Source organism: Rheinheimera soli, from assembly GCF_021290985.1.
Taxonomy (GTDB): domain Bacteria; phylum Pseudomonadota; class Gammaproteobacteria; order Enterobacterales; family Alteromonadaceae; genus Pararheinheimera; species Pararheinheimera soli.
Genome location: NZ_JAJOYU010000013.1, coordinates 1 through 57,671, shown reverse-complemented (window position 1 = coordinate 57,671; position 57,671 = coordinate 1). Strand labels below are relative to the sequence as shown.

Here is a 57,671-nt window from a genome sequence, read left to right as displayed (position 1 = left end):
CAGCAGTTTCACTGCACCCTGTTGCTAAAAACTGTAAGTAGTGCACAGCGCGTCGCTGAGCAAGGGGGGTGACAAATTGCTCGTTCTCAACCAGCCCCAGCCGGGAAAACAACATAGTGATAAAACCTTGCAGAATGACCAAACCGGCATTGTTTATCCGCATTGGAGTACTGTTGGCGACTGGATTTTTGGCGGCTGTGATGGCGTCCGCCAATCTAGCCTCAAGGCCCTTGGTCTGGTTGACTGCATTGGCGTGAGGTGATTTTTTAGCACAGAGCGCTTCGGTGTTATTCAGCACTTTTGTCGTTGCAAGCTGCAAAGGTTTTGCTAATGACTTCAGTTGTGGGGCAAAAGCTGTTTGTAGTAAGGCGATGTCGATCTGCTGTTGACGCATCAACTGGTATAAAAAATTGCTGACGAATTGCTCTGGTGCTAATGCGGCCCAATCGTTATTAAGCCAATGTTTCAAAACCAACTGAAATAACAATGCGTCACGCTGCCGTGCGGATGAATTGGGTATTTCAAGCCTCTGCAGACAGCGCTGAAACTTATCCAGCAGCATAATACCCGTCTGTTGCTGTGGCTCAGCGACACGCATTGCATCCAGGAGCCAAGCAAATGGCACAATACTGAGCAGCCGAAACATCACCCCATGCTGATGTTGTAAGTCGCCCAGCAGAGCCTTTAACAGGCTGGGTTTCACTGTAAATACGTCAAATAACAACCGACTCAAATCTATCGGCCGGGCAATCTTGAGCCTGGAAGGCGGTTGCCCCTGCTGTAACATGCAACGGGCGATTTCAATAAAAGCTGGATGATTTAAATACCCGGCCAGATAGTCTTGACTGAAATAGCTAGTAGCCGCGGCTTTGTCTTTATGTGTTTCTGCAGGAGTTGAATTATCCGGCTGAACGGATAACGTTGGGTCCTGCTCTGCTTTTTTCGATGTCCGGTCAATCAATAGCCTGTAGGCATTATTCCAATGCGTTTTTTGTAAAAGATGCTTTTGTTGCCTGAAACTTTCAACGCAGTCAGACAGAGGTACATTGAGACGTAAACAGGCACTGGCAATCATTCTGACAAGCAATTCACTGGCCGATAGATGATGTGCTCTGGCATCAAAGCTCAAGGTCCAGAATATTTCGGCCAGCTGTTTCTCCAACACCGCGCTGGCACCTTGCCAATAGCCTGCTTTCTGCCACAGCAAGGCCCAGTGTTTAATAGTGTCTTTCGCTGGTTTCAGTTCGTCAGGAAGTTGCTTCGATAGCCAGTGGCCAATAGGCTGACTATCACTCTTGTGGCTGAGTATGTTCAGCAGCAGATATTTATCCGGCTGACGCTCCAGCCAGTCAGAGATACTATGCCTGTCCTCTCGCTCCAGTTGGCGCCAGAGTACTGCCAGCGGCACAGCGTCAAGCCCCTGTGATGCAGCATCAAGTCCCTCTGACAAAGGACTGACTGAGCCAGTACCTTGTGGGATTAAACGATGTCGCAGCGCAGTAAAGAGTTCGTCAGAACTCCATTTCTTGTTCAGCACAACACTGAAAACATCATGGCCAGTCTTGAGCTGAGCCAATGAATGCTGGGAAGACGCTGCCGCGCCGCCTCCCCCTATTCCTGCTTGTATAACTGACAATAATGAGTTCGATAAATACTGAATCGAGCTATGAACCGGGCTATGTTGCAGAGCTAAGCCCCAGGCAGGTGTTGCATTCAGGTTAGGCCAACACAGATCCTGAGCCAGGCATTGCGCAATCTGCTGAGAAAGTGCAGAACTATTCACCCCACACTTTTGCTTCAGTAGCGCAACAAAGTCACGCCAAAAAGCTGCCAGCTCAAACCCACCCTGAGCGCCCAGCCTGGCCTTAGAAACTCCAGCTAACGCCTGGATTAACAAGGCTGGGACCTGATGCGCCAGATCAACACCATCCAGGGCAGGCAATTCAGCTCGCTTTTGCCAAAACAACAGACTGTCGATCAGTGATACACAAAACTCTGTCGCGTCAGGTTCAAGCAGATCGATCAATAAAGACAGATCGGCGGCCCCCACCAACCTGAGCAATCTCAGGCTAAGCAGTTCATTGCTGGTTCTTTGTAATTCTGCGGCACCTAACAGCATGGCAAGTGATTGCTCAGCACCTCCACCACTCAGGCTGTCGAGTATCAGTTGGCCGTGCGTCCCACCTGCTATGCCATAACCGCCATCAGTTCCCGTTTTCAGATAGTGCAGAGCCGCCTGCCAATAGGTTGTTCTGACGCCGGCAGCACTATGTCGTCTGTTTTGTTCACGCCTTAACTCTTTGAAAATTCCCAAGAGTTCAAAATGCTGATGATTTGGATGCTCTGTTTGTACACTATGAATTAACAGATCTAAAAACACAGCCAATTCAAATCTATGTAGCTTGCAGAGCTCCAGCAAGGTTTCATGAACCAATTGGCGACGATTAAATTTCGAGCTGCGCGCTGTCAAAAGGTAAGCCAGTACGACTTGCCATACCGTTTCCTTGTTCCAATTCTGTTTTCTGACCTGCGCTTGTGTTTGCTGAACGTGTGCCAGAATAAAGGAATGCTGTTGTGGTTCTGCGACTTGCACCAGCAAGGCCAATCCGGTGAAAGAAAAATGTTTCAATATGCCTTGGCGAGCTTTAACTGAGTGACCTTCAAGGAGCAACAGCTTGGCCATACGTTCGGCGTCCTGGCGTGCCAGTACTGAAAACAATTCGTCCACTTGCACTGTGTCCGGGCCGACAGCCTGTCGCCTGAGTCCGTAATGCACCATCTTTTGTAATGCCAGCCAAAGGTCTGGTGGTTCCGCAGATTGAACTACTGCTGTCGGACTAGTAGCGTGATCCTGGCGGTAAATCATTTTAATGGCGTTGAAAAAAGTCAGGGAGACTGCTCCCAATGATTCAAGCGCCGCTACCGCCTGAAACATTTGATCAAGCAACCTCTGGTAATCGATTTGATAGTGCTGGGCAACTTGCCATAGGTTGGCGCGAACAAAGCTGGTGGTGTTAAACAAAGTGCCTCTGTCAACCAGCAGGTGCTTCAGAATAGTCAGCCAGACAGATTCTCTGAATGCAGAGGCACCGGCTGCTGGCAAGTGCCGCTCCTCTTGCAGGGTGAACAGATCGTCTGCAAAAATACAGATGAAATCCCCCTGCCAGGGTTCAAGTAACCGGATGATGCTACGAATACGAACCTCACCTAATTGCCAGACGAGGCGTTGCCGCACTCTCTGTGAACGGCCTAAATAACGGATGATATCGATGGTAGCGCTGGGGTTATGCTCCAGTTGTCGATCCAGTATTTGCAACGCACTTTCAGTTCCGCTAAACCACCAGGGCGTAGTTCCATGCTGTAAAAACCAGGTCACAAAGTCTTGCATTGATTCGACATGGTCCATAATCCGCAACGTGCCGCCATCGTTAGATGCCACAGCAATTTGCTCATGGGCGAGCATTTTTCCCAAAGCTCTATGTACACTGGCGGTTAATCGCCTGGGTAGCTCGTACGCCAAATCGTCGAACAGCATATCTCCCAAATCCAGCTCCAAGCTGGTAATACGCCAGGTTTGTGTGGTGGGACAGAGTTCATTGAAAGATTGTTCCAGCAGTTCGGTGAGCGCTGTATTGCTCCACAGGCTAATGAAATCCTGAAGCTCCTGCACTTTGGCTTCTTGATCAAAGCCGGTTTGCCAACAGCATTGGGCTATCAGGTGGCTGGTCGTCATGGTTGGACTGCCTCGGCTTTTTCCGCTGATAAGCCAAGCTTCGATGCCAGTTCACCTTTTGACGCGTTACACAAATCAAAAGCCGCCTTTGCTGCTTTTCTGGTCACGGATACAGTCGGATCGTCGGCTTTCTTTTGGCTCAAAACATGAAGGAGGGAATTACAGTTATCTCTGTTATTTTTCCAGTCCACATAGTTTGAAATGATGTCCTTCATCGCATCAAAGGGGGTCGGTACATAGTGCATCTCAACATAAGCCGGCCAATGCAAACTCACCAATGTATCGATAAAGTTCTGAAATTTTGGCTGCTGGATCAGCGTCACGTAGTTTGGAAAAATCAGGCTGGCTGTTAAAAAATATGGCGCTACGACCTGGGGTTGTGGGTTGCCCACCAGCAGTATGGATTCAATCAGCAAAAAGCCTTTTCGTTGGGTGGACAGCCAAAGCAATTGGTCGGCGTACTGTTGATAATCTTCTGCGGTGGCAGCAGAACAACAGACGATATCCATCAAGCATTGATTGCCCTCAACCAATTGATGTTTTTTGTCTTCCCCTTGACCACGAATAACCGAAATATCCGAATCAGCTAAGCGATAACTTGGCTCGCAACTGTTTAACCAGTCGTGGAAATCAGGGGCATCAAGCAAGGCATACAATGTTCCGGCAAGAGATCGCCAGCGCCCAGGCAGACCGAGCAAAATAGCTGCTTTATGCTCAAAGGCAGAAAAGTGTTCAAAATCAGAGGGTTTTAACCTGGCGTCGGAAAAAATCTTTGCCTGATCCACTTCTCCATCCAGGGTTGGAAAAACTGGTTTGTGCCACCACTGTTGTTTTGCTGCATTGCTCCCGCCTTTAGCCTCAACAGTATTGGAACTGGCGGCGTCATGCTGATTGATAGCATCGATAATGGACGCATCGCCGGGCATAGGTAACAGCTTGACTGCACTCACATTGAAGGCGCGAGTGCGGTTATAGGACAACAATTCAAAGTTCTGCAACCATATGGTCTTTACGATAATGCGCGTCTTGAGCTTGCTGCCAAACCATTGGCATGTCTCGATCATCTCATCATACAAAATCGCGTCATCGCCATGACGGGCCATCAGATGAGACAACATGGCATCTCGCCGGGTTGTTGCCTCCAACTCGTTTTCCATGTGTTGGCGCAAACCGTATATGTATTCATTAAATTGAAAATTTTTGTATTTTTTCCAGGCTTCATTTTCAACCTGTTCGTCCGGTTTACCTGGATCGATCTGATAATGAAATGCGTCATGCCCCCGCAACAATGGCTTCACCTGTGGAATGTCATACAGCGGCTGACAATGGTATGTGGTGGTGAATTTTTTGTAGGGAAGGCCTGGGTTGGGTAAACCGGTCTGCTCTGGTTTGCTGTGAGGTGTCCCGAACGAAAACAGATCACCTATATGCGCAACCTGAGAAAATTGGTTGGCCAGTAATTGATCAAAAGCCATCAGATAGCCTTTCAACTGGCGCGACTGCGCAACCCGATAACTCGCTGCATCGGACTGAAGCGAGTTATGGCCTATGCCATAAACATCCGGGAAGGTGTTTTGTACAGAGTAATAGTCTTCAATGTTGCGATAGTTGCCCTGGGGTAATTCGGGAAATAAATCAATTTTCGCCTCAACACTTGCAGCCTGATGCTTTGAGCTCAGTGCAGCTAAATACGGCTGGCCAGACTGATTTGGCTCCGTATTCAGCTGTATGCCATTTCGCACTAATTTGAATGTGTCAGAGAGCGTGAAATTGGGCAGTTCGGTTTTTTTGATCGCAACGGCATTGGTGTTGACATAGCCGCTAAAGTTCAGACTTTCCACGTACCACACGCCATCTATAGCAGCAATCAGACCGGTCAAGTCAGACAGACTAACATTCAGGCATTGCGCTTTAAGCGCATCTTTCCCCGCGATCCAGCCGTTAGAGGTTTTGGGTCCATTAAAAATATCTTCCGGGTTAAGACCCTGGGCTAAAAGCTCTTTATAGCCGGATTGAACTGCAGCAGGAGCCGCATAGTTAAGTAAAGCTTGCGCTATCAGGCTCTCTACTTTCGCAGCATTCGCTGATGGTGTAAGCCACACAGTGCCTGCCAGTTGAATATCTAACGGTGTCAGGTTTTTTGGACGCAGGAACCACTCGGCAAGATTGCGGTGCTGGTTCAGCAGGACATGCACAGCCTTGATGATCTGATCGACATCCGTTTGTCCGGAGCTATCCTTTAAACTCAGATAACTTTTGTAGCGCCCCGTGTATAGGGTCTGACGGCTGTCGCCCCCTGGTTCGGGCACGGAAACAGACTCTGGTTCTATATAAATCACCCGCACTTGCGGCACATGAGCCAGCACCAGCTTGCGATAATCATCAGGCGTAACAGGGGTCGATGTCAGAATATTTTGTGGCTGAAAGAACTGATCCTGGAAATGAATAGTTCCGTCTGCTTGTGTCAGCACATCAGCTATCGGAAATTGTGCGCAATAGCCTAATTCAGTCAGGGCGTAACAGAGTTGATCGAGAATAGTGATACCCGGATCACTCTCGTTATAATTGGTCCACACCTTTCCGGACAAGGCCTGCAGTTGTTTTATTCCGTCCCGCTTCAGCACTGCAAAATTGAGCGCATCAGGCAGCGGTTCATCGATAATATAATAATCATCGCCCGTCATGCCTGGCCTCCGGCAACTGTCACCAGTGTTATTGCATGCTGTTGGTGCGACACCAATACCGACTCATCGTCGTTATCACCTTCAACACAAACCATCAGGCTTAAACCTGACACTGAGACCACACCAGCCTGAGCAGATAAAAACCGGATTAATTCAGATTGATTAATGTCCTGCGTCACGCTTCTTTGCGGTAAATCACTGCGGATCCAGGGCGATAAGTAGACTCTTAATTTCTGATTTATGGCCTTTTCCATTGCATTTGCATTGGCCTGTGGATCAATGAGTAATGTGGTACTAATCCTCACGATCTGATGTTTCAGGTTAAAGACACTGAGCTTCGTCATGGCCGAGGTTCGGCATGCAATATGCTGAACTATTGCCGCCTGATCTAAAGCGTCAACCACAGGCCTGAACGCGTTAGGTAGTTGTGCATTGGAGTAGCCTTTGACTAAGCCAATGCGAACAGACCCCCCCTTTCCTTTGATAGCTTTGGCATAAAACAAATTCATGCAGGCGCTGTGAGCCATATCCACCAAATCGATGGCTGTGACACATCTGTCTTTATTGTTCAACCGCTCACTGACACGCCGATAAAAACTGCTGTAGCCACCATAGCTATTTCTGTTTTCAGCGGGTAATCCACCAAATGAAGGAAATGGCTGGGTAATGCTGGCAATTTGGGCCCATTTGTTTTGCGTAGCGCTAATGCTGTTTGCATCGATTTGCGGTATTTCACCTGCAGGCAAGCCAACTGTTGAAACGCGAGTCAACTTTACTGCCTGAGTATCCAAATAACTAAATTTGATGTCGGTGGCCTTGTCATTGGGTTTGGTCGCTATCGCCAACCAGAAATCAGCATTGGGCATGATAGGTGATGCAAGGTAAGACAGGTTTATCTCCGCTTGTTCGATGTTTACCTGCTGAAGCACGCTAAGCTGCTGTTCGGCAGCGGTCAGCCGAAGATCAACGGACGTCAATGACGGAATATCAAAGGTGATAATGCCCGGGCAAGTCAGGTTATTGGTATCGTTTTGCAACACCTTAATTGGCTGCCAACCGTTATTTGTCCAGTAGTAATAGCCAATACTGTCACTCTGTGCTGAAGCTTGATTGTCATCCGCGCTTATTTCGGCAAACAAGGTCAAGCTGCAAGGTGCAACAACCCCACTGAGTGATAGATACAAACAACCTTGCCCTCCCGCGCCGGCAAACAGAGGCAGCCCAGCAGAAACAGCATCTTGCGGCGTCAGATTGCAAAAACCATAAGCTTGCTCAGTGTTCGTCGCATCGTAAGCGAGATAAGGTTTAAACGAACCATAGTGGTAAAGCTCCAGCGGATAGGCCTGCGGATCGATGTTCTGCTCAGGAGAAATGTCTGTCACTGCACTGGCGCTATAACTGCCCTGTAAGCTGGACAGCTTTGGGCTATAAGGCGGGTTGGGGATAGGTAGAGGTTTTGCTTTAGGATCTTTGAGGATCAGCGCCTGCGCATTGTTAAAACTAACGTATGAAATCACCTGGGCGTACAGACTAGTACCAAAAGCATCATCAGGTGTTTCCAAATCAAACCGCAGATAGCCATTGTTCGCATCAGTGACCCCGGGCAATGGTGATAGCGCAAGCTGCGGTATGGCGGTACTCATGGGATTGAATCTAAAAGTAAAGCTGCTACTTTGCAGATTAAGACCAGGCGGGCTAGATGACTGCTGAAACAAGCACACAGCATCTGGAGTGAACGCCATCTGTGTTGGCGCTGGCGAGTCCATTTGGAGCTCTTCAGTCAGCTGTGACGACTCGCAGCTTGGCCTGCCCACTGGCAACATAGGACGGAAGAATGGCGGCAGGATCGGGCTCAATAACGCAATCCACCCTACAATCATAGTTACTATTCGCTCAAAAATAGATGGGCGCTTCACTGGCTTGACCGGCGGTAATGGACTGTCACCGGCCTCAGGGGTCAACCCTTGCCAGCTTTTTGACGTCAGTAAACCCCACTGTCCGGTAAATGATGTATTCGTAAATAGTGATGCGGCAGTCGAAACAGCTACAGCCTCTGCGGCGGCAACTAAAGCCAACACTGTATTTTGCGCTTTAGCAGTTGCTGCGGCCGCAGTAGTTACAACTGCAGCCTCTGTAGCTATAGTCGCCGCAACTGATGCTGATGCCACAGCAACGGACGCTGAAGCTAAGGCCGCCGCAGCCGATGCTATTGCCTCTGCTGTACTTGGAGGCGGAGGTGCAGCTTCTACTGCCGCCTTTGCAGTCTTTACTGCTGTGTTTGCAGCGGTCACTGCGGCCTGTGCCGCTATCACGGCATCCGTTGATGCCGCAGCTTGCGTTTCAGCTGATGTTCCTTTGGCTTGGCTTGCCGCTGTTTTAACATCACTGACCGCGCTGGTCGCTGCACTTACTGCAGCCGCAACCAGCGATAGTATTTCCGCAGCTCCCTGAGTAAATAAATACTGATTGTACTGAGCGTAATAATCGCAAAAATTGGTGGGCAATTTATCCCAGTTGATATTCAGCGTAAGCGAGTCCAGCGGCTTGGCGAAGCACTCATTGCTGCCAACATAAAAACAATCCCCCACTTCGGGCACTGGGCCGAATAGTTGTTGCGACCCGGTATTTGCTAATGGCGAACTATGGTTCGCTAATGAAAAATGACTGAACTGGTCAACCTGAACCTGAATACAGACCTTCGCCAGATTGGGAGGCAGGCTTAAGTCGACAGACGGACTCAGCATTATTTTGAGCATGGGCCAGGCACTGCTAAAACCATCCGGGCTTTTACTAAAGGCAGCTATGGCGGGTGCTTCCGGTGGCAGCGTGATCTTTATCTCTACACCACAAGGTGCTGGAAGGATCTTGATATAGCCCTGGCTCAGCGCAAACCAGGTTTTTTCTGTGCTTAAGTAAAACTGGTTAGTTGGGAAAGCCTGGATAAAATCAGTAAGCGCAGCGCTGGTTGATGCAGCAGAGGGAGATAATGAAGAATCGCTTTGAAAGGTTAATGTAACACTGATCGTTCTCAGCCCGCCCTGCAAAAACAATAGAGGAGATGCCAAAACAAAGCCTTGTTGCACCGGCAGCCCTTCATTGTTGCCAAAGCCATCCCAACTGACTATTTCCTCTAACGGGTTGCGTGAAACCTGAGTCGGCTTAGCTATGGTGTTCAGATACAAAACCCTGGCATCCGGATGGGTTTGATCATAATAAAGTGTCTGCACTGATGAAATCATGGCATGGTTGATTTCAGTGTCAGCCGGATTGGCAAACATTATCCCGCTCTGATCGGGATAGTTCCCCGCCTTAAATAAGGTGCCAGCAGGCAAGTTCATTGGCTGAGCTTTGTCGGCCAGTTTCAGGCAGACAAATACCTGATCGGCCTGTGCGCTCTGCAAAGATTGCTGCAGAATATGATCATAATAAAAATCGAGGTGCTTTGTGCTGAACTGGTTAATGACCTTTTGTTGCGTTTCCATTAACCGGCTAAAAGCCATTAACAAGGCTGTATCGGGGTAAGGAGTTGGTTGATTTTCCTGTTGATAAAAAGCCTGTGTCGCATGTTCAATTACTTGCACAAAGACATCAAATACGCTGTGAAAAATGCAGCTGCAACTGTTAGCCAGTGATCCAATGGCAACGAGGTCTGTTTCATCCGTGAATGATAAACCACGCTGGCTGTTTTGGCCGTTGAACCAAACCGGCTCGAAGCTGCGATAAAATGCAGTGTCAGGCGCATTAACCATTCCCTTAGTTGCAGTACAAATTCGTTGCTGCAATGCGAGCATGGAGCAGAGTTGGCCAGCTAATGTTTCTTCTATCATTTTTTTTAGAAAAAGATACAAGCTTCCTGTGTTAGCGCTTGCATTTAACCCTATGAAATAAAACCATTTATTAATGGTTGCAAACAGGGTTTGCAGCAAGGGGATCAACCGGTTGACATAGTCAGCGTCGCCGGTTTGTGATTTCAACTTCCCCCCTTCTAACAGCATGAATTCGGCATGATAAAAGCTGTAATCCGTTTTACTGATCGCAGCGAGCAAAATGCAGGGGTCTTTCATAAAAAAAGACTGCCAATGACCAGCAGGTTGATTGTTTTGATCGTAATACAAAATCAATTGAGAAAATGCGGCAACAAAAGCCAGCCGATCACGGTTGTTTCGCCCATCAACTTTGATACTGCCGGGGTCCAGCGCCCTGGCAAGTTGACTGCTGCGATTTTCCGCAATGGCATCTGCATTCATAACGGGCTGACCGGCAAGTGAGTGCCTTCAAGCAGTGAGAATGGGAATACATGGTTGTGGCGTGTATTGGTCTGCTTGATTTTGTACGAAATGGACAGAGTCGCGATACTCCCGTCTTCAGATAGCGAAATATCAACATCCTCAACGCTAATTCTCGGTTCACTATTCAACAAGGTTGTTTTGACCGATTGAATAATTTCTTCCTGTAAGGTCGCATCAAGACGGCAAAACAGGTAACGGCATAAATCGCAGCCGTAATTAGGCATCAAACTGCGGCTGCCTCGTGGCGTTTTCATCAGCAAGTCAATCGACTGATTGATATTGCTTTCGCCAGAACTCAGCTGCAGTTGGTAATTTGCGTTATCAAATACAGGTGGAAACGACCAGCCTGTTCCTAAGAAGCTACTTTCATTCATGCTTGATCACTTAGCCTCCAATGATGACGGTAAAACAACCCAACACAATAGAACCACCATGCGCCGTGGAATCCCCTATTCTGGCTGCAGGCATATTGTTAATCATGACAGTAGACGACCCTTTCACTATCGAATCCGGTGGACCAACGCAAACCGCCATATCACCGACTTTGGCAGCCGGCAATTTACCAATCAGAACAGTAGGTGCACCAGGCCCGGTTATAGGGCCTCCAACATGGGGGATAGGTGGCAATCCCGGAGTCACCATAGGGCAAGTGTGAAAATCAGTTAAGCGGGCGGCAGGTGGCATAAGTTCTCCTTAACACTCAATTAATCATCACCATAGCGGCTTTCAGTATTAGCTCTGTGCCACCTTGAACCTGAGCTGTCATATTGCCTTTTGCCGTATACTGCAGCTGGGCCGTTTCCTTAATGTTGTTCCCTGTTGTGCTGACATCGCCACCTGAGCTTTGAATATCGATGCCGGTATTACCCTTGATACTGACCTTTTGCCCTGCCTGTAAGTTAATGTCTTTATCGCTTTTGATAGTGATACCTGACGAGGTCATCAGCAATGAGTTGCCATTCTCGTCTTTCACTTCGATCTGCTTATTTTTGTCATCCAGTACAAGGGTGTTTTGCCCCGGCGTGGTCAGGGTAAGTATTTTGTTTTCGTCATCAAACATGATGCGCAGCTCACTTTTAGTGACTATGCCTTTCATGCTGTTTTTTTCATTTGGAGTAAAATCGGAATAGGGCTTGTTTTTTTGACTGTAAACGCTGCCGAGGATCACCGGATAACGCGGGTCCTGATTCAAAAAACCCAGAATGACTTCGTCGCCAACTTCAGGTAAAAAGAATGCGCCTTGCCCATTGGTTGAATAAAAATTGGCCAGCCTTGCCCATAAACCTGCCCCTTTGTCGTTAAACAACGCAACCTCAACCAGGATCCGATATTCGCTATCCGGATCGGCGTTTATTTTGACAACAGTTGCATTAAATAAGCCTGCAATGCCGGGAACTAATCCAGCCGCAGAAGGCGCTTCCACTTCATGTTCTTGCACAAACCATTCTTGCGACAAGCCAATATTGACTTCAGTAGCCCAGTTACCATCAGAAATGTCATGCCGCACCGAAGATACGAAATGATCGCCATCAAAACGAGCTCCCATACCGGCCAAGGTCACATAATTTCCGGGTACAACACCAGCTGTTCCCTGAAAGCGGGCATCTCCTGTTATTTTGGACAATTCACTTTTTAACATCTGTGCTTTGGCCCAACTTTGGAGTTCATCGGTGCTCTCTGCAGCCGTTGTTTGCAGCTCGTAGTTGGCTAACCCCACCACTGCAGAAAGCGTTTTGCTGCTTAAATTTCCCGGGCCTGCCAGATTATTAGCAGCCTGCGCTGTGGTTAATTTTTGATTGGGGTAATCCCAGGCGCTCGCCGTGACCTGTGCCAATTGAGTGATGGCGTTCAGGTCGGCATTAAATTCAAAAAGATTGTTGCCGTAAGTCAAAGTCAGAACAGAAGAGGTCTCTGTGACAGGATTAAACACCGTCACTTTATTATTGATGGTGCTGACCAGCATGCTGTTCACTTCGGCACGCGCCAACATGAAGTCCCAATCGGTCACATAATATTGCACCAATTCGGGTAATTGGTTTGAAGTGGCGGTGACAGACGCAGTTAACCCCGCCTGAGCCTGGATCAGGGTACTGATCACATCGCTGTCCTTGGTTTTGCTAAAGGCAGCGCTTTTGCGCCCGACAGTCATTTTTACCGCTTTATCTTTGCATTCAATCTCTAGTATGGGACCGCTGGAGTTGGCCACACGCAGTGATTGTTTCGTTACTATGCCATTAAAGAGCAGTGTGTTTTTACTATCGTAGCCCACTTCGATACTGATCTCGTTGCCTGGCACAAACACAGCCGAAGCGCTGATGACAAAAGATTCTTTGGCAGCGTCGCCGTCCAACAAGGAAATAGTGGCAGTTGCAATACGGTTAATCGTTTGATCAATATGTATAGCATACACCTGATAGCTATCCGGTATGGCGGAGCCAGCCGTCTTGATGCTACATGTCACTACACCACCGGGTTTTGTATTAGGCATTTGTCGTATTTCCAGCTTTCAGCGGCGGCACCGTTAATACCGTTCCGGGATGCAAACGTCTGAACTTATTCAGGCCATTAAACTGGGCGATTTGCAGGTAATAATTTGGCGAGAGGTATATCTGATTAGAGATTTGCGGCAAATTGTCGCCCTCAACAAGGCTGACCAAATGGCTCATATCAGGGGATTTTTTATCATCTTTTTTCGCCAATGTGGCCGCATCAATGGACGACGAGAATTCAAGCGAAATCTTCGCTCTGAGCGGAGTGCCATCGGGCTTAAAAAATGTGTAGGACAAATTGAAGCTGGTTAATACACATTTAAAGGCCAGGCCACTTCCCCAATTAATAATGACGTAATTAGGGCGGTGAATGTCACCGTTATAGTCGTAAATCACTTTCGATAGCTTGCTCACTTCATTTGGTAAATTCACCCTTTTACTATCAACCACTCCAGTGCAGTCGATCACCAAATCGAAACTCAACTTTTCACTTAACGTCTTGCTGTACTTGGAAGCAGGAGCACTACTATCGATACTGGTTTCTTCGTTGTATTGAATACTGCGGTTCCATTGCAGTTTTTCAGGATTGAGCATGACTTCATAGTCGCCTTTAGCCACTTTAGTCGTAAAGGTTCCATCGCTATACGCCACTATCTTCATATTGCTCATATAAACACCAAGCTCCGTTTAACGATCAAAACTGGTTTTTGGCGATTGTTTTTTAAGCTTTTTTAAACAATCCTGGACGATTTTCTGACTTAATGCTGATTGTTCCACAGCACGGCTTTTTTCTTCCCGCACCGCATGGCTTGCGATCTGGGTTTTGATGATGAGTTCACGAATTTCTACTGGCATTTCTATTCACCCACTAATTCATTTTTATAAAACTCTGAACCGGCAAATCATTTTTTATTCCGGCTATCGTTCACCGTGAAATATTGATAGGCCAACTCAATGGTCTCAATCAGAATGCTGCTTTCCTGCGCTTTCAAATCGCTTACCGACCATTTGATCGGGTAGGCCCTGACAAAATCCCAACTCATACAGGACTCGCCATTTTCATTGAGCAAATTCAATGAAATATCTTTGACAATAATTGGCTTCGCAAGACCTGAATCGAGGGTAAGCTGGCACCACTTAATAAGCGGTGATGCTTCCGATGCGATCCCCCGTTTTAAAACCAGATTTGGGTAGGTGGTGATACCGGGCAACCTATACTTAAAACGATTCTCGCCCCCACTCACCACCTCCTCAACTCCAATTTCAGCACTCAAACCTGAAACTTCCTGAAAGCCAACATCGCTGCCAGTGCTGCGGGAAATTGCTAAGCCAAAATAAAAACCTGTTTTTAAATCAAGCATTATTTGTATTGGTGATCGTCAAAGACTCATAGGCAATTTCTATCGTATCTACCGCCACTTCGTTGCCATCAGACTTCAAGTCAGTGCTGGTGATTTTTGTCGGCCAGGCATTGGCTAAGCTCCATTGCATGGTCACCTTACCCGCCTCATTCAGTAGCCTGATGATGACAGTGCGGCGCGCTATGGTGTTCATGGTAATTTCCGACATCCAGTTCCAGAACGTATTGTCACCAACAAAAATTCCGCGTTTCATCGTGACGTTGCCATATTTCACAATGCCGGGCATTTTTATGGTGGAGAACAATGGGTTGTTACTGGCCCGGTATTCGATAACCTGAACCTCTTTATCCATCCCGGAAACTTCCTGGAATGAGATCCCTGTCAACTCAGTACCGAAGTCAACGTCGAAACGAAATTTGGGCATTGGCCAGGTTGAGCCTTCTTTTACACCTGTATCAGCCATGATAAATCCTCGATTAAAATTAAAATAAAAATAAAAACGGTCTGCTTAATGAATTACTGACAGGCGACCAAGCCAAAATTAACCGGATGTGGCCTGTTGTTGTTCAAACGAAATAACAATAAATTCAGCAGGATGAACCACAGCCACCTTGACCGATATCCGCATATAACCGTTAAGCAAATCGTCTGCAGTCATGGTGGTACCCAAGCCAACGCTGACACTAAAAGCAGCAGCAGGAGAAGCTCCTTGTAAACCACCGTCCTGCCAGACTCCCGTCAGAAAACTGCTGATCATGCTTTGCAGCGCTGCCCAGGTGTTTGCGTTATTGGGTGAAAAGACGTAGGCCCGAGCGGCCAACTTGATCGATTGCTCCAAAAAGGTCATGGTTCGGCGCACGGAAATATAGCGCCAGTCCTGGCTATTGCCGTCCAGTGTTCTGGCGCCCCAGATCAATATGCCCTGGCCGTTAAAGAAACGGATGGCGTTGATGGATTTTCCTGAAACTGCATCAATGTTCAGATTTTCCTGATCACTGTCGCTCAAACGTATAGGTAACGAAACAGCCCCCACAATTGAGGTGTTCGCAGGAGAATTCCAGACGCCGGCTTCCTGATCATTCACAGCATAAACACCAGCCATAGCGCCACTTGGTGGCAGAATATTTGCCTCGGTCAACACATGATTAATGATCTGACCATAGACTGGGCTTGCGACCAAAAGGGCGGCCTGAAGCTGACTGTTTGACAATGGCTTGGCTGGAGGTGTCTGGATCATGCCAAGAATTTGCGCCGCAACCGGATTTGGTGCTGATGGTGGGTTCAGAATGGCCGAAAGCTGCTTTGTATCGCCACCAAACAAGTTGGTGAAATCGATATCAGTGGATTGCATAATCGTAGTGCCAATAAAGGGGTAATAACTGATGCCGTAGTTAAGACCTGCACTGCCAGTGCTGTTGCGGAAGTTTTGGATGTCATTGGTGTATAAAATTGGGTCGGGATTTGCGCCGCCAATTACATCGAAAATACACACTGCTGTTTGCATGGTTTCTGCCTGCAACAACATGGTTTCCATCAAGGTGGTATTGTCGTCTAGCGACAACAGCGTTGCTTCCGGACATATATACATAGTAGGTTCAGGCTCTTTTGTTAATAAGGCTAAACCACGCTGCAAATCGGTTAACTGCACATTAGGGTTGACCACACTCACTGCCGGGTCTGTCACTGGTTTTCCGCTGGCTGGGCCATAAGAACCCACAGCGACTATATAGGCGTCGCCCCCGCCATTTTGATAAAACAAACGAATGCTGTTGTACAAATAGTAAATTGTATTAGGGTCTGGCAGTATCGAATAATACTGTCCGCCCAAAGACAAATACTCTCCTGACGTAGGTGCTGTTTTTTGCGCAACCAGATAATACTGTGGACTGTATTGCCTGGCAGGATCAGCAGGTGGTGGTGGATTAGGCAGCATGAAAATCGCTTGAAACTCAGCGAAGGAACTGATCTTAAAAGGTTTATTGTAATAGGATTTACCCTGGTATTCTGCATTTGGTGTATAACCAATAAATGCAGGAACAGCGGTAGCTACTGGAACTACAGAATTAGGAAATCCATTAATCTCATTAATATATACGCCTGGGGTTGCAAAGGTAGTACTCATTTTGTTTATCGCCCTTTCTTTCAGATGAGAATTCTTGTTTAAATTGGTATCGCTCGCCCACTACAAATAGATATACATTTCACTGCACAGATACTTATTTGTATCTTTCTGTCTGACTGAAAATTGCCCAGCATTTGGTGTAGGTAAACCTCGGATCAAACAGTGTTCAACAGGCTGAGATTCCGTATGCATTGATGCTGGCAACCAATCTACTAAATCGAATAATTTAGTGGGCACCTGCTCCAAAGGAAAAAGCCTGTCTCCTGAGTTGAAACTAAGCCCCTTTTCTCCATTCGACAAAACTACAGACTCAGGACCATCGAAAAAATAACGTTCTTTATTACAAATCATCGGGTTATTTAATTTCGTTTGGCTGCGATTGATCAGGTAATACACCCAATGCATAGCTCTGGCCTTGAACTCAATGACATAGCGAATGTTGTTGCCCTGCATCATCAACAGATCATCCAGATAAATGCAGATCACACCAATGACGTTTTGCTGACTAACCGCACTGTTGGACCATTCAGCTTTGAGTTGAAGTTGTGTACCACTCTGTGTTTTTTCCGCGATGGCACGTTTTGAACTTAACCCCACCTGACCACACCAATCGAGTGGTAAATCAGTAATAGATGCAAACTGTTCCTGATTAGCCGCCAATAGAAATCTCAGCGGCTCGCCCTGCAAATGGTCATTCAGGTAGTGGACAAAAGCTGCCACACTGTCCTGGCACGTCATATACAAACTAAATATTCCATTGCTCATTCTGGTCAGCAGTTTGTATCTATCCATCAGTTTTTTTGTGTCGCTATCTGCGAGGACTTTGCAGTGTTGATACAAACCATCGGCAAAATAGCTGTGCAACACCTGAATTTGAAATACTTGCTTATTCATGGTTGTGCCACAGCTGATGTATCTTGTACTGCAGCGAAAGCGCCCTTAATTTGGCCGGATAGCACGCTCACATGTCTGATTTTATAAATCATCGAAGGCAGATATTTCGCCCCCAAAGCCGTCCATAAATTATGAGTTTTGCCTGAAGGAGAGTTTTCTATCTCAAACTGCAGAGTGGAGATCCCTTCAGGAAGAGCCGGATGATTGGCCCGTGTAAAAGAGAGGTTTTCTTGAAAAAATCCGATAGTAGCAGTTAGAAACTTTAGTGCTTCGCTATATTCGTCGAAATTTGCGGAAACCAGGATATCGAGATTAAAACAGACAGCCGGATTGATACGACTTATTTGCCCTGCATCCTGCCGCTGTCCTCCATAAAACTGCTTGTTGATTTCGTATTCCAGATTGACCAGAGTGACTACCAGTTTGTTTTGGTTTTTTTGCGGTGAATTACCATTCATATCAACCAGATTGTTTAGCACAACGACGCTAGCCTCCATACCAAAATGCGTCATCAGGCTTTGATCCAGTACTTTTCGAATGTATTCGAGTGAAACACCAATCATGTGATTTATCCTGTAAATCCGCTTCTTGTATGAGGTCAGTCTTTCATTGATGACTCCATAAAGGTTCTTATTGCCATACCGTGAAATAACATTCAGCGGCTACAGTGCTGACCTATTTCTTTGCCTTGCACTAGGCCTTTCAAATGGCTGAAGTCTTCTCAGCACTGACGCAAAATCGCTGTGTGAACGCGAATTTAAGAGTAGTGGCGTATCGATTCAGAGATAAGTATCAAAGAGGTAACAGCGATAAGATGTTACGGTATGATCTACTCACACCTTGGATCCCGACAATTTATTCAGTGCTTGCGCGGTAACCCCCAGCCATTCACTAAACGTAGAAGAAGCGTTTGTCTATCCAAAGCGTAGCTCCCACAGATGGTTGGGGAGTTTTTCAATCACCATCACATCAGGCTGTCAGTGATCGCATCTTTTGTGAAAAAATATTGGCTTTTTAATAAACAGTTCGTGTACAGTTGTTTTCTGATTTAGTGACAACCAAAAGGAACCGTTATGCAAATCAATTTAAATACCCCAACAGCAGGAACAGCAACAGCTACTCCGGTGGTTCCTGTTAGTCAGGCAAAAACCACAACGGCAACAGCACCTTCCACAGCTGATACCGTAACCTTGTCAGCAGAGGCAAAAGCTAAATTTGCTGCTGAGACATTAGGCAGTGGTTCTGGCAACGAGCCACCTATTGGCACATTAGGCAGCGGTTCTGGCAACGAGCCACCTATTGTCACATTAGGTAGCGGTTCTGGTAACGAGCCACCTATTGGCACATTAGGTAGCGGTTCTGGTAACGAGCCACCTATCGGTGACAAAGATAAGGACAAAGATAAAGGCCAGGATCAGGAACAGTAACAGTGGGTGAATTCGGATACACTGTAGATAAGTTGTTCTGGGTTGGTAGTTTTTTATTACTGATTGTATCCGTAGTCTACAAGTTGGATATCTCTTCTAGGGTTGCCTTAACAGTTTGGGTTGTAGGCAACTTGTTTATGGACTTGATTCAACCTTTTGTCATGGCGGTATCTACCAACAATGCAATGTTAGGTTCCTCCTTTTGGTATGTGACCTGGGCAGCGATTGAGATACTATGCGTATGGTGCATCTATAAAGTTCACGTAGTACATGACCTCCCTGCCAGCAAGCTAACGCGCTATATCATGGTCTGCTTGTTAGCTTTATGCACAATGCAACTGATCCGTTACGCAGACAGATTAATTTTTGAAACCGACTTGCTTTATGTCATGTATAAATATGTGATAGTTGCAATCAATATCTCTGTTGTACCCTTTACCGCACTTTGGTTTGCAAAGGAAATTGTGGCTATCAGAAAAGGAGCCTTCTTATGATCGAATTATTATCGCTACTCACACTAGCTTTGTTGCTTCTCAGCGGAATTTTCTTTTATAAGAAAACCTGCCGCAACTTAACCGTCAGTCAAATAGAGCAAAGAGTGTCGCAACAGATGGAGCAAAGAGCACACAAACTTTGTATGCAGGCTTTTGATGTGCAACATACCAGCGAAGCGAATGAACGCAGCAAGCTTGATGAACAATTTCAGGATGACTTGCATCTGTATATTGAAGATTTTCAGGCAGAAGTTGCACAAAGCTTACAACAGAATAAAGTACAAAATGTTCAAGGGTATGGCTTTATCAAGATCACTAAATAGTTAACACTTGTTGGAACACTATTTAGTCACACTCTTTTAATTAGCCCACTGTTTTTCATAGTGATAAGCAGCTCGTTTTGCCAGACTTAAATTGGGCTGTTGCTGCTTTTTTAGGTAATGCTGGATCTCCTGTTGAACCTGATGCACAGCCTCCAACAGTTCCTTCAGAGCAAATTCTTCGGTATGGAATACAAAAGTTTTACTGGCAGGTTCAAGCCAGCAAAACATCGCTTCGTTATCCATCCAGGTGATCACCTGATTGAAGCTGGTTAAGTGGTGAGCGTTGTAACGGCGCATCGAGCCTGTATCGCGTACAGAGTGGTCCAGTTCATCTGCATGACGCCAAAGGGCTTCATTACGCAGAGGATGATTCAGATCAGGCAAGTTAATTTCATTGCGCAGCGCCATAGCTCTGTGACAGATGTCCAGTCCTAATTCTCCGCAGCATTTAGCTGGCCAAAAAATTCTGGATAGCTGATAGCTGTGGATCAGGAGCAAATGCACTGCATCGTACATATCTTCACAAGCACGACGTTGGCAGTCCCAGTCTTCAGACCAGTCCTGTAATTGTTTGATGGCTCTGTCCAACTCATGGCCAGCTTCCACTATTAACTCAGATTGCAATTCCGCTTGCTTCATATAGAGAAGTATTTCTTTGGCATCCATTTCAGCACTCCTTTGAAACGAGACAACACCCGTATTTGGGTACTCTGTAACTTGAGTGTAGAAAGCTTATGTGCCTTTGCAAGCCAGTGGAATGCAAGCTAAGTTATAGATTTTTCGATATTTACCCATATTGGGTTTTATTGTAAATCTAAGCTGCTGAGTTCACGTGAGATCAAGCCTTTTGGTTTTTTCATATTTTTTTGTATATATTTTCTGCAAATTATCTGCTCAGTCGTTATAAAGCCCGAACAGCAAACTGTAAGGTTGAAAAAGCCACCGCTGTGAATCCGGTTTTCATCAAATAGTTACATCTGTAGCTTAAACTTTGACGTACAATAACGGCCTTTTTCGTCGCCTCTGAGGATTTTTATGCTGGGCTTTTTTGAACGACTAACTAAACCTTTCCCTGATGACGAGCCCACACAACCTCCTAAAGGTTTGTTTGCATTTTGCCTGCATTACAGCAAAGGTATGGTGCTGCCTCTGATCCTGATGTCTATAGCTACAGCTTTACTGGCCGCGCTGGAAGTCTCTTTATTCGGTTACATGGGACAGCTGGTTGACTGGCTGGTCAATAAAAACCCTGAAACCTTCTGGCAAGAAGAAAAAGACACTTTAATCACTATGGCTGTGGTGATGTTACTGGTCTTGCCTGGTTTAGTCTTTGTACATTCTGCGCTGATTCACCAGACCATTTTGGGTAACTACCCTATGTCTATCCGCTGGCTGGCACATCGCTATTTACTGAAGCAAAGTTTAGGCTTTTACCAGAATGAATTTGCTGGCCGTATTGCCACTAAAGTGATGCAAACCGCTTTGGCCGTGCGCGAAACAGCCACCAAGTTGCTTGATGTTATGGTGTATGTGGTGGTGTATTTTGGCGCCATGTTGTATCTGATTGCAGACGCAGACTGGCGTTTGGTTCTACCTATGCTGGTTTGGTTAGTGATCTACACTGGCCTGCAGTTTTACTTTGTGCCTCGTTTGAAGCAAGTGGCTACAGAACAAGCTGACGCTCGTTCAGAAATGACAGGCCGTATTGTCGACAGCTATACCAATATCAGCACAATCAAACTGTTTTCTCATACCAGTCGGGAGTCACAATATGCCCGGGACAGTATGCAGCTGTTTTTGGTCCCTGTGTATAAACAAATGCGGCTGGCTACCTGGCTGAATATTTGTGTACAAGGCCTTAACTATTTACTGGTGTTTTCTATTGCTACGCTGGCGATATGGCTGTGGACTGTAAACGCCGTCACAGTGGGTTCTATTGCTATCGCAGTCAGTCTGGCTCTGCGCTTAAATGGCATGTCGCAGTGGATCATGTGGGAAGTCAGTGCCTTGTTTGAGAATATTGGTACTGTGGCTGATGGCATTGCTACCTTGTCGCAGCCTCAGCAGATAGTCGACATCGCTGATGCCAAGCCTATTGATGTGCCACAAGGGCAGATCGAATTTAAACAACTGAACTTTAACTACGGTAAAGTGGCTGGCGAACATGGCCCTGTGATTGATGGCCTGGAATTGTCGATTAAACCGGGTGAAAAAGTAGGTTTAGTAGGCCGGTCCGGTGCAGGTAAATCCACCTTAGTGAATTTGCTGCTGCGTTTTTACGATGTCAATTCAGGCCAGATTTTAATAGATGGTCAGGACATCAAGACAGTGTCGCAGGAAAGCTTACGTGCTCATATAGCAATGGTGACTCAGGACACCTCGTTATTGCATCGCACAGTAAGGGAAAACATTCTGTATGGCCGCCCTGGCGCGACCGAAGAAGAAATGATTGCGGCAGCACGTTTAGCTGAAGCTGATACTTTTATTCAGGAACTGACCGATCCTAAAGGCAACAGTGGCTATGATGCTCAGGTTGGTGAGCGTGGAGTTAAACTATCCGGTGGTCAGCGTCAGCGTATTGCTATTGCCCGTGTGCTGCTGAAAAACGCCCCTATCCTTATTCTGGACGAGGCAACTTCAGCACTGGATTCAGAAGTAGAAGCCGCTATTCAGCACAGCCTGACTCAGTTAATGATAGGCAAAACTGTCATAGCTATAGCGCACCGTTTATCCACTATTGCAGCGATGGACAGACTGATAGTGCTGGATCAAGGCCGTATTGTTGAACAAGGCAGCCATCAGGAATTGATCGCCAAAGGAGGTATTTACGCTCAGTTATGGGCGCATCAAACCGGCGGTTTTATTGGTGTGGAATAACGGCTGGGTCAGAGCCTCGGCTCTGACCCAGGGTTTTAGCTTAAACGTGGGTCGGTTTCGGCTACCATGGGTTGTTTTAAATGTTCGCTTCTAAACTGCAGTAACACCGGAAAAGGTTTTAAATCCACTAAATCCCGGAACAGTATCCAGTCGACCAGGGTATACAAGCTCATAGCTGTATAGTCCCACTGTCCAAACTGCCCTGCCTTGATTTGCTGTTCCAGCGCTTCCAGTGTGGCCTGAATACGCTCGTGCTGCAGATTAAAAAACAGCTTATCTTCACTCACATCAAAACCAGAGCGTGTGCAAAGTAACAGCTCAACTAATGAATCAGTACAAGCGTTAATGGTCGTCAGACTATTTTCCTGATCCCAGCTTAATGGCGTTAGGTTTAACTTTTGCGTTAAATAGCGATAGATCACACCTGAATCAAAAATAGCCTGCTCACCGTCAATCAACACAGGCACTTTGCGGGCTGGATTGTGTTTCACCAGCACAGAACGTCCTGTAGATTCAAAAATATTTAAAGCCATAAACTGATAAGGCTGACCAGCCAGGACTAAACGTAACCGACGCACAAAGGGTGAAGCCACAGAACCTAATAACTGCATAACCTACTCCATTTTCAGATCAGGAGTTTAGTTTACAACCATAACAAGTGGCTTCGATAGCCCTGATCAACGCTTAATTTGGACTTAGGGCGGAAAGTTTTTTCAGTTCAAACTGATAAGCGGCTTGCGCGACCTGAGCAATAATGGCTTCATTGGTTCTGGCTGATTCGGCTGAATCTTTCACAAAAACAGCTACCAGCAAAGGCCGTCCATCAGGCAGCATGATGACACCAATATCATTGGTTGCCGCTGTTTTTCCAACTCTGACACCTGAGGTACCAGTTTTATGCGCTACGACAACGTCCGCGGGCAACAAGCCTTTTAAACGCTGTGGTCCAGTGGTGGTTTCTACCATCCATTTCCACAACAAGGCCTGCGAGGTTTCAGACAGCAACTTTTTTTGTTCAAACAGCTGCAGTACCTGAGCAGCAGCTTTCATTGAAGTCCAGTTTTGATACTGAACCTGATCGTCCGCATGCATTTGTGCTTCATTCGCTACCACAGCGATTTCCTGAATACCAGAAGACTGCAGATAAGCATGCAAAGTTTGCGGCCCGCCTACCAGTTCAAACAACAGATCACAGGCTACGTTGTCGCTGTGTGACACTGAATACTGCAGCAATTGCTCCACTGTGACGGTAAATTCGTCGCCCTGATGGTCTTTCATCATTGGAGCCCAGGTATTTTGTAATACTTCAGCACGTTTTACTGCCACAGACTGGCTTAATTGCAGTTTGCCTTGATCCACCTGATGTAAAACCAACATGGCTAAATGCAGCTTGAATACACTTTGCATTGGGAATTTTTCAAAAGGATTGATCAGTAAAGGTTCCAGATCATCAGGCCCCCAGACCGCAACTCCGACAGTGGCCTTTTTGCCGGTCACTATGGTTTCAATTTGCTCTTTAAGCAAAGGAGATTGCGCAGATGTTATAAATGAACTCAGGGTCAACATCAGCACAGCTGTGACCTTCAGACCAGATTTTGCTATGAAGTTCATAGGGCTATCCTTGTTATGTTTTATGTTAATTATAGAAAAGGCAGCCGCAGCTGCCTTTTTATTCTTATCTTTGGCTAACTAATCAACTTGTCTGCGATTTTCCGCACTACGCATTTCACGAGCCTGTGGTCTGGGTTGTTCAGAGCGAGGCCTTTCCATCCTTGGTTGCTCAACACGAGGCGCCTGATAGCTACGCTGTTCAACACGCGGTTGCTCAACACGAGGTGTCTGAAAGCTACGCTGCTCGACGCGCGGTTGCTCAACACGAGGTGTCTGATAGCTACGCTGTTCGACACGTGGTTGCTCAATACGAGGTGTCTGATAGCTACGCTGCTCGACGCGCGGTTGCTCAATACGAGGAGCCTGGTACACACGATCTTTCCTCGTAGCATCACTCTGCCCGCCTTGCTCTTTAATCCGTTCTCTTACCACCGCAGACTCAGGCCTTTGTTTAATATCCCCGCTATAGGGTCTGTCAACACGAGGTTGCACTTCTTGCCTTTGCGCTCTTTTGTCAGCATTAAAAACCGGGTCGCCGGCTTTATCACGAGTCAACTCCATGCGTCTGCGCTGTTCATGATCAAATGGCTGAGGTCCATTTCTATCCTTAGTTACAGAGCGGTCTGCAGGGCGTTCAGCAGCAAACTTACGTTCTTTTTCATCAAAACGCTGAGCTTTTTCACTATTAAACTTGCGATCCGGTGCATACCCTTTATTTTCACGGGTTTGAGCTGCCCATTCACGTTGCTGCTCTCTGTTCTGATAGCTACGGTTGCCGCTAAACTCGCGGGTTGGCTGATAGCCAGCGTGATAGCTCACACCACGTCTGTGATGCGGGTTATGGCGCCAGTGATGCGACTTTTTATGATGCACTATCTGATGACTGCGATAGTAGTAAGGATCACGCCAGTGATGGCGATGATCGATCACCACTATTTGCCGGCGCGGCCAGTGGAAACTACTAAAGTAAAATCCCGGCGAAATATGAATACCCACGCCCCAGGAAAAACCACGATGCACGGCATAACCTACCGGAACATGCCAATAGACAGGCGGATAGCTATGCCACCACCAAGGTCCATAGACGATTTGTGGGTCGTAATAAGGCAGATACACCACTTTCGGCGAAGCTGATTCAATGATGATGGTTTTTTCTTCCCTCACCACTTTAATATGTTGTTGTTTATCCAGATTACCTGAAGCATAAGCTTTGGTGCGTAACGTCTGGATACTGGTCATCACTTGCGCTTCCTGACCTAAAAACGCATCGCCTAAACGTTGAGTCCAGTCGATATCATCGCTCATACGTTCAAGCAACTGCGGGAAAGGTACCAAAGCTTTTACACTTGGATCCCAATCCATATCTTCCACTTCGTCCAGGGCTTTTTCTGCACTGTAACCAGGGTGTTCTTCCACCCAACGATTGGCTTTAATGATTTCCAGCGGATAGGTGGACGCAATGAGGACATGCGACAACACTGTGTCCGGATACAAAGCAATAGGTGCCAGCATAGCGTCCAGCTCAGCCTGACTAAAACTTTGCACAGTGCTACCGGCACTGGCGGTTTGTTGTGCTGCTACAGGGGCAACCAACAAGGCTGGGAATAAAGCCACTGAAAGCAAAGGTAAGCATTTCATCAGGGCACGCATGGTACGCTCCTGCCACCTTTATAGTGGTGGCTGCCAGAATCCGGATCTAAGGGTAAAAGTGTCGCGAGATCCGACGCCACACTCTAAAATTATTGCTAAGCCTGATACATTCATCACCAGCTTGCCTGAAGTTATAACAATTGATCTATGAACATTCTCTGAATGTAACTTCGTTTATTCTGTCTGTATTTTAGGCTTTGACTCTGAAAAGAGCCGAAGGTTTAAAACCTGTGACTAATGAGGTGCCTGTAATCACCACGGCTACACCTACAAAAGTATGCCAGCCTAAGGCTTCATTTAAAAATACATGGCCCCAGAATACGCCAAATACCGGGATCAGAAAGGTCACTGTTAAAGCCGGAGTTGCACCTTCATCCTGAACTAAACGGAAATACAATAAATAAGCCACACCAGTACAAATCACGCCAAGAGCGAGTACAGCCAGAGCTACATGGAGACTGATCTCGGCTTGTACAGGAAACAACAGCATCACCGGAGCCAGCATCAAAGTGGAAGTCCACATGCTGCCATGTGCATTGGTATACGGAGCCACAGTTTTCGCCAGCCGGGTGTAATGAGTGGCAATGCCATAACAAAAGGCAGCACCTGCAGCACAAAACACGGCAATTAAAGCACCAGGTTCCAGCACCACAGGATCAAAACCTACTAAAATAGCGACGCCGCTGATACCAAGAACTAAGCCAGTCGCTATACGCAGAGTTAAAGCTTGCCGGAAAATCACTATACCAATTAAAGCGCCCCAGATAGGAGCTGTCGCATTAAGCACTGACAACACTGACGCCGTTAAGCTTTGAGCGGCATAAGCAAAAAGTAAAAAAGGTAACGCTGAGTTAAAAAAGCCCAGAATAAAAAAATGTTTCCAGTTATTTTTTAAATCCAGCTGATGTTTCTTAAGCAACCAGCCCATCAAACCTAAAAACAACGCCGCAAACACTACCCTGCCCGTCATCAAAGCTGCCGGACCTAAGGTTCCGACCGCAATACGCATAAACAAAAACGAGGAACCCCAAATCGCGGCCAAACTGAACAGGCGGATAAAACTGGCGGGCTGCATCAAAAACTCCTGTAAGTCATGGCGTATCAATGTTTGAATTGAAAAAACTTTCTGGTTTTTTAGTTAAATATGCAGTTAAACCGCAAAAAAATGAAAAAATCTAAAAAAGCCGGGTTGCGAAGCTATGCAGTTATATTGCATAATTACCCCGCTTCATTTTTGCTTTATTGCTTCAGCCCATACCACTTTTGTATGGGCTTTTTCATTTTTAGGCCTATCACTCAAACTCCAAAGTAGTTGATGTTCTGGCTAGACTGAGTGTAGAGGCACGGTTTGCCCGCGCCAGTCTGACCTACAACCTTTGCCGAACAACGCAGGAGTTTTTTAGCTCTGGTCGTCTTGGCTGATACGGCTTGCCACAGCACCTGTTTGCTGTTGATACTTTGCATCCAGTCTTTTGTTGTATGGACGGGCAGCTTCACCTGTCATAGTTTCAAAATTCAAAGCACCAATTTTCATATTGGGTCTAAGCGCCAGCGGTAAACGACCGCTGTTATAGAATTCCAGCACTATATTGCCCGACCAGCCCGGATCGATGCGGTGTGCAGTCACGTGTACCATTAAACCCAAACGGGCTAATGAAGAACGGCCATCTAACCAGCCGACTATGTCTGCTGGCAAAGTGACGGATTCGAGCGTAATAGCCAACGCCAGTTCACCTGGATGCAGGAAAAAAGCTTCGTCGTCTGTTAATACAATTTCATCACTCATTACTGAATTTAACGCGTGATCCACTTCTTCTCGTGGGCCACTTAAATCAATAAATGCAGCGGCATAAGCACGAAAAGTGCGGAATTTATGGCCTAAGCGAATATCTACACTGACACCGCTGATCATATCTGGTGTTGGCCGTGGCGTAATTTGGATCTTGCCTGCGTCTATGTAGGCTTCAATGTCGCGGTCACACAATCTCATGGTTAATCATCCGTAAAAATAATTTCGGGTTGCTGCGCTTGCTGGTGTTGGGAGTTCCAATATAAAGCAAAGCTCAGTTGTCGTGCTATAGCCCGGTAAAAACCAGTACCGCTTTCGGCTGAGTTCAGCACTAAAGGCGTTCCGGCATCACAGGACTGGCGTATTTGTTTTTGTAAGGGTAACTGACCCAGCACAGGCACCTGATAACGTTCAGCTAACTCTAAGCCACCGTTGGTGCCAAAAATATCGTCGACTTCACCGCAGTGGCTGCACTGGTAAAAACTCATATTTTCCACCAGTCCAAGTACAGGAATATTCACACTGCGAAACATAGCAATAGCTTTTTGTGCGTCAGCCAAAGCCACATCCTGCGGTGTTGTCACTATTAAAGCCCCTGTCACCGGCAATTTTTGCGACATCGTCAGCTGAATATCACCTGTGCCTGGCGGCATATCGACAATTAAATAATCTAAATCCGGCCACAAGGTTTCGTTTAGTAGCTGAAGTAAAGCCTGACTGGCCATAGGGCCACGCCAGACCGAGGCTTTTTCCGGGTCAACCAAAAAGCCTATCGACTGCAGGTAAATACCAGCGGCTTGTTTAGGCAATAGATGCTTATCGTCCGGTGATTCCGCTTTGGCGTCTTTTAAACCCAACATAGTAGGAATAGAGGGACCATAAATATCGGCGTCCAGCAGCCCTACTTTGGCGCCTTCTAAACCTAAAGCCACAGCCAGATTGACAGCAGTAGTGCTTTTACCTACACCACCTTTACCCGATGCCACCAAAATCACTTGCTTGATGTTACGATAAGCCGGTTCTGCTGTATTTTCGCTGCTTAGTTCAAGCCTGAGATCAGGCTGCACCTGCTGAAGTACCGGTAATAACTCGTCAGCCAAAGAGGCCCATGGGAACTTCAGTGTTAAGCTCAGGCTATTGTGTTTGCTGTTAAAACTGGCCTGCTGGATCAAGCTCTCCAGCGGCATAGGAAATTCGTTGCTTTGAAATTCAGCCAAAGTTTTAGCTAAGCTTTCTGGTATGTCATCTGCTGATGATTGCTGTTCTGCTGCTTTTTTAAACCATTTAAACCACATCATGTCACTCAATCTGCTGTACAGGGTAAAAACTCTGTTTTTTGCTACCGATCCGGCACTTTGCTGCTTTTGAACTGGTGCGCTTTAACGCGCGCTATTGTATCATTAAGCCACTTTTTTCAGTGATATATCTATGAGTTATCGATGACACAACGCAAAATTCTTATCACCAGTGCTTTACCTTATGCCAATGGCCCCATTCACTTAGGCCATATGCTGGAATATATTCAGACTGACATCTGGTCCCGTTTCCAAAAAGCCCGTGGTCATCAGTGTTATTACGTCTGTGCAGACGATGCTCATGGCACCCCTATTATGCTCAAGGCCCAACAGCTGGGTATTATCCCAGAGCAGATGATTGCCCAAACCTCACAAGAACATCAGGCGGATTTTGCAGAGTTTTTAATAGGTTTTGATAACTATCACAGCACTCATAGCGAAGAAAACAAGCAGTTTGCCAGCGATATTTATACCAAGCTGGACCAAGGTGGTTATATCAAACGCAAAACCATCAGCCAGTTGTTTGACCCGGAAAAACAAATGTTCCTGCCGGACCGCTTTGTGAAGGGCGACTGCCCTAAATGTGGTGCTTTGGATCAAAACGGTGATAGCTGTGATTCCTGCGGTGCAACCTACAGCCCGACTGAGCTGAAAAACCCACGTTCCGTAGTCTCAGGTGCAACGCCAGTTTTAAAAGACAGCGAACACTATTTCTTCGACCTGCCTGCTTTTGAGCAAATGTTGAAAGACTGGACCCGCAGCGGTTCATTGCAGGACGAAATGGCGAACAAACTGCAGGAATGGTTTACTGAAGGCCTGCAGCAATGGGATATCAGCCGCGACGCACCTTATTTTGGCTTTGAAATCCCAGGCGCTCCTGGCAAGTTTTTCTACGTATGGCTGGACGCTCCTATTGGCTACTTAGCCAGCTTTAAAAACTATTGTGATAAAACCGGCGTCAACTTTGACCAGTTCTGGCAAAAAGACTCAGAGGCTGAGATTTACCACTTTATCGGCAAAGATATTATCTATTTCCACAGTCTGTTCTGGCCAGCTATGTTAGATGGTGCTGGTTACCGTAAACCTACCTCTGTGTATGCGCACGGTTTTGTTACTGTCAACGGCGCCAAAATGTCCAAATCACGTGGCACCTTTATCAAAGCTCGTACTTATTTAGAGCATTTAAACCCAGAATATCTGCGTTACTACTTTGCATCTAAGCTCACTAGTAACATCACAGACTTGGATTTAAATCTGGAAGATTTTGCGCAAAAAGTGAATGCAGATTTAGTAGGTAAAGTGGTCAATATCGCCAGTCGCTGCGCCAGCTTTATCAGCAAAAAATTCGATGGCAAGTTAACAGCAGAAATTGCAGAACCTGCTTTATTGGCTGAATTCACAACTGCAGGCGAAACCATAGCTGAAAGCTTTGAAAAACGTGAATTTGCCCGTGCTATCCGCGAAATTATGGCGTTGGCCGATAAAGCCAACCAATACATAGACGCCAAAGCGCCTTGGGTGCTGGCAAAAAATGAAGCAACCTTAACCGAAGCGCATTTGGTTTGTTCCATGGGCATTAACCTGTTCCGCGTATTGATGCACTACTTAAAACCAGTGCTGCCGGCTATGGCCAAAGAAGTGGAACTGTTTTTAAACGACGAATTAAGCTGGTCGACTTATCAGACCGCTTTAACCAATCACAGCATCAATGTGTTTAAGCCATTGATGCAACGTGTAGAAATGACAAAGGTAGAAGCTATGGTCGAAGGCTCAAAAGATAATTTACAACCTACAGCGACTGTAGCGCCGAAAGCCGCTGAAACTAAAGCAGCTCCGGCAGCTGCTATTGCAGCAGATGGCGCTATCGAACCTATAGGCGAAACCATCAATATTGATGACTTCGCCAAACTGGATTTACGGGTTGCCCGCATTATCAACGCTGAGCATGTTGAAGGCGCTGACAAGCTGGTGAAACTGCAATTGGACTTAGGCAACGAGCAACGTCAGGTCTTTGCAGGCATTAAATCCGCTTACCAGCCAGAGCAACTTATAGGTCGACTGACGGTAATGGTTGCAAACTTAGCGCCACGTAAAATGCGTTTTGGTATGTCAGAAGGCATGGTGATGGCCGCTGGCCCTGGTGGCAGTGATATTTTCCTGTTAACACCAGATGATGGTGCTACACCAGGCATGAGAGTAAAGTAAAAAATACGGGCGGGTCCGATGTAAATCGCCCGCCCTTTTTTCTAACAAGGAAAAGCATGTCTAACATTCTGCGTTCGTTTTCTTCTTTATATTTTGCCACTTTATTGATGGTACTCGCCTCTGGGGTACTGACCACTTATTTAGGCTTGCGCCTTGCCGCAGACTCAGCCGCCCAAATCTGGATAGGCGGCATGATGTCGGCTTATTATCTGGGTTTAGTTGCAGGCTCAAAAATTGGTCACCGTTTAATAGCCAGGGTGGGTCATATCCGTGCTTTTGTTGCCAGCGCCGGTATTACCACAGCAAGCGCTTTAGGCCATGCCTTGATAGACGATTTAGCTATTTGGTTGGTGCTGCGCCTGATGGTTGGTATGGGCATGATGTGCATGTATATGGTGCTGGAAAGCTGGCTGAACGAGCAGGCAGACAGTAAAAATCGCGGCACAGTCTTTGCCAGTTATATGATTGTTTCTTACTTAGGTTTAGTGCTGGGCCAACTGGCTATTAGTTTAAGCCCTGAACTGACACTGAAACCTCTGCTGATAGTGGCTATGTGTTTTGCGCTTTGTATTGTGCCTTTGGCCTTGACACGCCGTATTCACCCTGCACCTTTACAGCCAGCACCTCTCAAAATAAAACTGTTCTGGCAAAAAGTGCCACAGTCGCTCACCACTATTGCGATGGCTGGCGTTATTGTAGGTTCCTTTTACGGTTTGGCTCCGGCTTATATAGCCCATAGTGGTGCCAGTACAGAACAAGTGGCGGCTTATATGGCAACCACTGTGGTTGCAGGTTTAGTGGCGCAGTGGCCTATGGGCCGTTTATCAGACAAAATCAAACGCAGCCGTTTAATCCGCACCAATACAGTGTTGTTAGGGGCTGTGGTGCTTTGTATTGCCATATTGCCGTTAAGCGGCATTTTGCAGCTTATCTTCACTTTCGCCTTTGGTATTCTGGCTTTTACCTTGTATCCACTGGCAACAGCGTTAGCCAATCAGAATGTGGAGCAGGAACATAGGGTCGCTTTGTCAGCCACTATCTTGCTGACTTTTGGCATGGGCGCTTGTATAGGGCCACTCATTGCTTCAGCCTTTATGCAACTGGTAGGTAACAGCATGTTGTATGGTTTTATGGCGCTTTGTACATTGCTGCTGTTTTTACGTTTAACTCATGTCAATTACCAGCAGAAACAACAGAATACCGAAGTGTCGCAAGATTATGTGATGGCGTCCGGCGACTTAGTTTCGTCTCCTTTAGCTGCCGCTTTAGATCCACGGGTTGACGAGCAAATGGTACAGGAGCAAATGGTACAGCCTCATCTGCATGAAGCCGACTTACCGACTGCGGATCAGGAGCTAAGCAGTATGGAAAGTGAAACCGAAACTGTTGCAGACACTGAAACTGTTGAAGTGGAAGCGGTAGCCGAAGTGGAAACAGATAAAAACCAAACTCCAGAGGCGAACAAACCGGCTTAAGCCGGTTTGTTGTTTTGAAAGTCTATACCCACAGAATCAAAATAACGTCAGTACCAGTTTGCCTACGACAGCATTCGACGCCAACAACTGATGCGCTTTGTCTGCTTCCGACCAGTCCATACTTTGCGCCAGCACAGGCTTAATTTTACCTTCAGCTAACGCTTTACCAAACTGCTGATTAAAATCACTGATCAATGCCGCTTTGTAGCCGTCCGTTCGATTTCTAAGTGTTGAACACAACAGCTGGCCACGTTTTTTCAGCATCAGGCCTAAGTCCAGCTCTGGAGTCATACGGCCGCCAAGCATTGAAAGCACAATGATCTGACCATCCAGCGCCAGAAGCTGAATATCTTCAACTATGTAATCGCCTGCAACAGGGTCGATAATCAAATCAAAACCTTGTGGCCGCGCGGCTTTTAACTCCACAGAAAAATCATGAGTTTTATAGTTCACCGCAAAATCCGCCCCTAAGGCTAAACAGGCTTTGGCTTTTTCATCTGAACCCACAGTGACAGCAACAAAACAACCTGAAGCTTTGCCCAATTGTATGGCTGCAGTGCCAACACCGCTGCCACCTGCATGCACCAATAAAGTCCCTTGATCCGGCAAGTGTCCCACTACACGCATTGCCTGAAAGGCAGTTAAAAACACTTCGGCGCAGGCTGCAGCTTCGGCCATACCCAAAGCTGCTGGTTTTTTAATTAAATGCTCAGAGTGCATAGCCACATACTGGGCATAACCACCGCCTGGTACTAAGCCAAATACAGCCTCACCCAGCCAGTCCTTTGAAACATCATCGGCCACAGCGACCACAGTGCCTGCGACTTCCAAACCTAAGGTCTCGGATTCGCCGGGTGGTGGCGGATATAAACCGGTGCGTTGCAATAAATCCGCCCTATTAATACCTGCAGCGGCCACTTTAACCAGCACTTGCCCTGCTTTTACCTGAGGCACAGCCACTGTAACTTGCTGCAATTGGCTTTGAGTGCCGGGATTAATTACCTCAATAGCTGTCATCTGACTGGGTATTGCGTGGTTTTGCATCAATTTAGCGAGTCCTTTTAATAGTTTTGCTTTAGCTTTTGCGCGCTCTTCACTAAAATAGCGCCCCTTGCCCATCTATAGAGTTGACCTATGTCTCACAGTATCATTTTACAACCCGAACGCGAAAAATCCTTAAGACGCCGCCACCCTTGGGTATTTTCTAAAGCGGTACTGCATGTAAAAGGTAAACCAGAATCGGGCGAAACTGTAGATGTACTCACCCACGATGGTAAATGGTTATGCCGTGGCGCATATTCAGCCGACTCACAAATTCGCGTCCGCGCCTGGACCTTCAACGAAAAAGAACAGATCGATCAGGCCTTTTTCACCCGCCGTATTCAGCGTGCCTGGTCTGTGCGCAAAGATATGTACGATTTAAACCAAACCAACGGTTTACGTGTTGTAGCTGCTGAATCTGACGGTTTACCAGGTGTCACTGTCGATTTATACGCCGATGTGCTGGTCTGTCAGTTGTTATCCGCTGGTGCCGATGCAAACCGTGAATTCATTGTTGAAGCATTAAAACAAACTTTCCCTGACGTCAGCATTTACGAGCGTTCAGACGTGGATGTGCGCAAAAAAGAAGGTTTAAAACCAGTCACTGGTTGGTTGCATTTACCTCGTGAAAGCGGCGAAGTAGTGATTTTAGAAAACGGCATGAAAATTCTGGTGGATGTGATCAACGGCCACAAAACAGGTTTTTATCTGGATCAACGCGATTCACGCGCTGCTGCTGGCCGTCTGGCTAAAGGTAAAACCGTACTGAACTGCTTCAGCTACACTGGCACTTTTGCTTTGTCTTGCTTAAAAGGCGGCGCAGAGCATGTGACCAACGTCGATATGTCGGATTTAGCCTTAAAAACCGCCGAACGCAACTTAGTTCTTAATGATATGGAACTGGATAAAGTCAGCAACGTCAAACAGGACGTGTTTAAACTGCTACGCGAATACAAAGAACAAGGCAAGTTGTTCGACATGGTGATTTTAGACCCACCAAAATTTGCCGACAGCAAAGCCCAACTGATGCAAGCAGCCCGTGGTTATAAAGACATCAACCGTGTGGCTATGCAGTTGGTGAAACCAGGTGGTTTATTACTGACCTTCAGCTGCTCAGGCTTAATGGAAGAAATGCTGTTTCAGAAAATAGTGGCCGACGCGGCATTGGATGCGAACAAAGATTGTTTGTTTATCGAGAAACTCAGTCAGTCCAGCGACCACCCTATTGCCAGCTTCTACCCTGAAGGTCATTATCTGAAAGGTTTAGTTTGTAAGGTATTTTGAACCGTATTTTAAATAAGTATTCTGATCTCGGGATTTTGTCCTGAGAACATCACAAAAGGAGTGTTCGATGACGATGAAAAAGTTAGCTTTAGTAGTGGCGGCAGCCCTGAGTTTTTCCGCTGCAGCCGACTGGTCTGTGAACAGCCAACAATCCAGCCTGAATTTTGTATCTGTGAAAAATGACGTTGTGGCCGAAACTCACAGCTTTAAAGAGTTAACAGGCAAGCTGACGTCGGCAGGCGAATTTTCAGTGGCTATCCCTGTTATGAGCATAGACACCATCATTCCAATTCGTAACGAACGTATTCTGGAGCATGTGTTAGCGGCCAAACAATACGCCACTATCAACGCCAAAGGCAAAGTCGACAGCAAAGTACTTACTGGCTTAAAAACTGGTGACAGCGTTGTTGTGGATCAAGCGCTGGACTTGACCTTACTCACTCAAACCCAAAGCCTGATGGCCAAAGTAAAAGTGACCAAAGTGTCAGATAGCCAATTGGTAGTCACCACTGTTGCGCCCATTATGCTGGACGTAAACAAGTTTGAATTAAACGCTGGCGTAGAAAAACTACGTGAACTGGCAGGCCTGAAAAGCATCAGCCCAATGGTACCAACCACTTTTAGCTTGGTGTTGGTGAAGTAGGTTTTTGGTTAGTTTGATTTGTGAAACAGCCACCTTTTTTGGTGGCTTTTTTTAAGTAGAATGGCTGACTATTAAACAACTTTTTTATAATTTACATTACGTTGTCTTGGATCGAAATACCCCAAAATACAATTGGGATTAACTATGCAAAGCTGTATATGATTTTTCTCTCGGAACCCAGCATTTGGGTAAAGGAATCTTCCTTCAGGAAACATACCACGAACTGAATCGATAAAATTTTGATGATTTCGAATTCTTCTTATTTTTGACCCCGAAGTGTCGATAAGACCAAGTTCTTTCGCAATAGCTTCATTATTCAGCTGCTGAAGACGCAGCATGACTTGGCAATCGAGCGATCTCACCATGTCTATACCGTCCTGCATAACTTTATTGACTGGCAAGCTCTGATTCAGCGCTTCAAATTCAAGCTTCAGAATTTCATAAGCTCTCTTTACCTTCTCCACATCTGCAGAATCGAGCAGGTCAATACAATTCCCTAGTTTTACAAAAGCTCCGATAACAGCCGGATGCGACACTTTTTTACTAGCATTAGCCCATTCAAGTGCTCGCTCATAGCTACCTTCCCAAAAATAGATGCCATGGCCCAGCCAATCATAAGTATTTTCTCTAGTACTCAGAACTTCCCCATTTTTGATTACCTGATCAAAAACTGACTTGTCGCAACCGTGAAAGCCTACGACTATGCCAGGGGATATGTACATTTACGATGCCACTCTGGTGATCACTTTGCCGCTTGAGTTGAGAATTCCAGAGCGCTTAAGTGATTGCTTAATTTTCTCCCGGACTTCTGGCGTAAATTCCTTTTTTTTACTCTTGCGCTTTAAATCTGCCAGCCTCTCGTCCAATGACTCTTGAAGATCAAACATATTTATTCCTCTAATAGCCTCTGACTACAAAGCCAAGTTTACAGCACAGGTCGGGATCTTTATAGATTTTTTCAGCACATTACCTGATGTTAAATTTCGGATATTGAGCTTAAATGGTCAAGTAGAGATCCAAGAACCTGAACTGCAGAGATAAATAATCATTGTCCAATTTGTCTATCACTCAGCTTGAAATTTCCCACTTTCCCTGACACTGTTAACACAGCAAATTCAAAAGGATAGGAAGATGAAACTTTCACTTATCGTAACCATGCTACTCGCCACAGCTCAACTTCAGGCGGCCGCAGCAGACAACCAAATCAATTGTCAGGCCAAAGATCAAGGCACTATAGATAAACTGATTTGCTCAGACCCGGAACTGCTGGAACAAGATCAACAACTGGCTGAGGTGTATCAGCAGGCTTTGGCAAAAGCAGTTAATGAAAAACCGCCTATGTTAAAAACTGAGCAGCGCGGTTGGGTCAAAGGTAAAGCCGAGTGCTGGAAACAAGACGACAAAAGGGCTTGTGCTGCAGAGCTTTATACCTTGCGTATTGCCGAGTTACAGGCGCGTTATGAACTGGTACCCATGAGTAAAAGGCTGCTGCTTAGTTGTGGTAATAATCCGGCCAATGAAATTTCAGTGCGTTATTACCCCACCACCACACCAGCAACCTTAATTGCGGATTATGGTGATCAGGTATCTTTAATGTATCAACAGGCCGATCAGACTTATGTAGGTCGTAATGAAAAGCTGTCGGAGCAAAACGAAGTTTTTACTGTGCAGTGGGGTTATGAGGCGCCTTTACAAAGCTGTATCGCCAAGTAGCATCCTTAGGCGATACATAGGTAATCCAAAGCGTAGTTTAATTGTCATGGGGCGCAGCTTTAACGCAGTTGCGGCCCGCAGCCTTTGCCTGATACAAGGCTTTGTCTGCAGCTATCAGTAAACTTTGTGCTCTGTCTTCATTATGCTGCAACACAGCCAAGCCTATGCTGGCAGTCACACTGAGCCGTTGTCCCTGATAGTCAATATGGGTCTGGCTGATATTCTGAAGCAGTTGCTCAGCAACTTTTCTGCCGCCTTCTGCATCAGTGTAAGGCAACACGACCACAAACTCTTCGCCGCCATAACGGGCTATAAAATCTGCAGGTCTGTGTAAGCTTTGTTCCAGTTGCTGTGCCACTGCAATCAGACAACTATCGCCTGCCAGATGGCCATAACGATCGTTAAAAGCTTTAAAGTGGTCAACGTCCAATACCAATAAACATAGCGGTTCGCTGTATCTTTTTGCATGTTCGATAAGTGATTCCAGCTGTGATTCCAGATAACGCCGGTTAAATAACCCCGTTAAGGTGTCTCTGACACTTTGTTGATACAACAGCTCGTTTGTTCGTTGTGTACTGATATAAAGCCTATTTACTTCCCACAGCAAAGCGCCAAGCAATACCATGGATGAAACACAGCTGCTGATCCTGGCTGCATACCAGCCTAAGCTAAAGCGGGAGCCAGCGAATAAAGTTAAGGTGACATCAATTAAGCTGGCCAGAAGCGCAACACTCAACCAGACATAAAGTACGTTGTTGCTGCGAGCGCGCCAAACCATGCAACACAAAGCCAGAGCATTCAGTCCCCACACCAGAAGTGCATAAGGGCTGTGCAATAATTGCTGATAACTGTTATTTGCAATCAGTGCAGGCAATAAATGACTACCCCAGGTGGCAAACAAGGCAAGACTGAGACTAAAACAGAGCGGGAACAGCACTAACCCAAGCAACCAGAGTTTCAAATCTTTGTAATCCACCTGGTCAATCTTGATAACACGCTCAGCAAAACAAGCAAACAGCATCAAGGCCGGAAACAATGCATGCCAAAATACCCAAATCCAGACTGCGCTTTGTGATCCCGCACTCAACAAACCTGTTGGCGTAAACACACCAGGAAAAACCAACTGCTGCACCATGACCAAAGGAATTAACGATAAATAAGCAGTGGCGACGAATCCCGGAAATAGTTTTCTACGTGTGGCAAATTGCGATAACAACAAATAAGCTGTAATACCTTCGAGTATTACGACTGCTGTGCCATAGGCTGGTAAAAATGGAGCTACAGAGGGCAATGTAAGACTAAGAAAAGGGGAGATAGCTGTAGCAACCAGCAATAACAGAGCAGAGACTAAATAGGCAGCACGTCGATGGGCTTGTTGCGATATAACGGGAGCAATGTCTGACACAACAACCTACGACTTTAAAAGAGATGTCTTGGCACGGACTATAAAAAAATAACCGACTATTTACCAGAACAATTCTGGCTCTTCCCGGTTTAGGCCCAAGAAAACCAGAGGATTAATTCAGTTCTATGATCTGCACACCCAGCTGATAGCAATCTTCCTGCTCCTGAGCGCAGCGCATCACTTTAGCGTGGGCCGATAAAGGCGGGAAACTGGGGTTGGAACTTTCCATTTTGATGTAGAGCATAATGCCCATTTCCAGAGGTTCATCTATTTCCAGCGACATGCCGGTGGCGCTTAAATCGCGGCAAATGGCGTTAATTATCCGTCCTGATTCAGGATCGTTAATCATTAACTGCACCTGAGCGTTCACCATCATTCGGTAGTAGTTGCGTTTATCGCTGTGGCCTAACATAAACTTTTACTGCCTCCCCTGTGTAGATGAAGCCCTAGCTGCTTTGCCGCAACTCCACTTACTTTGGGTGTTAGTTTTTTAAATGATATCTTTTATAGATCGGCCACAAGCCGCTGTAAAGACTTTTATTCAGCTTACTTATGCAAATGACTGCAGAGTAAATCATCCACCAGCATCTGAATATGTTTGGCGCTGATAGGTTTACTGACAAAAGCGTCGGCTCCGGCATCCAGCGCTATCATTTCATCGCGTGGAGTATCCAGGCCCGACATCATCAAAATAGGGATATGGCCAGTTTCAGGGGCATTTTTTAACAGCCGGCAGGTGTCCAACCCATCTAAACCCGGCATACAGATATCCATCATCACCAGATCAGGTTGTTGTTGCAGTACCAGCTGTAAAGCTTCAACTCCACTTTTGGCATAAGACAGTTGGTAAAAAGGTGACAAAGCCAGTTCGAGCAGGCGAAACATAAAGTCTTCGTCGTCCACTATCATGACTTTTTTTGGCTTCAGTTCCATTGTCTGCATCCTTGAGTCTCCATTCCAACGCATCGATGCGTTTCACTTAAGTGTATGGCCTATTTAGCGATTTGCCAAAAAACAGCCAAATATTTTCTAAAAATTTACTTTACTTTAACTCTGCAACGGCCTGCAAAATACGTTTTACCGAGACAGGATAAGGTGTTCCTAAAGTTTGAGCATGTAACGACACTTTAAGTTCCTCCAGCATCCAGCGTATCGCCAGCACCGGCTCCGGAATACTGCGGCCGGCAAATTTCCCCAGTAAATTCTGATAGGCGTCTGCTGCTTTTTGGTATTCGTGTGACATTAATCTGTCGCGGTTTGGATCCACAGGCAGTTTTTCCTGACGTTTTTGCAGCGCCTGTAAATAACGCAAAATAGCATCCAAACGCGTCGCACCATGAGTGCTGACAAAGCCCTTAAACAATAAAGAGTCGAGATGTTGCTTGATTTCCCCCTGACCTTGCACATGTTTTAACTCAACTTTACCTTTGAGCTTTTTCTGAATTTCATGGCCCAGGGTTAAAATTTGCTCCACTTTCAGCGCGATACGCAGCACTGTTTCACCCAGCTCTGCGCGGATTTTCTCTTTCACCGCGGTAAAATCCGCTTCGGTTTCAGGCCAGGGCTGCTCGCTGATCAGTTGGTCAACACCAGCAGCGATACAATCGTCTATCAGCTCCAGCACTTTGCCAAAAGGATTAAAATACAAACCCAGCTTGGCCTTGTTGGGCAAGGATTCCTGCAGGTATTTGACAGGCGATGGCACGTTTAAAAGCACTAAACGGCGCAGGCCCAGTTTACTTTGTTCAGCGGCTTGTTCGGCGTTATCCAACAGCTTAATAGCTACCGAATCTTTGTTATCCACCAAAGCCGGATAGGCTTTGATTTGATAACCGGCCTGCATTTTGATGTATTCACGCGGCAACTGACCAAAAGACCATTGGGTGAGTTTGTCCTGCTCTATGCCCCGCTCTGCCACCTGACTTAAACTCTGTTGTACCTTGCCTTGCAACTCTTGTTTTAACAGCGCCAAAGAGCGGCCTTGTTTCAGGGTGTTGCCTTTGTCATCCACTATCTTAAAGTTAAACTTCAGATGAGTTTCAATGCCAGAAAGCTCCCAGGCATCGTCCGGAATAGTCACACCCGACATCCGCTTTAATCTGTTGCTGACCACATCCAGCAAAGGCCCGTCTTCGGGTTTAATGCTTTGCAATAAGGCATCGGCGTAATTTGGCGCTGGCACAAAGTTACGTCTGTATTGTTTGGGCAGGCATTTAATCAACGCTACCAGTAAATCGTGTCGCAAGCCTGGAATTAACCAGTCAAAACCCTGCTCTTCCAGCTGATTTAATAACGACAAAGGCACCACCAGACTGACGCCATCGTCCGGTGCACCCGGTGAAAAATGATAATCCAAAGGTAAAGTTAAATTGCCCTGACGCCAAAATTCGGGGAATTTATCGGCCGTGACTTCTGAGGCGTCGCGTTTATACAGCTGCTCTAAATCCAGATGCAGCAACTTGGCATCTTTGGCTTTGGCCTCTTTCCACCATTTGGCAAAATCCACTCTGTTGTTGGCCCAGAGCGGAATTTTTTCAGCATAAAACGCAGCTAAGGTCTCTTCATCCACCAGAATATCGCGGCGGCGGGCTTTTTCTTCCAGCTCTGTGACTTGCTCAATCAGCTTTTGGTTATGGGCTAAAAAGCTTTCGTTCAGGCCTAAATCCTGCTCCACCAAAGCACTGCGGATAAAAATGTTGTGACAAGTGGCAGGGTCTATTTTACTGTACAGCACAGGGCGTTTGCCGACAATGATCAAGCCATACAAAGACACCTGTTCATAAGCCACCACTGCACCTTTTTTCTTTTCCCAATGTGGTTCACTGTAACTGCGGGTGACTAAATGCATAGCCGCAGGTTCAACCCATTCAGGCTCAATTTTGGCCACAGCACGGGCATACAGCTTGGAGGTTTCCACCAGTTCAGCCGCCATCACCCATTTAGGTTTACGTTTAAATAAGCTGCTGCCAGGGAAGACAAAAAAGCGGCTTTGACGCGGGCCCATATAATCGGCGTCGCTGTCGCGGCTACCGATTTGGCCTAATAAACCTGTTAATAAAGCGCTGTGGATTTGCTCGTAGGATGCAACCTGCGAATTCAGGCTCCATTGCTGCTCGGTACAAATTTGGCTTAACTGGCCAAATAAATCCTGCCATTCGCGCACACGCAGGTAATTGAGCAGCTCTTGTTTACATAAACGGCGGAACTGGTTGTTGGTCAGCTCGTCCTGCTTCTCTTGCAGATAAGCCCAGAGTTTGAGCCAGGCACTGAAATCTGAATCAGGATCGGCAAAACGACCATGCAATTCATCGGCTTTTTGCTGTTTATCCAGCGGACGTTCGCGTGGGTCCTGAATAGACAAAGCTGAGACAATTACCAGCACTTCCTGCAAACAGCTGTGCTCTGTCGCCGCAAATACCATACGGGCTAAACGAGGATCGACGGGTAAACGGCTGATTTGCCGTCCTAAGTCGGTCATTTGCAAACTATGGCTATTGGACTGAGGCTTCACAGCCCCCAGCTCTTCCAACAGCTTAATACCGTCGTTAATAAAACGACTGTCTGGCCGCTCTAAAAAAGGGAAAGCCTGAATATCGCCTAAACCCAACGCCAGCATTTGTAAAATAACAGAAGCTAAGTTGGTGCGCAGGATCTCCGGATCGGTAAATTCTGGTCTGCCATTAAAATCTTCTTCGCTGTATAACCGAATACAGATACCAGCAGCGACGCGGCCACAACGGCCTTTACGCTGATTGGCGCTGGCCTGACTGACGGCTTCAATTGGCAGCTGTTGTACTTTAGATCTGTAGCTGTAACGCGAAATACGCACTGTGCCAGGGTCTATCACATAACGAATACCCGGCACTGTTAACGAGGTTTCAGCCACGTTAGTCGACAAAACTATGCGCCGTCCTACGCCAGTCTGGAAAATCCGATTTTGCTCGGCCGCACTTAAACGGGCATACAGCGGCAGTATTTCGGTATGAGGCAGTTTTAACTTTTCCAGCGCATCTGCTGTGTCACGAATTTCACGCTCACCGTTTAGGAAAATCAGAATATCGCCCGGTGGCTCACGATACAGCTCTTCCACTGCATCAAAGATAGATTGCAGTTGATCGGCATCTTTATCGTCGTTTTCTGCCAAAGGCCGGTAGCGGGTTTCGACCGGATAAGTACGGCCTGAGACTTCGATAATAGGCGCATCAAAAAAATGTTTGGAAAAACGCTCTGGATCTATAGTGGCCGAGGTGATAATGACTTTTAAATCAGGGCGGCGTGGTAACAGCTGCTTTAAATAACCCAATAAAAAGTCGATATTTAAACTGCGCTCGTGCGCTTCATCGATGATGATGGTGTCGTATTGATTTAAAAATCTATCCTGCTGAATTTCCGCCAGCAGCACACCGTCTGTCATCAGTTTGACTAAAGTAGTGGGTGCTGTGTGATCGCCAAAACGGATTTTATAACCCACCTGCTGCCCTACAGGGCATTTCAGCTCTTCAGCCAAGCGTGCAGAGACACTACGGGCTGCTAAACGACGTGGCTGGGTATGGCCTATCATACCAGCCACACCACGGCCTAACTCTAAACAGATTTTTGGAATTTGGGTGGTTTTACCCGAGCCTGTTTCACCGGCAATAATCACCACCTGATGTTTGGCAATAGCGGCTTTAATATCGTCTTTTTTGCCTACAACAGGCAGCTCAGCCGGGTATTCAATAGTCGGCATTGCGGCGAGACGCTGAGCGCGTAGTTGCATAGAAGTGGCGATTTTTACCGACAGCTGCTGCATTAACTGCTGCTGTTTGTTTTCATCCTGTTGTTTTTTAATACCCTGCAAGGTCTGGCGAAAACGGTGCTGATCTTTAGATAATGAATTGGGAATGGCTTTAGCAAGCGCGGCAACAGAAATTTCAGCGTCGTTGGTAGTACTAGCAGCTTTAACAGTAGAGTCGGTCAACACAAGGCCCTCAAGAGATAGGGGCGACATGCTACCAAGTTCAGGGGCTTGAGATCCAGTAAAAGCACCGCTTAAAACGGTGCATTTCCTGGAAATACGTCAACTGACTGCTTTGTAATGGGAGTGCAGTTCTAAGTCTATAGCTCTTAGTACATCGGTTCTGCTAATCACGCCCAGCAGATAACCGTCATCATCCACCACAGGGTACACCTTAGGTTTGGCCATCAGCATGGTTTGAGCTAAATCTACAATGCCGTGGTAAGACTTTACCGTCAGCACTTCTCTGCGCATCACATCTTTAACTGAAGCTGCCTGCTGCAAATGATAAGTACCAGATAACATTCTGGACAAGCAATCCTGTTCAGAGACAAAACCAATGACCTTTTTTTCTTTGTTGATCACAGGCCCGCCGAGTTGTTCTGCGAGGATCAGTTTATTGACCGCCTCTTCCACTGACATCTCTTCGGTAAAGGTCACAGGGTGACGATTCATATGATCGGATATTTTTAATAAGTCCATAAGCCCCTCAAAAGTGTCGTATTTTCCTAGCAGCTTAAGCTTAGACCAGCGCAAGCTACTTGGCTGAACTCTCTTTAAAAATTTCAGTAATTGTGGCTTCGCCTTCGGTTTTTTTGGCTCTGTACATGCCCTCGGTATTAAAGCTCCAGCCTACTTTACCTTTGTGGTCAATCAGGATCACGCCACCAGTACCACCGACTTTGGCTAATTCTTGCTGTATCACTTGGTCGGCCGCTTTATCAGCACTGATGCCCTGATATTTCACCCTGGCACATATATCTGAAGCCACACGGTAGCGGATAAAAAACTCACCATGACCAGTGGCAGAAACCGCACAGCTGGCATTGTCCGCAAAGTTACCTGCGCCAATAATAGGCGCATCACCAATACGGCCATAACGTTTGGCTGTCATGCCGCCAGTAGAAGTAGCAGCAGTTAACAAACCACTGCGATCCATAGCCACAGCGCCTACAGTGCCCATATTCCATTCAGCTTGCCATGGTGCATTTAAACGGTAGTTTTGTGCCTGATGTGGCACTTTTTGCATACTTTGTTTGGCTTTTTTTAAAGCCTCGTAACGAAACTCTGTATCAAAATAGGAGTTTTCAACCAGCTCCAGCCCTTGCTCTTTGGCAAACTGCTCAGCACCAGCACCAGAGAGCATCACATGCTCAGATTTTTCCATTACAGCGCGGGCTAATAACACAGGGTTTTTCACATGAGTTAAACCCGAAGCTGCACCAGCCATCAGGTTATCGCCACGCATAATGGAGGCATCCAGTTCATGCCCCTCATCATAGGTATACACAGCGCCTTTACCTGCATTAAAAAGCGGAGAGTCTTCCATAATCAGCACAGCTGCTGTCACGGCATCTACACTGCTGCCGCCTTTTTCCAGCACGGCATAGCCTGTATCCACCGCATGTTTTAAGGTGGCGTGATAGGCCTGCTCCTGAGCATCTGTCATCTGGCTTTTATTGATGGTACCGGCACCACCGTGTATGACTATAGCTATTGGTTGTGTGGCAAAAGCCAGAGCAGAAAAGCAGCTTAAAGCTAAAAAAGACATGGTGCGGCGCATAAAAAATCCCTGATCAATAAACTTATTACTCAAGGTTGTACCGCGAACTACCTCAGCGATGCAAGTTGCTCTGCGTTGGTTTTGCCAGAATAAGGGTTCAGTCTTCAGCGCCTATCGAAGCTTCAGCACCGCAATTACCAGCTCTTTTAAAGCCTGCATTTAGCGCTTGTTGTTCTGTTTCAAACCATTGCTGATTGCGCTCTGACACCTGACGATAGCCGCTGCAATGACTTAAGTGATACAACTTGCTGCGTTTATTGCCCAGCACCTGACCTGAGGCTTGCTCGGTCTGAACCGGTGCTACTGCCGCAATTTGACTGGCCTGAGCTTGTTTATTCAGGCCAAAACCCGAGGCTTTGTAATTCAGCTGCCAGACTTTTTTTCCTGTGACAAAGTCATTGCCATGACCCATATGCTGAGCAATACGTTGCTGCAGCTTCAGTTCTGTGTCATCGACAGGGTCCTGCTGATGCCAGGCCATAAAAAGCTGCTGCTGGGCTTTTGATAAATGAATGTTGTATTTGTCGGCCATGTAAAAATGAATACGGGCTATATCGCCGCGAATTTGTGGTCTTGGTTCAACCTGCCGACTTTTAAAGTCGACTTTCACTTCACAGGAACCATATTGTGGCGCTTGAGGTGGCAACATAGCAAAACGGTAATGCGCTCTGTCACCGTTTACTTCGCCTATTGCAGGTTTGAGGTTAAATAAATCGGCTTCCATTTGTTTAAACAAACTATCTGTTTTGCCACATTGCTCACGCCCGCCGTTTTTCCAACAAGTCAAAGGGGAACCAAATTGCTGGGCTGGCATCACATGCTCCCATTCAATGCGGCTGGCGCGTGGGCCATTTTTCCGAATTTGATAACCACAGGCGTTCAGATCAGGAATGCCTTTACCTGCTTGCCAACGGATATCGCATCCACAATAAAACTCTTGTTTTTCAGGTGCATAGATACGGCTGGCTAGTTTTTTGGCGGAATCAAAGTTAGCAGGGGCAGCAGCCACGGCCCAAACAACAACAAAAGCAAAAGAAAATATGAATTTAAACAAAGAGGTACAACCTTAAACTGCCTACAGAACGGTTTTATTATGCCACAAGTACGAACCGAGCAAATCAGACATTTAAGTTCTGATATAAGTAATCAGCTGACCATCTTCGTATATCTTTTCTTCAGTACAAAAATAATTCATTTTGTGATGCTTCAGGCTAAGGTGATGAGTTATAGGATCTTTCTGCTATCTTTAAACTGAAGCAGCTATTAATGCCAATTAACATATAAAAAACATACTTTACAAAAGCATTTTGGCTATTTAGTATGCGGCCCATGATTTCGTCGCTATAAATCAGCAGCTAAACGCATAATAAGAGTTAAAACGCTATGGACCAGTCATTTTTTCGTTGTAAAAAAGTCTTGGTCATTGATGACTGTGCGCCCGTTCGGGCCACCGTAAAAGGAATGTTACAACAAATGGGGTTTGAGGCTATTCATGTAGCCAAAGACGCAGGCGAAGCTATGCATAAGTGCATAGAAATGCCCTTTGATTTTATTTTGTGTGACTTCAATCTCGGTGATTGCAAAGATGGTTATCAGTTATTTGAAGCACTGAAAAAACAACAACTACTGGCCCCACTCTGCTGCTTTATTGTCATTAGCGCCGAAGCTCAAAGCCAGATTGTTCACGGGGTGATTGAACTGCAACCCGATGACTATTTGCTGAAACCTTTCACCGCGCCGGCTTTAGAAGAGCGCATATGCAGAGCCATCAGGCACCGAATTGAATTACGTAAAGTATTTTTCCGCCTGTTTGAGCAAGACTATGCCGAAGCCTCCCGTGAATGTGATTTAGTGATCCGAACCAAACCCGATTACGCACTGCAAGCCATGCGATTAAAAGGCGAACTGCTGCTGAAATTAGGCCAGTACGATAAAGCAGAAGTGTTTTACCAAAAAGTTTTACAACAAAAAGCTTACAGCTGGGCACGTCTGGGGCATGCCTTAAGCTGTTTTTATCTGGAACGCTGGGAAGATACCGAGCTGGAACTAGCTGATTTGACTCAGTTTGGTGAGACCAAAGTGGAAGCCTTGGATTGGTTATCCAGGTTGTACGTGCGTCATGGGCGCTATCAACAGGCCTTTGAAACCCTGACAAAAGCTGCAACCTTGTCACCCAAAAATGTCAGCCGACAAAAGACTTTAAGTAATTTATGCGTCATTTTGGGTCATACCGATATCGCAGCCCGTATTGCCGGAAAAATAGTTCAGGGAGCCCGCCACTCTGTTGACGATACCGCTGACAATTATCTGAACCATGCCCGCGCTTTGGTGGATCAAGCCAAAGGCGCATCAGTGATGGATAAAGCTGTCATTCTGCAAAATGCAGGCAAATTATTAGACGCTTTGCATAAACGTTTTAACGTCGATGCTTTGAAGCGGGAAACAGTGATCTTACGCAGCCGTATGAGCAGTTGTCGTGGCGCCATCAAAGAAGGTCGCGAACTGATGCAACAAATTCAGGATTTACCGCTGGATGATCTGACCATCGACAGCTGTATGGATGCTGCAAAAGCTTATTTTGAACTGGGTGATTTGTATTCCAGCCAGCTTTGCATCGACCGTCTAAAAACCATGTTGTATGACGATGATTTCCTGACTGAAACCCAGCGCATTATGCTGCAACTGGAACAAGACAAACACGAAAGCTTAAAGCTGCAGATCAAACAAATTAATACCGAAGCCTCAGATGCCTACCGTATGGGCCAGTATGGCCGTGCCGTAATGCTGTTTTGTGAAACCTTCGACTTTATGCCAACCAATCCGGTGATAGCGCTAAATTTGTTGCAGGCGATGAGCAAAAGCGCAGGCGTAACAGGTGAAACCATCAACTACGCACGCAACGCCGCTCGTGTGCTTCGGCAAAATCAGCTGGAAAAAAGCGAACAGGATCGCTTTGAAAAGTACGTGACAACCTTAAAGAAAACCCAGCCGGGCTTGTCTTCGGTGCAGTTGTAAAAGGTCGGAGCTTTAGCTCTGACCTTGCTGATTACCCCAAAATAATATAATCCGACTGATAGACGGTTTCTTTGTGCTCACCCGGGACCAGCCGCACATAGCGACCACATACCTGATCAATAGCGATGCAATCGTCAACATCCACCACTGCATCGGTGTGAGGTTTATCCCAGATTTTAGGCAGGTAAGCTTTGCCCTTTTGTTTGGCTTCGGCTTTGTCTTGGGCTGTGACCAGCAAATAATGATGATCTTCACCAAAAGTGCCTGGCGTATAGCCGCCTAAATTAATAAAAAACAACCGCAGTTCATCGGCAGCCGGAGCCAGATCGGTAAAATGCAACTGATAACCTTCGACCCCATCGACCTGCATCCAGGAATCGATATGCATACCCGCCATAGTGCCAAACCATTGCTCGCGTAACTGCGGATAACAGTCTTCAATGCTATCGCCAGTCACAAAAGCTACATCGTGCACTTCAATTTTTGCTTTGGGGTGTTTGCCACCTAACATCACTACAAATAACATTAAAAAATCCTTTTAATCCCGGCCGTTATAAATGCGGCCCCCGGAATTTTTATAATAATCCAGCACGGCTTTAGCGTCACTGCGTTTAAATTGGCGTACCACTTCCATACCGGCATTTTCTAAATACTGATACGACTGTTCAAATACCGGGCCTTCGTCAAAACCTATAGCACGCGCATCTTCAGCAGCTCCGGCACAGACCATACGATTGACACCACTCCACAGCACTGCGCCCATACACATAGCGCAAGGCTCGCAAGATGTGAAAAGTTCTCGACCACTGTCTGTGGCCAAAGTAAAAGTACCCAGCGCTTTTTCGGCCATCATAATAGCCACTGTTTCACCATGTAAGGTCGAATTGGTTAAAGGCACCACACGGTTCACCCCAACGCCTAACAGCTGACCTGATGAGCGGTCAAAAATAGCAGTACCAAAAGGACCACCAGTGCCACGTTCAACGTTTTGTTTTGATAACTCAATGGCTAACGCCATTTTTTCGTCATCGTTATTATAGGTTTTGTGCCAGTCGACAAAAGCTGCCACCCAGTCTGGTAATTCCACAGTCACAGCACTACCCGGCTGGCTGACAAAACCAATACGTTCGTTCATTATTTTTCCTGTCGCGTCTTGTCGCGAATCATCGCTAAAAATTGGGCCGACTTTTTACCTTTATATCAGCTGAGCTACAAGTAAAAAATCACTTAATGCCAATTTTTTGTGAAAAACCGAGTTTCCATTACAAGTCTGCAGAAACAGGCAATAGTGCTCAACTTTCGTTCTACCGTTCCAGTGCCAAAGGCTGCCAAGCTACACCTATAGCGAATCAGCGCTAAGAAACACACTGAACGGGAGCAATTTTATGTCTACTCTGAATTTGAATTCAACAGCTGAAATACAAACAAAAGTCTGGTTTATCACGGGCGCAAACCGGGGTATAGGTGCTGAAATTGCGAAAGCTGCATTGGCTGCTGGGGACTCTGTCGTAGTCACAGGCCGCAATGTAGAACAGCTAACACAAAAATTTAGTTATTCAGACAAAGCTTTGGCTTTAGCTCTGGATGTAACAGACATGGCTCAGGCTCTGGAAGCAGTAGAGGCAACTCTCAAACATTTTGGCCGTATTGACGTACTGGTGAATAACGCAGGCTACGGCCAGTTAGGTGTATTTGAGGAAATTCCACAAGCTGATGTAGAACGTCAGTTTGCCACTAATGTATTTGGTCTGATGAATGTCACTCGCGCTGTATTACCCCTGATGCGCGCGCAGCGCAGTGGCCGCATCTTCAACCTGTCCTCTATTGGCGGTGCTTTAGGTTTTGATGCTGCTTCTGTCTATTGTGCCACTAAGTTTGCTGTAGAGGGTTTTACTGAATCTTTGGCGCTTGAAGTCAAAGGCCTGGGCATAGAAGTGAATATTGTTGAGCCAGGTTTCTTTCGCACTGACTTTCTCGACAGCAGCTCAGTGCAGTATGGTACTGAAAAAGTAGCGGATTATCAGGACTACTCCACAGCGCTGGAGCAGGCTTACAGCAAAGTCAGTCATCAACAAGCGGGCGATCCGGCCAAACTGGGTCAGGTGCTGGTACAACTGGCAAAGACTGACATCCTGCCGCTGCGATATGCCGCAGGGTCTGACGCTATAGACTATTTAACGACAGCCTATCAGCGCCGCTTGCAGGAATTGAACGACTATCAGGCCTTATCTATGTCGACAGATCTAGATGCTTAACCCAGGCGGACCATGCCTTTTTGCATGGTCCTTTTATTAACGAAGCCCCGGCAGTTTTTTTAAAAAGCCAGATCCCACAATCGACGCCTATTCCAGCCAGTGCTACACTGCCCGCTCTTTGTTTTCGCATTTATGGATGCCACTGATTTGAGCCAACCATCGACACCACTGGCACCACCACAGGCCAGCTTTTATTTTTATGACTTTGAGACCTGGGGCGCGGATCCAAAAAAAGACCGTCCGGCGCAGTTTGGTGGTATTCGCACAGATTTAGATTTAAACCCTATTGGCGAACCCGATATGTGGTATTGCCAGTTGGCGAACGATTATTTGCCTCATCCGGTCGCTGCGCTGATCACTGGCCTGACGCCACAGCTCTGTAATCAAAAAGGTTTGCCTGAAACCGAATTCTGCCGCCGTATTTTAGAGCGTTTCAGCCAGCCGAACACTTGTGTGCTTGGGTACAACAGCTTACGTTTTGATGATGAAGTCACGCGTTACAGCCTGCACCGTAACTTCTACGAGCCTTATGGCCGCGAATGGCAACAAGGCAATAGCAGATGGGATTTAATCGACATCGTACGCGCCTGTTATGCGCTGCGCCCTGAAGGTATTGTCTGGCCAGAAAAAGCTGATGGCAGCCCCAGCTTTAAATTAGAAGAGTTAACCAAAGCCAATGGTTTATCGCATCAACGAGCGCATGATGCCTTGTCTGATGTATACGCCACTATCGCCATTGCCAAACTGGTGAAAGAAAAACAACCGAAGTTATTTCAGTACCTGCTGGATTTACGTAAAAAAACTGAAGTCAGTAAGTTGTTTGATTTAGTCAATTTAACGCCGCTGGTGCATGTGTCGGGTCGCTTCCCTGCTATTCAGGGTTGTGTCAGTTGGATAGTGCCTTTAGCGCCGCATCCAACTAATAAAAACGCCGTGATTTGCTACAACCTGCAAGCCGATCCTAAACCTTTGCTGGAGCTGGATTTAGCCTCTTTGCAGCAACTTTTGTATACCAAAACCGCTGATTTAGATGAAGACCAAGAGCGGCTTGGCTTAAAGCTGATTCATATCAATAAGTGCCCTGTGTTGTCCCCGGCCAAAACCTTGTCAGAGCAACGCGCTGCAGATTTAGGCATAGACAGAGCCGCTTGCCTTAAGCATCTGGATTGGCTACGGCAAAACCGCTCAGCTATTCAGCCTAAGGTGATGGAGCTGTATCAGTTGCCAACAGACTACAGTGTAGAAACCAACCCGGATTATCAGCTTTATAACGGTTTTGTCTCCAACGAAGATAAACAGCGGATGGAACAGCTGCACCAAATGAGCGCCGATCAACTGGCGTCCAACCCTGTGCTTTTTAGCGAAGACCGACTCAATCAACTGCTGTTTTTATACCGCGCCCGCAACTACCCACAAAGCCTGACCGATCAGGAGCAACAACGCTGGCAACGATATCGCAGCGACAAGCTGACACACGGTCTGGATAAACCTAATTTAACCTTTGAAGAATTTGGTTTGGCACTGGAAAATCTGGCGCATGAAGCAGGCGATGACGTGAAAAAAATGAATATCCTCAAGGCGTTATTTCAGTACGCTCAGAGTTTATAAACCGTTATTCATTGATACTACCGTCAGGCGAAAACGTAGGGGCGACCTTTAGGGTCGCCCGTCTATTCATATAAATCTGTATTGCCCGAAATAGTTAAACCAACAAAGCCGCAGTGTCGAACACAACAGTTACAGTTTTTTTGTTCAGCTGCCAGTCAGCTCTCTATGTTTCAGATCAGACTTCTGTTAGCCTGCGCACATTAATTAACCAATGTGGTTGTTGGGTGCGGAGCCTGTAATGAAGTTGTGGTCAAAAATCAAAGTGATGTTGTGTAGTTTGTTATTAACAGGTTGTATAGCGCCAGCCTTATTAATGACCTCGCAGGCCCAGCTTCTTGGTGAACTATTGCGCCCTTTGGTGGGTTTTAACCCGCTGGATGTGAACCTGTTTGAAAACCCGTTGATCCGCGACCCTATGGTGGCCTTAATGGGTGAAAGTAATTACCGCACCGCAGTCACTTTATTAAATACCGCGACCGCCATACAGCAACAAGGCCCGTTGTTTTTTGTGGTATCAGAACACTCACCTTTGCCTCATCTGGCCGAAAAAGCAGGTTTTGTCTGGAACTCCGATCACAACCAAATGGCTATTTTATTAGTGTCGGGCGGCAAAACCGAGATTTTCCATCAGGTTGTTGAAGGCGCTGCCGGCAAAGTCATACCCAGTTGGCCAAAAGAGCTGGTCGACTACACCAGCCCTGAAAAATTAAAACAAAAAGCTGTGGCCGCAGCGGCAGGAAAAATAGGCCAGGGCTTGGGCTTGTCTGAAGAACAAACTGGTTTTGTTGAAACAGGTTTAGCAGGCGGTTCAGTGCAAAATGCGCTGGAAGAAAACCTGAAGCAAAAAGCCATGGATCCGCTGGAAGAAATCAGACAAAAAGTGGAAGAAGGCAAAGCCGATCTGTTAAGTCAGCCAAAACAACGTTTTACCGAAATGAAACAAGAAGCCATGCTGACTGAAGAAGATATGTTTAAGCAATTTACCGGCAAATCAGCAGAAGAATTAAAAGCAGCGAAACAATACGCTGAAGAGGCCAAAGCCCGGGCTGACGCCAATCAGAAAAAACCTTTCACCACCATCAAAGACAAAGCCACTTTAGAAAAAGAAGCCAAACAATGGGCCAAAGATAAAGCCAATAAAAAAGTAGACGAAACCCGCGCCCCGGCTGACGAATTACTGAATGAGCTAACCGAAGAAGTAAAACAAAAAACCACCCTGCCCGTGCCGGAGAAGAAAAAGGATGGTGGGGACTAGGTTTTTGTGTGAGTCAAGAAAAGTAACCAAACTCAGACCTATTGATTACTTGTTCAGCAGTTTGGTTAAGCCTATACTGAATGCGCATTCGACATACGCATAGGTAATTTTATGAAAGCAACTTTCAGCTCACAAGCCCCAAAAAAAGCAACCAACCTTAGCTTAAACAGCGAATTGTTGGCTGAAGCGAAACGGCTGAATATCAATCTGTCTGCGACTATGGAAAAAGCTCTGGAACTGGAAGTCAGTCAACGATTAAAAGCAGAGTGGCTTGAACAAAATTCTGACGCTATCGCTGCCTGTAATGAGCTTACAGAAAAACATGGCTTGTTCTCTGACTCATTTCGGGCATTTTAATGTCACAATTCACGCTCTACCAAAACAATGATGCAAGCACTGCCAAAACCTACCCTTATTTTATTGATGTGCAAAGTGATTTACTTGAGTCCCTGAATACCCGTCTTGTTGTGCCACTGACACCATTGGCTCTGATGGATAAAAAGACTCCTCAGCACCTATGCCCAAGAATTCACTTAGACACAGGAGATTTTGTAATTCTGACTCACCAGATGACCAGCCTCCCAACAAAGCTGTTGATAAACCCTGTGACCAACTTACAAGCATTCAGAGATGAGATAATTGCCGCTATTGATTTCCTGATCACTGGAATATAAACAAAGGTTTTCGAGTCACAGCCTTTGGGTCATACATTGTATCTTGTCTCATTTTATGAAGACCTGCCTCAAAGTTGCTTGCTAAGCAACGCTGCCACGGGCCTTGCCTGCTAAGCTCGCCACTAATGACGCCAGTTTAAATGAACTAAATATTGGGGTCTCAACTTTGTCATGCTACAGCTATTTCGGCACTATCAACGTCTGGACCGAGTCGACGAGCGTACTCGACCAGACACCATCTTTATTACCGTTCGTCAGATAGATAACGATGTAATGATCATTGAGATCCTTATCGAACAGGATGCGCCCCCTCACCTTGGTACCACCGTCGTGGCCAACCTGATGCCAGCGACCTGACGTACCATAGTCCCAACCTGTTGCAAAGGAGCCAAGATTACCGTTAGCGAACTGATAGGGCTGCCAAAAGCGCTTTAGCCCTGCCTTTGAAACAACACGTCCATGCGCTATGGCGGACATGAATTTGCCTGCATCGTCCAGTGTCATGTAAGCACCTCCGTGCGCGATGCTATAATCCGGCCATGCGATCGACAGATCAGGCACAAGCTTGCCCTCCTTCGCCCTGTAGCTTTCAACAAGGCGAGCCTTGGGAACATCGGCGAGCTTAAGCCACGTCTCCTGAAGGTCTAGCGCTTCAATGATCCGCTGGCGCACCAGTGTGCGGTATGGCGTCCGCGTGACAGACTCAAGGACAGCAGCTATCACCAGGTTGTTGGTATTGGTGTAGCGCGTTCGCTCCCCCGGTGCAGATACAGGCACATCTTTTAAGGTCGCAAAAACGGCTTCCACGCTGGGCGGAAACGGCCGCGAAAAATCATTACTGTCGAAATATTCAGGCACGCCCGAGACATGGTTTAGAAACTGATCGATACGGATAGTACGCCAGGACTGCGGCAAATTGCCGACATAACGGGAGGCTGGATCAGAAATATCAAGCTTCCCTTCCTCCTGTAATTGCATAACGAGGGTGATAGCGAATAGTTTGCTGACTGAGTAGACAGGGAAAACCGTCTTCGGCGTGACCAATGTGCTGCCATCGATCGCTGTAGTGCCAGTGGCATTGCGGTACAGAATATCCTTGTTGTGAAGCTCAAGCACGGCCTGTCCGGGAATTCCATGTTTTTGTTCATTAATGCGCAGTTGATTATCAACAGCGGCATGGATATCGACAGCTGAAGTCTGTGCCCAAGCGGCACATGCGAAAAATAAATGTAGCGAGGCAAACAGACTAAAAATTTTCATTTTGTATCCGACTTAAACGGGGCAACATAAACCGAAAAGGCTTGAGCTCAAAGTGATTGAAAGCTATCACCTGACGGTGTTTGGCTGGCATAGCTAAACACCAGATAGCACCATATTTTTGATTTTACTGGCTTTTTCAAAATGATCTAATTTATGAACTTCAATCCACCATGTGGCAGCTTCCATAAGAACCTCGGGCTGATCGTTCTTGTTTTTAAAAAACGCATAAAAGGATAGACCCACATCAGCTCCCTTCTTATCAATTTTCTGATCACAAACTTCAATGATCTTTTTCCTAAGTTGTTCTCTCACGTCAATATTTCTTTATGAGTTTTGGGCACCTAACAACCCGCACTATGGCGGACAAATAAGCGCGCAGCGTTTTTGTCCCAGCGACCAACGGAACTTATTACTGCCTCTGGTTATCTGTTTTGTTGCTTGTTTAGCTTTGATTGTCTTTTTGTAAGCTGGGCCACTTTTATAGCTTCCCATACCGCTATAGCACCGCCAACAGCAAGAATGGTATAGCAATTGTTGAGATCGTTGAGGAACGGGTGAAACGCATTGCCCTTTGCGCCAAAGGCGCCATACAAGCCAAGTCCAACCAATATCATGCCAGGTGCACCAATGATTTGGGTCCTTATCAATTCTTTTCTAATGCTATTTAATTCTTCTTCCATTCCATTTCTCGCTTAGTTTTTGCTATCAACACATAACACCGCCGTTACGCGGCCTTGTTATGCGCCAGGCTTCTGACACTCCGTTTAAGCGATATCAGCATCCCGCCCGACCACCTCAGAACACCCTGACGATATCAATTGGACGAACGGCTTTCCAAAACGGTTTCTAAAAGCCATTTTAGTTGCACATCGTAATATCCGTCACTCTTTCGAGGACTGTTCATATTCTGCATTTCGCGAATGCTTCCAGTCTCAGAAACATGGAGGTTATGATCAGCATCTTCAAATGATGCGATTAACAGCGAAGCTTTCGGGTTCTGCCCGATGGTAGTTTGGTAAAGTTTGGAGGTCTTGCGCCAATCAACATTCAAATCCCGCTCACCGAATATCGCTAACGTGTCGACTTCCAGAGAAGCCAGCATAGCTTCAAAGTTCTCGATAAAGACGTAGGAGCACATGTCGTCATCGATATTCGCACAGGTGCCGGCATTGCAGCCTAGTTGTTGCGCTTCATACTGTGCGCGGCTTTGCCATTCGCCGCGCATTTGCTTGATGTACTCATTCGCGCGTAGCTGTTGAGTGGCGATCTGATAAAGATCATAGCTCCCGCCAGTGCGAAAGATATTACATCCAGCGCGCCATTCTTGCGCCAACTTTTCAGCTTGCTCAACAGTCTCACCTTCATGAGGTAAATTTGACAACAGTAAATAAGAAAAATTATCTTCTGCAGTCGTACCGCTAACCGATATCCAGAAATTGATATTTGAATCCTGTGACAACGCAATGGGCGCGATCCAGCCGGCACGGCTGATACCCCAAATACCGATTCGATCGGATCCAGGAGCGTTGACCTGACGAAGATAGCTCGCCGCATCCAGTACTTCCTCAGCACTGCTAAACACGGATTGGTTAATATCGAACGCACCTTCGCTTTGCCCCTGGCCGGGTTTATCCCAGACTGCTGTGGCAATACCGATATCATTAAATCGCTGACGCAGATCAGCATAAGAGTTCCGTCCACGGATATCTGACCCACCGTAGCCATGTACGAATATGATTAACGCCTCGCTCACTTTTTTGGCAGGAGTGTCGAAGATACCGGATAAAGTCAGACCGTTAGAGTCAAATGTGAAATCCATGGTAGTGCCTGGTGTAAAACGGACTTCTGGTGTTGTCTTCTCTTGTTCTTGCTCAATGGTGCAGGCACTAAGGGCAATTACAATAACGGCAATCATCATGTTCCTCACAGTCTTTTCTCCTCGTGTATCGATCAACTCCATCCAAAATTTATCCTGATGCGATTATGATTTCGCCTCAATTTACGTAGCTGCTCCTGCCTTGCGGCATAACCCTTGGTTAAGGGGCGGGCTTTAGCCCGTCCCAGTGAGCGAAGCGAACGGTTTGAACCAGTTGTTAGACACGATGGCAATAGCATTATGTTAACTCTCTAGAGGTTTGGCCGTAGTGATATATCAAATGATTCTTGGTCTATATTATTGTTCTGATATTGTACCCGTGCTGAGTAATTTCCTGCAGGGATAAGGATTACATTGCACCCAT

At 46.4% G+C, this 57,671-nt stretch carries 51 protein-coding genes (1 of these 51 running past the window's edge); 15 read left to right on the top strand and 36 right to left on the bottom strand.

Translation table 11 applies throughout. From position 1 onward, the window contains the following. The 13 genes from LSG37_RS10835 to LSG37_RS10775 form a co-directional block, all read right to left on the bottom strand. Positions 1-3,733 carry the 5' portion of a contractile injection system tape measure protein gene (locus tag LSG37_RS10835; RefSeq protein WP_233079890.1) on the bottom strand. It extends 335 nt beyond the left edge of the window, so only the first 3,733 of its 4,068 coding nucleotides appear in the window; the start codon lies at positions 3,731-3,733; the stop codon falls past the left edge of the window. Next, positions 3,730-6,417 (bottom strand): baseplate wedge protein, encoded by a 2,688-nt coding sequence (locus tag LSG37_RS10830; RefSeq protein ID WP_233079889.1) that lies wholly within the window; start codon positions 6,415-6,417, stop codon positions 3,730-3,732. Before LSG37_RS10830 ends, LSG37_RS10835 begins: the two co-directional genes overlap by 4 nt. After that, the gene (locus LSG37_RS10825) at positions 6,414-10,664 is read right to left on the bottom strand and encodes a baseplate J/gp47 family protein (RefSeq protein ID WP_233079888.1); all 4,251 of its coding nucleotides are present in this window, start codon (positions 10,662-10,664) and stop codon (positions 6,414-6,416) included. Before LSG37_RS10825 ends, LSG37_RS10830 begins: the two co-directional genes overlap by 4 nt. Next, positions 10,661-11,080 (bottom strand): GPW/gp25 family protein, encoded by a 420-nt coding sequence (locus tag LSG37_RS10820; RefSeq protein WP_233079887.1) that lies wholly within the window; start codon positions 11,078-11,080, stop codon positions 10,661-10,663. The genes LSG37_RS10825 and LSG37_RS10820 overlap by 4 nt, the downstream gene beginning before the upstream one ends. Before the next feature lie 10 nt (positions 11,081-11,090). Beyond that, positions 11,091-11,390 (bottom strand): PAAR domain-containing protein, encoded by a 300-nt coding sequence (locus tag LSG37_RS10815; RefSeq protein WP_233079886.1) that lies wholly within the window; start codon positions 11,388-11,390, stop codon positions 11,091-11,093. 16 nt (positions 11,391-11,406) lie between these two features. Continuing rightward, positions 11,407-13,194 carry a type VI secretion system tip protein VgrG gene (vgrG, locus tag LSG37_RS10810; protein ID WP_233079885.1) on the bottom strand — a complete coding sequence of 596 codons (1,788 nt, stop codon included), beginning with the start codon at positions 13,192-13,194 and terminating at the stop codon, positions 11,407-11,409. Next, positions 13,187-13,864 (bottom strand): CIS tube protein, encoded by a 678-nt coding sequence (locus LSG37_RS10805; protein ID WP_233079884.1) that lies wholly within the window; start codon positions 13,862-13,864, stop codon positions 13,187-13,189. Before LSG37_RS10805 ends, vgrG begins: the two co-directional genes overlap by 8 nt. An 18-nt stretch (positions 13,865-13,882) precedes the next feature. Further along, the gene (locus LSG37_RS10800; protein ID WP_233079883.1) at positions 13,883-14,050 is read right to left on the bottom strand and encodes a DUF5908 family protein; all 168 of its coding nucleotides are present in this window, start codon (positions 14,048-14,050) and stop codon (positions 13,883-13,885) included. Between the two features lie 47 nt (positions 14,051-14,097). Then, positions 14,098-14,556 (bottom strand): phage tail protein, encoded by a 459-nt coding sequence (locus LSG37_RS10795; RefSeq protein WP_233079882.1) that lies wholly within the window; start codon positions 14,554-14,556, stop codon positions 14,098-14,100. After that, complete coding sequence (locus LSG37_RS10790) at positions 14,549-15,019, bottom strand: phage tail protein (protein WP_127023245.1); 471 nt, start codon at positions 15,017-15,019, stop codon at positions 14,549-14,551. The genes LSG37_RS10795 and LSG37_RS10790 overlap by 8 nt, the downstream gene beginning before the upstream one ends. Before the next feature lie 78 nt (positions 15,020-15,097). Continuing rightward, positions 15,098-16,489 (bottom strand): phage tail sheath family protein, encoded by a 1,392-nt coding sequence (locus LSG37_RS10785; RefSeq protein WP_233079881.1) that lies wholly within the window; start codon positions 16,487-16,489, stop codon positions 15,098-15,100. Between the two features lie 249 nt (positions 16,490-16,738). Continuing rightward, on the bottom strand, positions 16,739-17,572 hold the full coding sequence (locus LSG37_RS10780) for a hypothetical protein (RefSeq protein WP_233079880.1): 834 nt from the start codon (positions 17,570-17,572) through the stop codon (positions 16,739-16,741). After that, positions 17,569-18,135 (bottom strand): Pvc16 family protein, encoded by a 567-nt coding sequence (locus LSG37_RS10775; protein WP_233079879.1) that lies wholly within the window; start codon positions 18,133-18,135, stop codon positions 17,569-17,571. The genes LSG37_RS10780 and LSG37_RS10775 overlap by 4 nt, the downstream gene beginning before the upstream one ends. Positions 18,136-18,645: 510 nt before the next feature. Here LSG37_RS10775 and LSG37_RS10770 point away from each other — a divergent pair. The 3 genes from LSG37_RS10770 to LSG37_RS10760 are packed head-to-tail and all read left to right on the top strand — an operon-like array spanning position 18,646 to position 19,816. After that, positions 18,646-18,999, top strand: coding sequence for a hypothetical protein (locus tag LSG37_RS10770; RefSeq protein ID WP_233079878.1), 354 nt, complete (start codon positions 18,646-18,648; stop codon positions 18,997-18,999). Between the two features lie 2 nt (positions 19,000-19,001). Next, positions 19,002-19,493 carry a hypothetical protein gene (locus LSG37_RS10765; protein ID WP_233079877.1) on the top strand — a complete coding sequence of 164 codons (492 nt, stop codon included), beginning with the start codon at positions 19,002-19,004 and terminating at the stop codon, positions 19,491-19,493. Continuing rightward, positions 19,490-19,816: a hypothetical protein gene (locus LSG37_RS10760; protein WP_233079876.1), complete on the top strand. Its 327-nt coding sequence runs from the start codon at positions 19,490-19,492 to the stop codon at positions 19,814-19,816. Before LSG37_RS10765 ends, LSG37_RS10760 begins: the two co-directional genes overlap by 4 nt. Before the next feature lie 36 nt (positions 19,817-19,852). Here the strand turns inward: LSG37_RS10760 and LSG37_RS10755 are convergent, their stop codons facing one another. Continuing rightward, positions 19,853-20,482 carry a hypothetical protein gene (locus tag LSG37_RS10755; RefSeq protein WP_233079875.1) on the bottom strand — a complete coding sequence of 210 codons (630 nt, stop codon included), beginning with the start codon at positions 20,480-20,482 and terminating at the stop codon, positions 19,853-19,855. A 369-nt stretch (positions 20,483-20,851) separates the two neighbouring features. On the opposite strand from LSG37_RS10755, the gene LSG37_RS10750 reads away from it, so the two are divergent. Continuing rightward, positions 20,852-22,693 (top strand): ABC transporter ATP-binding protein, encoded by a 1,842-nt coding sequence (locus LSG37_RS10750; protein ID WP_233079874.1) that lies wholly within the window; start codon positions 20,852-20,854, stop codon positions 22,691-22,693. Positions 22,694-22,728: 35 nt separating this feature from the next. Here LSG37_RS10750 and LSG37_RS10745 read toward each other — a convergent pair whose 3' ends face one another. The 6 genes from LSG37_RS10745 to apbC all read right to left on the bottom strand — a co-directional run bounded on the left by LSG37_RS10745 (position 22,729) and on the right by apbC (position 29,041). Continuing rightward, a complete protein-coding gene (locus LSG37_RS10745) occupies positions 22,729-23,304 on the bottom strand; it encodes a glutathione S-transferase family protein (protein WP_233079873.1) in 576 nt (191 codons plus the stop codon). A 73-nt stretch (positions 23,305-23,377) separates the two neighbouring features. Further along, positions 23,378-24,304, bottom strand: a complete 927-nt coding sequence (gene bla, locus LSG37_RS10740; RefSeq protein ID WP_233079872.1) for a class A beta-lactamase, subclass A2 — start codon at positions 24,302-24,304, stop codon at positions 23,378-23,380. Positions 24,305-24,382: 78 nt separating this feature from the next. After that, positions 24,383-25,954: a DUF3300 domain-containing protein gene (locus LSG37_RS10735; RefSeq protein WP_233079871.1), complete on the bottom strand. Its 1,572-nt coding sequence runs from the start codon at positions 25,952-25,954 to the stop codon at positions 24,383-24,385. A 190-nt stretch (positions 25,955-26,144) separates the two neighbouring features. After that, positions 26,145-27,029: a DMT family transporter gene (locus tag LSG37_RS10730; protein WP_233079870.1), complete on the bottom strand. Its 885-nt coding sequence runs from the start codon at positions 27,027-27,029 to the stop codon at positions 26,145-26,147. A gap of 324 nt (positions 27,030-27,353) precedes the next feature. Beyond that, positions 27,354-27,944, bottom strand: a complete 591-nt coding sequence (dcd, locus tag LSG37_RS10725; RefSeq protein ID WP_233079869.1) for a dCTP deaminase — start codon at positions 27,942-27,944, stop codon at positions 27,354-27,356. Between the two features lie 2 nt (positions 27,945-27,946). Then, positions 27,947-29,041, bottom strand: a complete 1,095-nt coding sequence (gene apbC, locus LSG37_RS10720) for an iron-sulfur cluster carrier protein ApbC (RefSeq protein WP_436286419.1) — start codon at positions 29,039-29,041, stop codon at positions 27,947-27,949. Between the two features lie 141 nt (positions 29,042-29,182). Here apbC and metG point away from each other — a divergent pair, with 141 nt between their 5' ends. Both metG and LSG37_RS10710 read left to right on the top strand, forming a co-directional pair. Next, a complete protein-coding gene (gene metG / locus LSG37_RS10715) occupies positions 29,183-31,243 on the top strand; it encodes a methionine--tRNA ligase (protein WP_233079868.1) in 2,061 nt (686 codons plus the stop codon). Between the two features lie 56 nt (positions 31,244-31,299). Continuing rightward, positions 31,300-32,718, top strand: a complete 1,419-nt coding sequence (locus LSG37_RS10710; RefSeq protein ID WP_233079867.1) for an MFS transporter — start codon at positions 31,300-31,302, stop codon at positions 32,716-32,718. A 36-nt stretch (positions 32,719-32,754) separates the two neighbouring features. On the opposite strand, the gene LSG37_RS10705 is transcribed toward LSG37_RS10710, so the two are convergent. Beyond that, positions 32,755-33,762, bottom strand: coding sequence for an NAD(P)H-quinone oxidoreductase (locus tag LSG37_RS10705; protein ID WP_233079866.1), 1,008 nt, complete (start codon positions 33,760-33,762; stop codon positions 32,755-32,757). A 90-nt stretch (positions 33,763-33,852) separates the two neighbouring features. Between LSG37_RS10705 and LSG37_RS10700 the strand changes: the two genes are divergently transcribed. Together LSG37_RS10700 and LSG37_RS10695 are read left to right on the top strand one after the other, a co-directional pair. Beyond that, on the top strand, positions 33,853-35,043 hold the full coding sequence (locus tag LSG37_RS10700) for a class I SAM-dependent rRNA methyltransferase (RefSeq protein ID WP_233079865.1): 1,191 nt from the start codon (positions 33,853-33,855) through the stop codon (positions 35,041-35,043). 67 nt (positions 35,044-35,110) lie between these two features. Continuing rightward, the gene (locus LSG37_RS10695) at positions 35,111-35,686 is read left to right on the top strand and encodes a YceI family protein (protein WP_233079864.1); all 576 of its coding nucleotides are present in this window, start codon (positions 35,111-35,113) and stop codon (positions 35,684-35,686) included. Positions 35,687-35,757: 71 nt separating this feature from the next. Here the strand turns inward: LSG37_RS10695 and LSG37_RS10690 are convergent, their stop codons facing one another. After that, on the bottom strand, positions 35,758-36,408 hold the full coding sequence (locus LSG37_RS10690) for a hypothetical protein (protein WP_233079863.1): 651 nt from the start codon (positions 36,406-36,408) through the stop codon (positions 35,758-35,760). Then, complete coding sequence (locus LSG37_RS10685; protein WP_233007331.1) at positions 36,409-36,573, bottom strand: hypothetical protein; 165 nt, start codon at positions 36,571-36,573, stop codon at positions 36,409-36,411. A gap of 244 nt (positions 36,574-36,817) precedes the next feature. Here LSG37_RS10685 and LSG37_RS10680 point away from each other — a divergent pair, with 244 nt between their 5' ends. Beyond that, positions 36,818-37,399, top strand: coding sequence for a lysozyme inhibitor LprI family protein (locus tag LSG37_RS10680; RefSeq protein WP_233079862.1), 582 nt, complete (start codon positions 36,818-36,820; stop codon positions 37,397-37,399). Positions 37,400-37,436: 37 nt separating this feature from the next. Here LSG37_RS10680 and LSG37_RS10675 read toward each other — a convergent pair whose 3' ends face one another. The 7 genes from LSG37_RS10675 to LSG37_RS10645 all read right to left on the bottom strand — a co-directional run bounded on the left by LSG37_RS10675 (position 37,437) and on the right by LSG37_RS10645 (position 46,418). Then, positions 37,437-38,804, bottom strand: coding sequence for an MASE4 domain-containing protein (locus tag LSG37_RS10675; RefSeq protein WP_233079861.1), 1,368 nt, complete (start codon positions 38,802-38,804; stop codon positions 37,437-37,439). Between the two features lie 112 nt (positions 38,805-38,916). After that, positions 38,917-39,216: a PilZ domain-containing protein gene (locus tag LSG37_RS10670; protein WP_233079860.1), complete on the bottom strand. Its 300-nt coding sequence runs from the start codon at positions 39,214-39,216 to the stop codon at positions 38,917-38,919. Between the two features lie 134 nt (positions 39,217-39,350). Beyond that, complete coding sequence (locus LSG37_RS10665) at positions 39,351-39,737, bottom strand: response regulator (RefSeq protein ID WP_233079859.1); 387 nt, start codon at positions 39,735-39,737, stop codon at positions 39,351-39,353. 109 nt (positions 39,738-39,846) lie between these two features. Next, positions 39,847-43,767, bottom strand: a complete 3,921-nt coding sequence (hrpA, locus tag LSG37_RS10660) for an ATP-dependent RNA helicase HrpA (protein WP_436286418.1) — start codon at positions 43,765-43,767, stop codon at positions 39,847-39,849. A gap of 96 nt (positions 43,768-43,863) precedes the next feature. Then, the gene (locus LSG37_RS10655; protein WP_233079857.1) at positions 43,864-44,283 is read right to left on the bottom strand and encodes a CBS domain-containing protein; all 420 of its coding nucleotides are present in this window, start codon (positions 44,281-44,283) and stop codon (positions 43,864-43,866) included. Positions 44,284-44,338: 55 nt separating this feature from the next. Next, a complete protein-coding gene (locus LSG37_RS10650) occupies positions 44,339-45,364 on the bottom strand; it encodes an isoaspartyl peptidase/L-asparaginase family protein (RefSeq protein WP_233079856.1) in 1,026 nt (341 codons plus the stop codon). Between the two features lie 97 nt (positions 45,365-45,461). Further along, a complete protein-coding gene (locus LSG37_RS10645; RefSeq protein WP_233079855.1) occupies positions 45,462-46,418 on the bottom strand; it encodes an endonuclease in 957 nt (318 codons plus the stop codon). Positions 46,419-46,747: 329 nt separating this feature from the next. Between LSG37_RS10645 and LSG37_RS10640 the strand changes: the two genes are divergently transcribed. After that, a complete protein-coding gene (locus LSG37_RS10640) occupies positions 46,748-48,379 on the top strand; it encodes a response regulator (protein ID WP_233079854.1) in 1,632 nt (543 codons plus the stop codon). Between the two features lie 31 nt (positions 48,380-48,410). Here LSG37_RS10640 and LSG37_RS10635 read toward each other — a convergent pair whose 3' ends face one another. After that, entirely contained in the window at positions 48,411-48,905 is a 495-nt protein-coding gene (locus tag LSG37_RS10635) for a DUF1543 domain-containing protein (RefSeq protein ID WP_233079853.1), read from the bottom strand. Between the two features lie 12 nt (positions 48,906-48,917). After that, a complete protein-coding gene (locus tag LSG37_RS10630; RefSeq protein ID WP_233079852.1) occupies positions 48,918-49,514 on the bottom strand; it encodes a nucleoside deaminase in 597 nt (198 codons plus the stop codon). 250 nt (positions 49,515-49,764) lie between these two features. On the opposite strand from LSG37_RS10630, the gene LSG37_RS10625 reads away from it, so the two are divergent. The 5 genes from LSG37_RS10625 (at position 49,765) to LSG37_RS10605 (ending at position 54,171) form a co-directional block, all read left to right on the top strand. Next, complete coding sequence (locus tag LSG37_RS10625; RefSeq protein ID WP_233079851.1) at positions 49,765-50,634, top strand: SDR family NAD(P)-dependent oxidoreductase; 870 nt, start codon at positions 49,765-49,767, stop codon at positions 50,632-50,634. A 147-nt stretch (positions 50,635-50,781) separates the two neighbouring features. Beyond that, positions 50,782-52,242, top strand: coding sequence for an exodeoxyribonuclease I (sbcB, locus tag LSG37_RS10620; protein ID WP_233079850.1), 1,461 nt, complete (start codon positions 50,782-50,784; stop codon positions 52,240-52,242). Between the two features lie 238 nt (positions 52,243-52,480). After that, positions 52,481-53,497 carry a hypothetical protein gene (locus LSG37_RS10615; protein ID WP_233079849.1) on the top strand — a complete coding sequence of 339 codons (1,017 nt, stop codon included), beginning with the start codon at positions 52,481-52,483 and terminating at the stop codon, positions 53,495-53,497. Positions 53,498-53,608: 111 nt separating this feature from the next. Then, positions 53,609-53,854: a type II toxin-antitoxin system CcdA family antitoxin gene (locus tag LSG37_RS10610; protein WP_233079848.1), complete on the top strand. Its 246-nt coding sequence runs from the start codon at positions 53,609-53,611 to the stop codon at positions 53,852-53,854. After that, positions 53,854-54,171 (top strand): CcdB family protein, encoded by a 318-nt coding sequence (locus LSG37_RS10605; RefSeq protein ID WP_233079847.1) that lies wholly within the window; start codon positions 53,854-53,856, stop codon positions 54,169-54,171. Before LSG37_RS10610 ends, LSG37_RS10605 begins: the two co-directional genes overlap by 1 nt. 180 nt (positions 54,172-54,351) lie before the next feature. Here the strand turns inward: LSG37_RS10605 and LSG37_RS10600 are convergent, their stop codons facing one another. The 4 genes from LSG37_RS10600 to LSG37_RS10585 form a co-directional block, all read right to left on the bottom strand. Further along, positions 54,352-55,431: a serine hydrolase domain-containing protein gene (locus LSG37_RS10600; protein ID WP_233079846.1), complete on the bottom strand. Its 1,080-nt coding sequence runs from the start codon at positions 55,429-55,431 to the stop codon at positions 54,352-54,354. A 93-nt stretch (positions 55,432-55,524) separates the two neighbouring features. Then, positions 55,525-55,743 carry a DUF6500 family protein gene (locus tag LSG37_RS10595; protein ID WP_233079845.1) on the bottom strand — a complete coding sequence of 73 codons (219 nt, stop codon included), beginning with the start codon at positions 55,741-55,743 and terminating at the stop codon, positions 55,525-55,527. Between the two features lie 110 nt (positions 55,744-55,853). Continuing rightward, positions 55,854-56,111 carry a hypothetical protein gene (locus tag LSG37_RS10590; RefSeq protein ID WP_233079844.1) on the bottom strand — a complete coding sequence of 86 codons (258 nt, stop codon included), beginning with the start codon at positions 56,109-56,111 and terminating at the stop codon, positions 55,854-55,856. A 134-nt stretch (positions 56,112-56,245) separates the two neighbouring features. Next, entirely contained in the window at positions 56,246-57,391 is a 1,146-nt protein-coding gene (locus LSG37_RS10585) for an alpha/beta hydrolase family protein (protein WP_233079843.1), read from the bottom strand. Between the last annotated feature and the right edge of the window lie 280 nt (positions 57,392-57,671).

Excerpts from the sequence above, each read along its gene's own strand:
- LSG37_RS10830 (WP_233079889.1), bottom strand. The coding sequence starts at position 6,417 with ATGACGGGCGATGATTATTATATTATCGATGAACCGCTGCCTGATGCG.
- LSG37_RS10825 (WP_233079888.1), bottom strand. The coding sequence starts at position 10,664 with ATGAATGCAGATGCCATTGCGGAAAATCGCAGCAGTCAACTTGCCAGG.
- LSG37_RS10820 (WP_233079887.1), bottom strand. The coding sequence starts at position 11,080 with ATGAATGAAAGTAGCTTCTTAGGAACAGGCTGGTCGTTTCCACCTGTA.
- LSG37_RS10815 (WP_233079886.1), bottom strand. The coding sequence starts at position 11,390 with ATGCCACCTGCCGCCCGCTTAACTGATTTTCACACTTGCCCTATGGTG.
- vgrG (WP_233079885.1), bottom strand. The coding sequence starts at position 13,194 with ATGCCTAATACAAAACCCGGTGGTGTAGTGACATGTAGCATCAAGACG.
- LSG37_RS10805 (WP_233079884.1), bottom strand. The coding sequence starts at position 13,864 with ATGAGCAATATGAAGATAGTGGCGTATAGCGATGGAACCTTTACGACT.
- LSG37_RS10800 (WP_233079883.1), bottom strand. The coding sequence starts at position 14,050 with ATGCCAGTAGAAATTCGTGAACTCATCATCAAAACCCAGATCGCAAGC.
- LSG37_RS10795 (WP_233079882.1), bottom strand. The coding sequence starts at position 14,556 with ATGCTTGATTTAAAAACAGGTTTTTATTTTGGCTTAGCAATTTCCCGC.
- LSG37_RS10790 (WP_127023245.1), bottom strand. The coding sequence starts at position 15,019 with ATGGCTGATACAGGTGTAAAAGAAGGCTCAACCTGGCCAATGCCCAAA.
- LSG37_RS10785 (WP_233079881.1), bottom strand. The coding sequence starts at position 16,489 with ATGCTGCCTAATCCACCACCACCTGCTGATCCTGCCAGGCAATACAGT.
- LSG37_RS10780 (WP_233079880.1), bottom strand. The coding sequence starts at position 17,572 with ATGAATAAGCAAGTATTTCAAATTCAGGTGTTGCACAGCTATTTTGCC.
- LSG37_RS10775 (WP_233079879.1), bottom strand. The coding sequence starts at position 18,135 with ATGATTGGTGTTTCACTCGAATACATTCGAAAAGTACTGGATCAAAGC.
- LSG37_RS10770 (WP_233079878.1), top strand. The coding sequence starts at position 18,646 with ATGCAAATCAATTTAAATACCCCAACAGCAGGAACAGCAACAGCTACT.
- LSG37_RS10760 (WP_233079876.1), top strand. The coding sequence starts at position 19,490 with ATGATCGAATTATTATCGCTACTCACACTAGCTTTGTTGCTTCTCAGC.
- LSG37_RS10755 (WP_233079875.1), bottom strand. The coding sequence starts at position 20,482 with ATGGATGCCAAAGAAATACTTCTCTATATGAAGCAAGCGGAATTGCAA.
- LSG37_RS10750 (WP_233079874.1), top strand. The coding sequence starts at position 20,852 with ATGCTGGGCTTTTTTGAACGACTAACTAAACCTTTCCCTGATGACGAG.
- LSG37_RS10745 (WP_233079873.1), bottom strand. The coding sequence starts at position 23,304 with ATGCAGTTATTAGGTTCTGTGGCTTCACCCTTTGTGCGTCGGTTACGT.
- bla (WP_233079872.1), bottom strand. The coding sequence starts at position 24,304 with ATGAACTTCATAGCAAAATCTGGTCTGAAGGTCACAGCTGTGCTGATG.
- LSG37_RS10735 (WP_233079871.1), bottom strand. The coding sequence starts at position 25,954 with ATGCGTGCCCTGATGAAATGCTTACCTTTGCTTTCAGTGGCTTTATTC.
- LSG37_RS10730 (WP_233079870.1), bottom strand. The coding sequence starts at position 27,029 with ATGCAGCCCGCCAGTTTTATCCGCCTGTTCAGTTTGGCCGCGATTTGG.
- dcd (WP_233079869.1), bottom strand. The coding sequence starts at position 27,944 with ATGAGATTGTGTGACCGCGACATTGAAGCCTACATAGACGCAGGCAAG.
- apbC (WP_436286419.1), bottom strand. The coding sequence starts at position 29,041 with ATGATGTGGTTTAAATGGTTTAAAAAAGCAGCAGAACAGCAATCATCA.
- metG (WP_233079868.1), top strand. The coding sequence starts at position 29,183 with ATGACACAACGCAAAATTCTTATCACCAGTGCTTTACCTTATGCCAAT.
- LSG37_RS10710 (WP_233079867.1), top strand. The coding sequence starts at position 31,300 with ATGTCTAACATTCTGCGTTCGTTTTCTTCTTTATATTTTGCCACTTTA.
- LSG37_RS10705 (WP_233079866.1), bottom strand. The coding sequence starts at position 33,762 with ATGCAAAACCACGCAATACCCAGTCAGATGACAGCTATTGAGGTAATT.
- LSG37_RS10700 (WP_233079865.1), top strand. The coding sequence starts at position 33,853 with ATGTCTCACAGTATCATTTTACAACCCGAACGCGAAAAATCCTTAAGA.
- LSG37_RS10695 (WP_233079864.1), top strand. The coding sequence starts at position 35,111 with ATGACGATGAAAAAGTTAGCTTTAGTAGTGGCGGCAGCCCTGAGTTTT.
- LSG37_RS10690 (WP_233079863.1), bottom strand. The coding sequence starts at position 36,408 with ATGTACATATCCCCTGGCATAGTCGTAGGCTTTCACGGTTGCGACAAG.
- LSG37_RS10685 (WP_233007331.1), bottom strand. The coding sequence starts at position 36,573 with ATGTTTGATCTTCAAGAGTCATTGGACGAGAGGCTGGCAGATTTAAAG.
- LSG37_RS10680 (WP_233079862.1), top strand. The coding sequence starts at position 36,818 with ATGAAACTTTCACTTATCGTAACCATGCTACTCGCCACAGCTCAACTT.
- LSG37_RS10670 (WP_233079860.1), bottom strand. The coding sequence starts at position 39,216 with ATGTTAGGCCACAGCGATAAACGCAACTACTACCGAATGATGGTGAAC.
- LSG37_RS10665 (WP_233079859.1), bottom strand. The coding sequence starts at position 39,737 with ATGGAACTGAAGCCAAAAAAAGTCATGATAGTGGACGACGAAGACTTT.
- LSG37_RS10655 (WP_233079857.1), bottom strand. The coding sequence starts at position 44,283 with ATGGACTTATTAAAAATATCCGATCATATGAATCGTCACCCTGTGACC.
- LSG37_RS10650 (WP_233079856.1), bottom strand. The coding sequence starts at position 45,364 with ATGCGCCGCACCATGTCTTTTTTAGCTTTAAGCTGCTTTTCTGCTCTG.
- LSG37_RS10640 (WP_233079854.1), top strand. The coding sequence starts at position 46,748 with ATGGACCAGTCATTTTTTCGTTGTAAAAAAGTCTTGGTCATTGATGAC.
- LSG37_RS10635 (WP_233079853.1), bottom strand. The coding sequence starts at position 48,905 with ATGTTATTTGTAGTGATGTTAGGTGGCAAACACCCCAAAGCAAAAATT.
- LSG37_RS10630 (WP_233079852.1), bottom strand. The coding sequence starts at position 49,514 with ATGAACGAACGTATTGGTTTTGTCAGCCAGCCGGGTAGTGCTGTGACT.
- LSG37_RS10625 (WP_233079851.1), top strand. The coding sequence starts at position 49,765 with ATGTCTACTCTGAATTTGAATTCAACAGCTGAAATACAAACAAAAGTC.
- LSG37_RS10615 (WP_233079849.1), top strand. The coding sequence starts at position 52,481 with ATGAAGTTGTGGTCAAAAATCAAAGTGATGTTGTGTAGTTTGTTATTA.
- LSG37_RS10610 (WP_233079848.1), top strand. The coding sequence starts at position 53,609 with ATGAAAGCAACTTTCAGCTCACAAGCCCCAAAAAAAGCAACCAACCTT.
- LSG37_RS10605 (WP_233079847.1), top strand. The coding sequence starts at position 53,854 with ATGTCACAATTCACGCTCTACCAAAACAATGATGCAAGCACTGCCAAA.
- LSG37_RS10600 (WP_233079846.1), bottom strand. The coding sequence starts at position 55,431 with ATGAAAATTTTTAGTCTGTTTGCCTCGCTACATTTATTTTTCGCATGT.
- LSG37_RS10590 (WP_233079844.1), bottom strand. The coding sequence starts at position 56,111 with ATGGAAGAAGAATTAAATAGCATTAGAAAAGAATTGATAAGGACCCAA.
- LSG37_RS10585 (WP_233079843.1), bottom strand. The coding sequence starts at position 57,391 with ATGGAGTTGATCGATACACGAGGAGAAAAGACTGTGAGGAACATGATG.